This is a genomic window from Nocardiopsis sp. NPDC006139, assembly GCF_040614155.1.
Taxonomy (GTDB): Bacteria; Actinomycetota; Actinomycetes; order Streptosporangiales; family Streptosporangiaceae; genus Nocardiopsis; species Nocardiopsis changdeensis.
Genome location: NZ_JBEXTT010000019.1, coordinates 110,689 through 157,415 on the forward strand (window position 1 = coordinate 110,689; position 46,727 = coordinate 157,415).

Genomic DNA, 46,727 nt, shown 5'->3' on the forward strand with positions numbered 1-46,727 from the left:
GGACTCCTGCACCACGGTCGAGTCGACCTTGACCCGCAGCTCCAGGCCCTCGGCCTCCAGCAGCGCGGCGCCCGCGGCGCCGGAGACGCCCACGGCCGGGATCGCGGACGTCTCGCCGACGGTCCCGGAGAAGACCTCGTCGGCGTTGTTGACCACCAGCGCGGCCGCCGCGCCCGCCGCGGCGGCGTTGGCGACCTTGTCCGAGAACGGGCAGGATCCGCGCACCGTCACCGCGATCGCGCCCTCCGGGAAGCCGGCGAAGTCGTCCGCGGTGCAGCCGCTGTCCGCGCCGCCCGCGTCGACGGCGACCGCGGGGGCGGTCACGTCACCGGAGACCGAGTACGACATGGTCAGGAAGTCGGTGCCGCCCTCGTAGACGACCTCCTGCGGGGCGGTCTGTGCCAGCACGGGGTCGGACTGCTCGCGCCACAGCTCGTAGTCGTACTCGTGGCGGTAGGTCTCGTAGCCCGCCCTCTCGAGCTGGTCCTCGACGTAGAGGGCGGAGACGTCGTAGCCGGGGGAGTTCGTGGCCCGGTGGCCGCCGTTGTACTCGGCGATCGTGTCCAGGTTCTCCATGTGCGCCCTGATGGCGTCGGCGGTCACCAGCTCCGACAGGGGCGGCGCCGCGGGCTCCTGCGGCATGTTGGGGCGGGACGGCTTCTCGGGGCGGACCGGGCGGCGCAGCCACTCCGGCGGCTCGGCCTCCTCACCGCCGCGCGCCTGCGACTCGGGCTCCGCGTGCGCGGGGGAGGCCGCGACGACGCCCGCGGCCATGACGAGGGCGGTGAAACCGGCGACCGCGGCCCGTCGTCTGTGGGGTGTGCTCAACGATGTTCCTCCGGTGTACGGGGGAGTCCACCGCCGTGTCGGGGGATGGACACCCGGGGTGGGCGAGTCGTCGCTGCACACTGTCACTGTTCGCCCGCCCAGGGCAAGCGTCCCCCGGGAGGTTGCCACAATCAGCCACAGGACTTACGTTTCCGTGATCACTGTGGTTGGATTGTCTGCTTTGTGAGGCTCGAACGTCCAACCGGGCGCGGTCCCCGCGCCCGGCCTCACTCCTCGATCTCGTCCTGCCTCTTCTGGTGCTTGCGCTTGCGGTACTCGATGCCCACCCCGCCCATGACGGCCAGGCCGCGGATGTGCACGACCGGCGTTCCGGGGTCCAGCACGCTCGGGGTCCCCTCCTCCACGCCGAAACCGCCCATGATGGGCAGGCCGTGCACGCGGACCTGGATGTCGTCGGGCACGATGATGCCGATCCCGCCCATGACCGCGGTGGTCCAGATGGTGGTCTCCCGTGCCGTGAACCGGGCCTCGCGCAGGTCCAGCTCGATGCCGCCCATCAGCGCGAAGGAGAAGAAGTTCTCCGGGAGGACCCAGTTGCCGGAGCGGTCGGCGCCGCCCATGACGGCGATCGCGCTGTGGCTGGTCGGCGCCTGGTCGACGATCCGGTCCGCGCCGTAGACCGGCCGCGGGGAGCGGAAGCCGCCGGGAGCGGCGGGGGCGGCCGCCGGCCCGGGGACGGCGGGCAGGTCCTCGGTGAGGGGGACGAGCTCGCCGAGGGTCTTGGCGCGGTACACCGCGTCCAGGCGCTCGCTGTGCTCGTCGGGGTCCAGGCGGCCCTCGGCGAAGGCCTCCTGGAGTCGGTGCGCCACCGCGTCGCGGTCGGCGTCGGAGGCGCGCATCCGACCTGGGTCGGGGGGTGTGATCTCGCTCATCGTCTCCACCATATTCCGATTCTTCCGGCGCGACACCCTCCCGCACATCAGGGAGGAACCCCGAGCCGACCCCGGTTCCCGGGGCCTCAGGACCCGGGCAGCAGCCCCTGGCGGATCGCCCGGCTGACGGCCGCCGTACGGTCCCCTACTCCCAGTTTCTCGTACACGCGCATCAGGTGCGTCTTGACCGTGGTCGGGCTGATGTGCAGGGCGCGGCCGATCGCCGCGTTGGTCGCGCCCTCGGCGGCCAGGCGCAGCACCTCGACCTCGCGCGGGGACAGCGCCGGGCCGACGGGGGCGGAGCGGTTGCGCATCCCGGTGACGAGTTTGCCCGCCAGCCGCCCGGTCAGCACCGTCTCGCCGCGCGCGGCCGCGCGCACCGCCTCCGCCAGCTCCGCGCGCGGGGTGTCCTTGAGCAGGTAGCCGGTGGCCCCGGCCTCCACCGCGCGCAGGATGTCGGTGTCGGTGTCGTAGGTGGTCAGGACCAGGACGTGCGTCCCGGGGTGGTCCGCGGTGATGCGCTCCGTGGCCGCGACCCCGTCCCCGCCCGGCATGCGCAGGTCCATCAGGACCACGTCGGGGGACAGCTCGGCGACCCGGGCCAGGGCCTCCGGGCCGGAGGCGGCGTCGCCGACGATGTCGAGGTCGGCCTCGGCGGAGAGCATGCCCCGGATGCCCTCGCGGACCACCGGGTGGTCGTCGACCAGCAGGACGCGGATCACGGGGTCTCCTCCTCCGGTTCGGGCAGGGTCAGGCGGACGGTGGTGCCCCGGCCGGGCGCGCTGTCGACGTCCAGTGTGCCGCCGACCGCGCGCGCCCGGTGGAGCATGCCCGGCAGGCCGTTGCCAGCGGACGGGGAGGCGGGGTCGAAGCCGCGCCCGTCGTCGGTGACGGTGAGCCGGGTGCCCACGTCGGTGTGGGCCAGGGTGAGCGTCACCCGGTCGGCCGCCGCGTGCTTGCGGACGTTGGCCAGCGCCTCCTGGGCGGTGCGCAGCAGGCACACCTGGAGGTCGCCGGGCAGCTCCCGCGGGGTGCCCTCGACCACCACGGAGACGGGTACGCCCAGCTCGGTGCCCAGCCGCGCCCCGATGCGCTCCAGCGCCGCCTCCAGGGTGTCCTCGCCCAGGGGGACGGGGCGGCGGGCGGAGACCATGGCGCGCGCCTCGGCGAGGTTCTCCGCCGCGGTCTCCCGCATCAGCGCCAGGTGGCGGCGGGCCAGGGCGGGGTCGGTGTCCAGTTCCGACTCCACGGCCTGGGCGAGGGTGACGATGCTGGTGAACCCCTGGGCGAGGGTGTCGTGCACCTCCCGTGCCAGGCGCTCGCGCTCGGCCAGGGCCCCGGTCTCCTCCGACAGCCGGGCGGCCTCGGCCCTGCTCTCCCGCAGCTGGCGGATGAGCAGGGAGCGCTCGTAGCTCTCCTCGATCACCCTCTCGAACCAGCGGCCGAACCACAGGGCGAAGCCCAGGATGACCAGGTTGACACCGACGCCCACCAGGGCCGGGACCGGCTCCGTCCCGTCCAGGTGGAGGCGGACGCCGGTGGGGACGAACATGATGGCCCCGACCGCCGCCGTCCCGAACACCGATCCGCCCGACATGAAGCACACGGGGGCCACGGCGAACAGGCAGAAGGTCGCCGCCGGGGCCAGGGTCACCGCGACGGTCACCATGGCCGCCACCGCCGCCGTGAAGGCGAGGGCCGGGGCGGTGGCGTGCTGGTCGGCGTCGTACAGGCGCCGGCCCACGGCCAGGTACAGCACGGCGGTGGCCGCCAGCAGCGCGGCGGCGGTCCAGGTGGGCGGCCCGGGTTCGGAGACCACCGCCGTCGCCGCGGAGATCGCGAGCGCCACCGTCACGTACGCGTACCAGGCGCCGCTGAGCTCCCAGGCATGGCGCTCGGCGACCACGGGCTCCGCCGCCGCGTCCTGCTCCGGAGCACGAGCCGCCACGGCGTTCACCCGTCCTTCCGCGTCTTCCACCGGAACGTCAGCAGTACCAGCACCAAGCCCACCACACACCAGGCGCCCAGGGCCAGCGCCACCAGGTGCAGGTCCCACGCCCCGGAGGGTTCGAACACGGCCATCGCGTCCGGGTACAGGGCGGCCCGCATGCCCTGCGCCATCCACAGCAGCGGGAACAGCGAGGCGACCGCCAGCACGCCGTCGGGCAGCACCGTCACCGGCACGAACACCCCCGAGGTGAACTGCAGGGCCAGGAACGGCACCACCACGATGGTGGACGCCGCCTGGGCGGTGCGGGCCAGCGAGCTGACCGCGATGCCCAGCAGGGAGCAGGCGACCGTGCCCAGGACGAGCACCCAGGCCACGGTGAACCAGTCGGAGGCGTTGTCGGGCAGGGAGGCACCGAAGACCAGCGCGGCCACTCCGAGCAGCAGGACGGCCTGGCCCAGGGCGAGGAAGAACACCAGCAGGGTCTTGCCCAGGAAGTAGGCGGCGGGCGGCATCGGGGTGCCGCGCAGCCTCCGCAGCCCGCCCTGGTCGCGTTCGGTGGCGATCCCCGCGCCCAGGGTCTGGAAGCTGACCGACATCAGGCCCATGGCGAACAGGCCGGGCAGGTAGTAGTCGACGGCGGGCATGCCGAGGTCGAACAGCCCGTCGAAGATCAGCGCGAACATCGACAGGATCAGCGCGGGCAGGGCGAACGTGAAGATCACGCTCTCCCACTCCCGGCTGAAGGACCGGATCTCCAGCCACCCCCGGGACACCCCCACGCGGAGCGTGCCGGGCAGCCGGACGTCGTCCATGGTGGTGCCGTTCATGCCAGGGCCTCCGTCCGCTCGCCGCCGTCGCCGGCGTCCTCGGTCTCCACCGTGTCCTCGATCAGCCCCAGGTAGACCTCCTCCAGGGTGGGGCGGTGCACGCGCAGCCCGGGGATCTCCCCGGTGAAGCCCGCGGCCAGGTCGGCGACGACACGGGTGGGCTCGTCGGTGAGGACCTCGCGCCGCACCCCGTCCTGCGACCAGCTCACGGTGGCCTGCGCGGTGGCCCGCCCGCCCAGGGTGTCGGGGGAGCCCAGGGCGCGGACCCGCCCCCGGGCCATGACGCAGACCCGGTCGGCGAGGGCCTCGGCCTCCTCCAGGTAGTGCGTGGTGAGGAGGATGGTGGTGCCCTGCTCGGCCAGATTCCTGATCAGGGCCCAGAAGTCGCGTCGCGCCCGGGGGTCGAAACCGGTGGTGGGCTCGTCGAGGAAGAGGAGCTCGGGCCCGCCGATGATGCCCAGGGCCACGTCCAGGCGGCGCCGCTGGCCGCCGGACAGCGATTCGGGCAGCGCGCGGGCCTTCTCCGCCAGGCCGACCAGCTCCAGGGTCGCGTCGACGCCGTGCGGGGCTGGGTAGTGGCCGGCGAAGTGCCGCAGGACCTCGCGCACCGGGATCTTGGGCAGCAGGGTCTCCTGCTGCCACACGATGCCGATCCGCGCCCGCCAGGCCCTGCCCGCGCTCTGGGGGTCGGCGCCGAGCACCCGGACGGTGCCGCCGTCGCGGCGGCGGAAGCCCTCCAGGATCTCGACGGTGGTGGACTTGCCCGCGCCGTTGGGGCCCAGGACGGAGAAGACCTCGCCGCGGGGGACCGACAGGTCCACCCCCGCGACGGCGGTGTGGTCGCCGTACTTCTTGAGGAGGCCCGAGGCCTCGATCACCGTTGCGCTCATACCACCGAGCCTCGCGCGCGGCGGGCCCCGGCGGTATCGGGCGACCGGGCGGTCCGGTGTCCTCCGGTCGGAGGACACCCGTCAGAACAGGCGCAGGACGTCCGGCTCGATGCCGCGCAGCTCGTCGTAGTCCAGGACCACGCAGGCGATGCCGCGGTCCTCGGCCAGCACCCGCGCCTGCGGCTTGATCTCCTGGGCGGCGAAGACGCCCTTCACCGGGGCCAGCACGGGGTCGCGGTTGAGCAGCTCCAGGTAGCGGGTGAGCTGCTCGACGCCGTCGATGTCGCCGCGCCGCTTCAGCTCCACGGCCACCGTGTGGTTCTCCCCGTCCCGGCACAGGATGTCGACCGGGCCGATCGCGGTCGGGTACTCGCGGCGGATGAGGGTGTAGCCCTCGCCGAGGGTGGTGATGTGCTCGGCCAGCAGCTCCTGGAGGTGGGCCTCCACACCGTCCTTCTGGAGGCCGGGGTCCTTGCCGAGCTCGTGGGAGGAGTCGTGCAGGACCTCCTCCACGGTCAGGACCAGCTTCTCCCCGGACTTGCCGTGGGTGACGGTCCAGACGTCGGGGCCGTCCTCGACGGTCTCCTCGCGCAGCTTGCACGGGGGGTTCATCCAGTTGAGGGGCTTGAAGGCCCGGTCGTCGGCATGGATGGACACGCTCCCGTCGGCCTTGATGAGGACGAGCCGCGGGGCCATGGGCAGGTGGGCGGTGAGCCGGCCGACGTAGTCGACGCTGCACCGGGCGATGACGAGACGCACGAAACGTCACGTTACCGCCTCTGCGGCGTGCCCGGTGCGCGAACGCGGGAACGGGGGACGACCCGCCGGGACAGGTGGGGGCACCGTCCGGGCAAGGACTTTGTGGCCCTCACGCCCCGTGACCGCGGCGGGGTCGGGAGCCTAACCTCTCCAGAGAGCGCGCGGTGCGGGCCGGGGGACGGCCCGCCAGGACGGACCGCGCGGGGCCCCGGCCCGGCCGGGAGGGATGGGAAGGGTCGCCGCCGAGGAGAGGGCGGCGGCCCCGCCGGGCATTTCCCGACATCGCGCCACTCGTGTTACCCGTGAGTACGGACAGGGGGGTCCCGGGGGCCGCCGGGGTCCGCGAGCCGTCTAGGCTTGGCCTCATGGTGCAGGAATTCAAGAAGGTCGGTGTCGTCGGACTCGGCACGATGGGCGCGGGCATCGCCGAGGTGTTCGCCCGGGCCGGTTTCAACGTCATCGGGGTCGAGATCGACCAGGCCGCCCTCGACCGCGGCCGCGGCCACCTGGACAGGTCCCTCGGGCGCGCCGTCGCCAAGGGCAAGCTCACCGAGGAGGAGCGCTCCGCGATCGAGCAGCGGCTGACGTTCACCACGTCCCGCGAGGACCTGGCGGACGCGGACCTGGTCGTGGAGGCCGTCCCCGAGCGGATGGACCTCAAGCGCGACGTCTTCGGCGACCTGGACCGGATCTGCAGGAGCGAGACGATCCTGGCGACCAACACCTCCTCGCTGTCGGTCACGGAGATCGCGGCCCTGACCGGGCGCCCGGAGAAGGTCGTCGGGCTGCACTTCTTCAACCCGGCCCCCGTCATGAAGCTGGCCGAGGTCATCACCACGGTCGCCACCTCCGCCGAGACCGTCGACGTCGTCACCGAGGTCGCCAAGCGCATCGGCAAGACCCCCATCACGGTCGGGGACCGCGCCGGGTTCGTCGCCAACGCGCTGCTGGTGCCCTACATCAACGACGCGGTCCGCCTCTACGAGCGCAAGGTCGCCACCCGCGAGGAGATCGACGAGTCGGTCAAGAAGGCCGCCGGGCTGCCCATGGGCCCGCTGGCCCTGGCCGACCTGGTCGGCATCGACGTCTGCCTGGCCGTCATGGACGTGCTGTGGGACGAGTACCGCGACCCCCGCTACGCCGCCGCCCCGCTGCTGCGCCGCATGGTCGCCGCCGGCCACTACGGCCGCAAGGCCGGCCGGGGCTTCTACGCGGGCCGCGACGAGGCCCCCGAGCCGCTGCCCACCGGCCGCTACGCCGAGATGATCCGCGAGGAGGAGACCCTCGACCTGGGCGAGCTGCTCATCGCCCCGCAGATCGACGACGCCCTGCGGATGATCGGCGACGGCTACGCCACCGCCGAGGACGTCGACACCGCGATGCGCTTCGGCTGCGGCTACCCCAAGGGCCCGACCGAGCTGCTCGCCGAGCGCGGCGCCGAGGCCGTGGTCACCACCCTGGTCGCCATGGGCGAGTACGGGCTGACCACCATCGCCGTGCCCGCGCCGCTGCTCATGGACCAGCTGCCCGACACCCCGGAGGAGGAGGGCCACGGCGGCTGCGCCTGCCACGCCTGACACCCCCGAGGACCCCGGTGGCCGTCGCCGCAGCACCCCTGTGGCGGCGGCCACTGCCCTTCCTCTCCTACCCTGGATGCGTGAGCCCGCGTCGCAACTCCTCCCGCCGTCAGTCCTCGCGCGGCGGCCGCACCCCCGGCGGCCCCCCGGACGAGGACGCCCTCATGCTGCGGATCACCGGCGGCCAGCGCCGGGAGACCGGCCCCGACGGCGAGTGGGTGACGCGCCGCATCCCCGGGTCCGCCGCGGTGAAGGCCTACCGCTGCCCCGGCTGCGCCCAGGAGATCCCCGCCGGCATGCCGCACGTCGTCGCCTGGCGCCCCTACGGCGACGGCGAGGACCGGCGGCACTGGCACTCCTCCTGCTGGGAGCGGCGCTCCCAGCGGGCTCCCCGCGCCCCCCGCTACTGAGCCCCGCCCCGCCGAGAACCCGGACAGAGGAGCCATGGAGATCCGAGCCACCACGGTGCTGCCCGCCGTGCGCCGCCCCATCACCCTGCACACCGCCGACGGCCTGGAGCTGGTCGGCGAGCTGGCCCTGCCCGAGGGCGGCGACCCGGTCGCGACCCTGGTGTGCCTGCACCCGCTGCCCACCGCCGAGGGCATGATGGACAGCCACGTCCTGCGCAAGGCGTCGTTCCGGCTGCCCGCGCTGGCGAACGTCGCGGTGCTGCGCTTCAACACGCGCGGCACCACCTCCCGCCACGGCACCAGCCAGGGCGAGTTCGGGGAGGGCGAGACCGAGCGGCACGACGTGCTGGCCGCCATCGAGTTCACCGAGTTCGAGGGGCTGCCGAACCCGTGGCTGCTGGGCTGGTCGTTCGGCACCGAGCTGGCCCTGAAGTGGGGCGCCGACCCGCAGGTCGCGGGCGCGCTGCTGCTCTCCCCGCCGCTGCACCGGGCCACCGAGGCGGACCTGGAGAACTGGGCCGCCACCGGCAAGCCCGTGGTCGTCCTCGTCCCCGAGCACGACGACTACCTGCGCCCGGAGCAGGCGCAGGAGCGGTTCGGGCCGCTCACCCAGGCCGAGGTGATCGGCGTCGACGGAGCCAAGCACCTGTGGGTGGGCGAACCGTACGTGCGCCGGGTCCTGGACGAGATCGTCCTGCGGGTCAACCCCGCCGCGTACCCGCTGCCCACCGAATGGGACGGCCCCTACGAGAAGGACGTCCAGACACCGCGCTGAGCCCCGCGCGAACGAGGGCCCGCCTCCTGAAAGGAGGCGGGCCCTCGGCCTGTCATCCGCGGTCCCGGGACCGCGTGGCGACTACTCCTGCCACCAGTCCTCGTCGTCGGCGCCCTTGCCGGAACGGGCCGGCTGCTTGGGCTCCTCCGCGGCCGGGGCGGCCTCGGCGATGGCGGGCGCGGGGGCCGGAGCCGCGACGGGCGCGGGCGCCGGGGCCGCGGGGGCGACCGGAGCGGCACCGCCGCCGAGCAGCTGGCGCAGCTGCTGCAGGTGCGACTGGATGCTGTCGCGCTGGCGGTTGAGCTCGTCGACCTCCTTCTTGGCGGCCGTCGTGACGCGGTCGGCCTCGGCCTTGGCGTCGCTGACCATGTGCTCGGCCTTGGACTTGGCCTCCGCCTCGATCTGCGCGGCGTTCTTCTTGGCGTTGCCGACCAGCTGCTTGGCGTGGTTCTCCGCGTCGCGGCGGGTCTGCTCGGCCTGCTGGCTGGCCTGCTTGGCGTGGTGGTCGGCGCTGGCGGCGCGCTCCTCGGCCTCGGCGACCATCTTCTGGGTGGCGGCCTGCGCGGCGGCCAGGCGCTCGGCGTCCTGGCGCTCGGCCTCGGCGCGCCGGTCGGCCAGCTGCAGCTCGAACTGGTCCTCCAGCTCGGTGCGGCGGGCCTCGGACTCGGCGTAGGCGCGCTCGGCGTTCTTGCGCAGCTCCTCGGCCTGGCTCTTGGCGGCCTGGATCGTCTCGTCCCGCTCGCGCTTGGCGGCGGCGCGGGCCTGGGCGCACTCGCGCTCGGTGGTGGTGCGCAGCTTGGCGATCTCGCCCTCGAAGGTCGCCCGCTTCTCGGCGATCTCGTGGTCGACCGCGGCCCGCTTCTTCTGGACCTCGCGCTCGGTGGTGGAGGACAGCTCGTCGGCCCGGCGGCGGGCGCTGGTGGAGATCTCCTCGGCCTCGGCCTCGGCGCTCTGGCGCATCTCGTCGGCCTCGCGCTGGGCGAGGGTGCGCACCTCGGTGGCCTCGGACTCGGCGGCGGCCCGCATCTCGGCGGCCTCGATCTTGGCGGCCGAGCGGATGTCGTTGGCGTCGATCTGGGCGCTCTGGACCAGCTCCCCGGCCTGCTCCTCGGCCAGGCGCAGCAGCTGCTCGATCCGCGAGCCCAGGCCGGCGTAGGTGGGGCGCTCGCGCTCCTGGAGCTGGCGGTTCTTCGAGTTGAGCTCGGCCTTGAACTTCTCGACCTGCTTGTTGGCCGCCTTGACCTCGTTGCGCAGACCGTCCAGGTAGTCCGTCACCTGGGTACGGTCGTAGCCGCGCAACACCACGTCGAACTCGGGCGGGGTGTTGTCCTCGTCGAAGATGTTGTTGAGTTGGGTGTCGATGTTGTTTGACGGCATGTGGCGGAATCCTGAACGGGTGCGAGACGGCTATTTGTGAGCGGCCGGGGACCGCGTTGGCGGGCGGTGGTCGGGGCCCCGGGGACGGGCGTGCTCTCCGGTCCGATCCGCGGACGCGGGTGTGACCGACGCGGCGGGTCGCGACCGGTTCTCGACCATCGCCGACGCCGTCGGTGCGTTCCGTGCGTACCGGCCCGCCGCGGCGCGAGGGTTGCGGTGGCGCGCGGCCGACCCGGTCCACCGGACGCAGGACGTGGACCGGACGAGCCGGAGATTCACGTCCGGTGGCCAACCGACTTTATCAAGCGGGGAACCCCTGGGAAGAGGGTTTCGGGTAACTTCCGGTGGGGTTTGCGGTGGCTTCCGCGACCGACGCACAAGATGTGATGTGTCCGGAACGCCCCTGTGACGTCAGAGGCCCGAGAGGTCCCGGGAACGGCCGTGTCAGTGGGTGCTCTGGACCAGTTCCGTGAGCACGCCCCCGCAGTCCTTCGGGTGCAGGAACACGATCTGCGAACCGGCGGTGCCCCGCCGGGGCGCGGCGTCCAGGACCCGCACGCCCCTCCCGCCGACCTCCGCCGCGGAGGCGGCCACGTCCCCGGTCCCGAACGCGATGTGGTGCACGCCCTCCCCGTTGCGTTCGAGGAACTTCCCCACGGGGGAGTCGGGACGGGTCGGTTCCAGCAGTTGCAGATACGTGGCGCCGCCGTCGTCCGTGCCGTTGATCCGGAGCATCGCCTCACGCACCCCCTGCTCCTCGTTGACCTCCTCGTGCTCCACCTCGAAACCGTAGGTCGACCGGTAGAACTCGACCGCGGCGTCCAGGTCGCGGCAGGCGATGCCGACGTGGTCCAGACGGGTGAGACCGGAGAAGGGGACGGCGCGATCAGGGGCGTTGCTCATCGTGTGAACCTCTCGGCTGCGGCCAACGGCTGTGTGGGTATCGTTGCAGACCAGGTGCGTCACCGATCACTTGGAGGCCAGTTACCATGCCCGGTTCCGTCATCGTCGGTGGGGCTCGCACCCCCACCGGACGACTCCTCGGCTCCCTCGCCGGGTTCTCCGCCGTCGACCTGGGCGGCTTCGCGATCAAGGGCGCGCTCGACAGCGCCGGGATCAACGGCGACCAGGTCGAGTACGTGGTCATGGGCCAGGTGCTCCAGGCCGGCGCCGGCCAGATCCCCTCCCGCCAGGCGGCCGTCAAGGCCGGCATCCCCATGAACGTCCCCTCGCTCACCGTCAACAAGGTGTGCCTGTCGGGCCTGGACGCCATCGCCCTGGCCGACCAGCTCATCGCCGCGGGCGAGTTCGACGTCGTGGTCGCGGGCGGCATGGAGTCCATGACCAACGCCCCGCACCTGCTGCCCAAGTCCCGCCACGGGTACAAGTACGGCTCCATCGAGGTCCTGGACGCCACCGCGCACGACGGCCTCACCGACGCCTTCGAGGGCGACTCCATGGGCGCCTCCACCGAGCGGCACAACGGCAAGCTCGGCATCACCCGCGAGGAGCAGGACGAGTTCGCCGCCCGGTCGCACCAGCGCGCCGCCGCGGCCGCCGAGAAGGGCCTCTTCGACGCGGAGATCGTCCCGGTGGAGATCCCGCAGCGCAAGGGCGACCCGGTCGTCTTCTCCCACGACGAGGGCGTCCGCCCCGACACCACCGCCGAGAGCCTGGGCCGGCTGCGCCCGGCCTTCGACCGCGACGGCACCATCACCGCCGGGTCCTCCTCGCAGATCTCCGACGGCGCCGCCGCCGTCGTGGTGATGAGCCGGGCCAAGGCCGAGGAGCTGGGCCTGACGGTCCTCGCCGAGATCGGCGCGCACGGCAACGTCGCCGGTCCCGACAACTCCCTGCACTCCCAGCCCTCCAACGCGATCGCGCACGCGCTGCGCAAGGCGGGCCGGGAGGTCGCCGACCTCGACCTCATCGAGATCAACGAGGCCTTCGCCGCGGTCGGCATCCAGTCCATGAAGGACCTGGGCGTGTCCGCCGACATCGTCAACGTCAACGGCGGAGCCATCGCCCTGGGCCACCCGATCGGCGCCTCCGGCGCCCGGATCGCCCTGCACCTGGTCCACGAGCTGCGCCGCCGCGGCGGCGGGCTGGGCGCGGCCGCGCTGTGCGGCGGCGGCGGCCAGGGCGACGCGCTGCTGTTCTCGGTGCCCGCCGAGTAGGACGCGGTCCGCCGCCGGGACGGCGCCGCACGCCGGGAGAACCCCGTGCCGTGCGCGCGCGTCGGTCCCGGCCTGCGGGGGTTCCTCGCAGAAACTAGTCATTCCCCACCGTGTCCCCGGGGCCGACCGGGCCCCGCACGGAGTCACGACGCACCTGGAGCGGCGGGGCGGCGGTCACGAGCCGCCGCCCCGCCGCCGCGCGGACGGCTGCGTATGGAAGGAGCCGCATGGACACCCCCCGACTGGTCGAGAAGCTGCTGCGGGGCGACCGCCGGGCCCTGGCCCGCGCGATCACCCTGGTGGAGAACGGCTCCCCGGAGCTGCGCGAGATCATGGCGGGGCTGGCCCCGCACACCGGCCGCGCCCGGATCATCGGGTTCACCGGGTCGCCCGGCGTGGGCAAGTCCACGACCACCAACGCGGTGGTGCGCGCCGCCCGCGCCCGCGGCCTGAGCGTGGCCGTGCTGGCGGTGGACCCCTCGTCCCCGTTCACCGGCGGGGCCCTGCTAGGGGACCGGGTCCGCATGCAGGAGCACGCCACCGACCCGGGCGTGTACATCCGGTCCATGGCCAACCGGGGCCACCTGGGCGGCCTGTCCTGGGCCGCCCCGCACGCCCTGCGGGTGCTGGACGCCGCCGGGTTCGACGTGGTGCTGGTGGAGACCGTCGGCGTCGGCCAGGCCGAGGTGGAGATCGCCGGGCAGGCCGACACCACCGTGGTGCTGTGCGCCCCCGGCATGGGGGACTCCGTGCAGGCCGCCAAGGCGGGCGTGCTGGAGGTCGCCGACGTGTTCGCGGTCAACAAGGCCGACCGGGAGGGCGCCAAGTCCACCCTGCGCGAGCTGCGCCAGATGGTCGCGATGAAGGACCGCGCCGACGACGAGTGGAAGCCGCCGATCGTCATGATGGTCGCCGTGCACGACGAGGGCGTGGACGAGCTGTGGGAGCGCCTGGACGCGCACTTCGCGCACCTGGAGTCCGGCGGGGGGCTCGCCGAGCGCCGCCGCCGCCGGGCCCGCGAGGAGGTGCAGGCCATCGTGCTGGACCTGCTGCGCTCCCGGATCGGGGTGGGCGACGGCGGCGCCCTGGAGTCCGCGGCCCGCGACGTCGCCGAGGGGCGCCGCGACCCCTACGCCGCCGCCGACCTGGTCCTCAAGGAGCTGGACGCCTAGGCGAGTGTCCGCAGCAGGACGGCGGCGAAGCCCGCGGGGTCGTCGGCGAACCCGCCGTGGCCGCCGGGGAACATGACCGGGTCCTCGCCCAGGCGCTTCGCCAGCTCCCGGGAGGTCCGGTCGGTGAGCAGGGTCCCGGACTCGGCGCCGAGCCCGACCACGACCCGCACCGGGCCGGTGCGCAGGGCGTCGGTGTCGGGCACGTGGCGGGTGGTGCCCCGCAGTTCGTGGACGAAGAAGCGGCGGGCGTCCGCGACGTCCTGCTCGCCGGGCTCCCGCTCCGGGCCGCCCTGCCCCTCCCCGTCCTCCTCGGGCAGCGGGAACCCGGCGTTGGCCATGAACGCCGCGAACGCGGCCCCCATCCCGTCCCGGTGGTAGGTCCCGATGATCGCCTCGGTGGCCTCGCGCTGCGCGGCGGCGTCGGGCAGCAGCTCCAGGAGCGGCGGCTCGTGCGCCACGACGGTGCCGAACCGGCCCGGGTGGTGCTCGGCCGCGGCCAGCACGGTCACCGCCCCGCCGCTGGAGCCCAGGGCGTCGGCCTTCTCCGCGCCCAGCGCGTCCAGCAGGGCGACCAGGTCGTCGGCGCGCAGCCGGGGGGTGGAGTCCTGCCGGGGGTCGTCCAGGGGGCTGCGGCCGATGCCGCGCGGGTCGTGGGTCACCACGGTCCGCTCGGCGGCCAGGAGGTCGGCGACCGGGGCGAACTCGCGCGCCGACATGGGCGCCCCGCTCAGGACGAGCACGGGACCGCTGCCGCGGACCTCGTAGTACAGGGTGCCGTCGGCGGTCTTCACGGTGTGCTGCTCGGGCATCGCGGTTCCTCTCGTTCGGGTCTCACCGGTACCGACCCGGCGGCCCCGCGGAAATCATCGCCCGGGCCGGAACGTTCCCGGGGGCACCGCGCCCGGACGACGGGAACGGCGGCGCCCCCGGCACGGGGCGCCGCCGTCGGGCCCCCGCGGGGGCCGGTGGAGGGGACGTCGGATCAGCCCAGCGTCGCGTCGACCGCGTTCATGAGGCCGGCGTTGGCGTCGTCACCGTCGATGGACCAGATCATCACGCCGCCGAGGCCGCGGTCCACCGCCCACTGCGTCTTCTGGGCGATGGCGATCTCGTCGTCGTAGGTCCAGAACGTGCTCCCGTTGTACAGCCACGCGGTCCCGGAGGCGTCGTCCCGGTAGAGGTCGTACCCGGTCAGGTTCTTGATGACCTTCCAGTCGTCGATCCCCTGCTCGTAGGTGCCGGGGGCGGGCCCGGTGGCCGCCTGGAAGAGGCCGTCGCCGTTCGGGCCGGGGGAGACCCCGGTCCAGCCGCGGCTGTAGAAGGGCACGCCCAGGACCATGTCGCCCGGGGCCACGCCCAGCTCCAGGTAGCGGTCGATGGCCACCTCGCCCGCGAAGATCCGCGGGCCGGGGTCGCCGGGGGTGACCAGCAGGTTGGACTGGTGGTTGGTGCTGTTCTCCCAGGCGCCGTGGTAGTCGTAGCCCTGCACCGTGATGTAGTCGAAGTTCGGCATGAGGGCGTTCATCTCGAAGCCCAGGTCGATCTTGTCCGGGTCGGCGGGCAGGAACGCGGACAGCTCGAACTGCCGGCCGGTCTCGGTCTCCAGGGCGTCGAGCTGGTCGCGGAACTCCTGGACCAGGGCGGTGAAGTTCTCCCGGTCCTCGGGCCGGATCGTGTTGTGCTCGTGGCCCTCGGAGGCGGGCCACTCCCAGTCGAGGTCGATGCCGTCGAACACGCCGTAGGCGGAGCCGACGCCGCCGGCGCCGTCGAAGAGCGGCAGGTTGCCCCGCAGGTACTGGTCGATGCAGGACGACACCATGCGCTCGCGCGACTCGGGGGTCAGGGCCGCGTCGGAGAAGTGCTCCGACCAGGTCCAGCCGCCGAGGGAGATGTTGACCTTCAGGTGCGGGTACTTCGCCTTGAGCTCCAGCAGCTGGTTGAAGTTGCCGCGCAGGTCCTGGCTCCACACGTCGCCGACGCCGTCGACGCTCTGGTCGGCGGTGAAGGAGCGGCCGTAGTCGGCCCAGGCGTCGCCCTGGCCGAGCTGGTTGGCCATGAAGCACTCGCCGTTGGCGTTGATGTTGCCGAACGAGTAGTTGATGTGCGTCAGCTTCTCGGCGGTGCCCGAGGTGTCCAGGTTCCGCACCAGGTAGCCGCGGTCGTAGATGCCCCACTGGGTGAAGTAGGCGACCCGGCGGTTCTGCGGGGCCGGTACGGTGCCCTCCTCGTCGGTGGTGGCCGTCACCGCGGCGCTCTCGGGGCCGCGGTTGTTGGAGGTGTCGTAGGCCCGCACGGTGAAGTCGTACGCGGTCCGGGGCGTCAGCCCGGTCACGGTGGCGCTGGTCCCGGTGACGGCGCGGACGACCGCTCCGCCGGAGAGCACCTCGTAGCCGGCGACCTGCACGTTGTCGGTGGCGGCGGTCCAGCTCAGGTCCACCGTGTTGGGGCCGGTCCCGGTGACGGTGAGCCCGGTGGGGGCGGTGGGGGCCTCGGTGTCGGGCTCGCCGGGCTCACCGGAGCAGGGGGCGCCGTTGACGGTGCAGTTCAGGGGGGTGGTGTCGGCTCCGGCGGTGCTGGTGCCGTTGAACCCGATCGAGTAGGCGCCGCCCGCGGGGACGGGGCCGCCCCACGAGGGCGGGGTCAGGGTGTAGGAGTTCCCGGACCGGCTCATGGTGGCGTTCCACAGGCTGGTGACGGCCGTGCCCGAGGGCAGGTCGAACTCGATCGTCCAGTCGTTCAGCGCCGTGTTCCCGGCGTTGGCGACGGTGATCTGTCCGCCGTAGCCGGTGCCCCAGTTGCCGGTCTCGACGTAGGTGACGGTGACGTCGGAGGCGGCCGCCGCGGCCGGGGCGGGGGAGAGGGACAGGGGGATGAGGAGTACGGCTGCGACCAGTGCCGCGAGCCGGGATCGTCGTGCTCTCACTTCGGTGCTCCTGGTGCGTGAGCGGGAGGTGGGGGAGGTCGCCGTCCGGCGGCCCCGTCGCGGGGCGGGCCGGGGGACGACGGCGGGTGTGCGCCCGAGGAGTCGCGTGTCGTGGAGTCGGTGAGGGGGAGGGGGAGCGCGGGGCATGGCGGGCCTCCGGCGGGGGAGACGGGGGGTGGGGGTGTGCGAGAAGTGGAGAGGCCGGTGCGAACCGTCGCACATCGGTCCGCACCGGCCGTGGCGGCGGTGCTCCCCGGATCAGAGCACCGACGCCGCCTGGTTCCCGGTCGGCGGGGGAGGGGCCGAGGGCTCCGCCGACCGGGAGGTTCTAGGGGCGGCCCGCCCGCAGGGCCGCGTCGATGGAGGCCATGAGGCTGCCGCCGGCGTCGTCGCCGTCGATGGCCCAGACCATGACGCCGGAGTAGCCGCTGCCCAGGGCCCATTCGGTCTTCTGCGAGACCGCGGTCTCGTCGTCGTAGGTCCAGAAGGTCTCGCCGTCGTAGATCCAGGCGGTGCCCGCCTCGTCATTGCGGAAGAGCTCGAACTCGCCGGAGTCGACCTTCTCGCGGAGGAAGCGCCACTCCTCGGTGCCCGTGGAGTAGGTGCCCTGGGCCGGGCCGGAGGCGGGCTGGAAGAGGCCGTCGCCCTCGGGGCCGGGCTCGACCCCGGTCCAGCCCTGGCCGTAGAACGGGATGCCCAGGACGAGCTTGGCCGGGTCCACGCCGCGGGAGAGGTAGGCGTCGCGGATGAGCTCGGCGGAGATGACGGGCTCGGGGTCGCGGGCGTCGGTCACCAGGTTCGACTGGTGGTTGGTGACCGTCTCCCAGGTGCCGTGGTAGTCGTAGCCCTGCACCGTGATGAAGTCGAAGTTCGGCATGACCTCGTCCAGCTCGTAGCCGGCGTCCAGGCGCCAGCCCCCGGCGGGCATGAAGGCGGTCAGCTCGTAGTGGCGGTCGGTCTCGGCGCCGTACTCGTCCAGCTGGTCGCGGAACTCCTGGACCAGGGCGGTGAAGTTCTCCCGGTCCTCGGGGCGGACCACGTTGTGCGGGTTGCCGTCGGTGCCCGGCCACTCCCAGTCGAGGTCGATGCCGTCGAAGACGCCGTAGGCGGCGCCCTCACCGCCCGCGCCGTTGAGCTCGGGCAGGTCGCCGCGCAGGTACAGGTCGATGCAGGACTCGACGAAGCGCTCGCGCGACTCCTCGGTCAGGGCCGCGTCGGAGAAGTACCGGGACCATTCCCAGCCGCCCAGCGAGATGTTGACGGTGAGGTCGGGGTAGAGCTCCTTGAGCTCGCGCAGCTGGTTGAAGTTGCCGCGCAGCGCCTGGTCCGGGTCGTCGGCCACGCCGTCGACGCTCTCGCCGGCCGGGACCGTGCGCCCGTAGTCGGCCAGGGCGTCGCCCTGGCCCTCCTCGTCGCTCATGAAGCACTCGCCGTCGGCGTTGACGTTGCCGAACGCGTACTGGATGTGCGTGAGCTTGTCGGCGCTGCCCGTTTCGACCAGGTCGGCCACGTGGTAGTCGCGCTTCTCGGCGCTCCACTGGGTGTAGTACGCGACGCTGGTGAAGTCGTGCCCGGGGCCGGTGGCGCCGCCGTCGCAGGGCGCCCCGTTGACGGTGCAGGCGAGCGGGTCGGTGGCGCCGTCCCGGTGCAGGCCGTTGAACCCGAAGGTGTAGGTGCCCCCGGCGGGGACGGTGGCGCCCCAGCGCGGCGGGGTGATCGTGTACCCGGACGGGTCGCCCGCCAGGGTGGCGTTCCACAGCTCGTGGATCCGGCTGCCCTCGGGCAGGGCGAACTCGATCTCCCAGTCGCTCACCGGGGCTCCGGAGGCGTTGTGGACGACGATCTCGCCGGTGTACCCGGTGTTCCACCGGGCGGACTCCACGTAGGTGACGGTCAGGCCCGAGGCGGGCGCCTCCTCGGCGGCGGCCGGGAGCGCGGCGGCCATGAGCGGCGCCGCCAGCACGGTCGCGGCGCAGACCGCCGTGATCCGGTTCCTGAAGGGTCGTGCTCTCACGTCGTGGATCTCCTGCTGTCGGGGGGTTGCAGGGCCCGGGGGCCTGACCAGGGAAGATAAATTTTTAGGAAACTTAACTAATAATTACGGGGGCCGTCAACGGTCCGCGTGGAAGTTTCCGGCGCCCGGTGACTCTCCGGGGTCGGTCCGGTGCGGGTTTTCCGAGATGGCGGGCCGTACCAGTGGCGGCCGGGGCCGGTTGTCCCCTTGTGGCCACGCGGAGGTATTGACCCGTACGGGCTGTGATGCTAGGCGCACAAACGGTGGGGCGCGGGGCTCCGGCCGGGCCCATAGAGTGGCGGCGTGGGAAACCCTTTGAACCTTCCGTTCGACCCGATCGAACGCGCGCACGACAACTGGACGCGGAGATGGGGGCCCTCGCCCGCCATGGCCGCCGTCACCTCGGTCATGCGCGCGCAGCAGATCCTCATCGGTGAGCTGGACGGCGCCCTCAAGCCGTTCGGCCTCACCTTCGCCCGCTACGAGGCGCTGGTCCTGCTCACCTTCAGCACCTCCGGCTCGCTGCCGCTGGGCAAGATCGGCGAGCGCCTCATGGTCCACCCGACCAGCGTCACCAACACCATCGACCGGCTGGAGGGGCAGGGCTTCGTGCTGCGCCGGCCCAACCCCAGCGACGGCCGCGGCGTGCTGGCCGAGATCACCGACGCCGGCCGCGAGGTCACCGAGCGGGCCACCCGGGTCCTGCTCGACCTGGACTTCGGCCTGGGCTGCTACTCCGACGAGGAGCTGTGGGACATGCACCGCATGTTCACCCGGCTGCGCGTCGACTTCGGGGACTTCCCCGAGCCGGCCGCCGAGCCGGTGGCCGGGGCCGCGGACGGGCGCTGAGCACGGGCCGGGATCCGCGCGGGGCCGCGGGTCCCCCTCCTGTACATATTTAGTTGGACGTCCTACTATCCAGGTATGGCGAACACCACGAACGGCACCACCGACGGCGGCGGCGCCGCGGACATCGAGGCCGGACGCGAGCGCTGGCAGCGCCGCTACGACGCCGCGCGCAAGCGCGACGCCGACTTCACCTCCCTGTCCGGACGCACGCTGCAGCCCGTGTACGGGCCGCCCCCCGGCGCGGAGGTCCCCGGGTTCGAGCGCATCGGCTGGCCCGGCGAGTTCCCCTTCACCCGCGGGCTGTACCCCACCGGCTACCGCGGCCGGGCCTGGACCATCCGCCAGTTCGCCGGGTTCGGCAACGCGCGCCAGACCAACGAGCGCTACAAGATGATCCTCGCCTCCGGCGGCGGCGGCCTCTCGGTCGCCTTCGACATGCCCACCCTCATGGGCCACGACTCCGACTCCCCGCACGCGCTGGGCGAGGTCGGCCACTGCGGTGTGGCCGTCGACTCGGTGGCCGACATGGACCTGCTCTTCGACGGCATCCCGCTGGGCGAGACCACCACGTCCATGACCATCAGCGGTCCGGCGGTCCCCGCGTTCTGCATGTACCTGGTGGCCGCCGAGCGCCAGGGCGTGGACATCGGCACCCTCAACGGCACGCTCCAGACCGACATCTTCAAGGAGTACATCGCCCAGAAGGAGTGGCTGTACCCGCCCGAGCCGCAGCTGCGCCTGATCGGCGACCTCATGGAGTACTGCGCCGAGAACATCCCCGCCTACAAGCCGCTGTCGGTGTCGGGCTACCACATCCGCGAGGCCGGGGCCACGGCCGCCCAGGAGCTGGCCTACACCCTCGCCGACGGGTTCGGCTACGTGGAGCTGGGGCTGTCCCGGGGCCTGGACATCGACTCGTTCGCGCCCGGCCTGTCGTTCTTCTTCGACGCCCACATCGACTTCTTCGAGGAGATCGCCAAGTTCCGCGCCGCCCGCCGGATCTGGGCCCGCTGGATGCGCGACGTGTACGGCGCCAAGAGCGAGAAGTCCCAGTGGCTGCGGTTCCACACCCAGACCGCCGGGGTCTCCCTCACCGCCCAGCAGCCCTACAACAACGTGGTGCGCACCGCGGTCGAGGCGCTCGCCGCCGTCCTGGGCGGCACCAACTCGCTGCACACCAACGCCCTGGACGAGACCCTGGCCCTGCCCACCGAGCAGGCCGCCGAGATCGCCCTGCGCACGCAGGCGGTGCTCATGGAGGAGACCGGGGTGGTCAACGTCGCCGACCCGCTGGGCGGCTCCTGGTACCTGGAGGCGCTCACCGACGAGATCGAGGCCGAGGCCGAGCAGATCTTCGCGCACATCCGGCGGATGGGCGGCGGGGAGGGCGCCGAACACACCATCGGCCCGATGACCTCGGGCATCCTGGCCGGGATCGAGAACGGCTACTTCTCCTCCGAGATCGCCGAGTCCGCCTTCCAGTACCAGCAGGCGCTGGAGAAGGGGGAGAAGCGCATCGTCGGCGTCAACTCCCACACCCCCACGGTCTCCGGGGAGCTGGACATCCTGCGCATCGGCCACGAGGTGGAGCACGAGCAGCGCCGGGTGCTCGCCGAGCGGCGCGCGGCCCGCGACGGCGCCGCGGTGGACCGGGCGCTGGCCGCCCTGCTCGAGGGCGTGAGGTCGGAGGCCAACGTGGTGCCGCTGATCATGGACGCCGCCCGCGCCGAGGCCACGCTCGGCGAGATCTGCGCGACCATGGGCGAGGAGTTCGGGACCTACACCGAGGCCCCCCGCTTCTGACGCGGCACGGGACGGGGCGCGGGCCGGTTCTCGGTCCGCGTCCTTTCCGCGCATACGGCAGGATGGACACATGCAGCCTTCGGACTTTTCCCCGAACAGTGCCGTCGACCTCGGTGCGCGCAAGGCGGCCATGGAACGCGAGGCCAAGCAGCGCGCCGCGGAGTCGGCGGGTCGATCCAATCCCTATGCCGTGAACGTGGACGAGGCCAACTTCCAGGCCCAGGTCCTGGAGCGGTCCATGGCCGCCCCGGTGGTCCTGGCGGTCCTGGCCGGATGGTCCGAGCAGTCCAAGCAGGTCGAGGACACCCTGGACAAGCTCTCCGCGGCCTCCGGCGGCAACTGGTTCCTCGCCAAGGTCGACGGCGAGGCCAGCCCTCAGCTCGTGCAGGCGCTGCGGGTGCCGACCGCCCCGATGATCATCGTCGTCGTGCAGGGCCAGCTCCTGCCCGGCCCGGCGGGCCCGGTCCCCGAGGACCAGCTCACCGCCTGGCTGACCGAGGCCTTCGCCGCGCTCAAGGAGCAGGGCGCACTGCCGCCCGGGCACCCCGGCACCCTGTTCGGCGAGGGCGGCCCGGAGCAGGCCGAGGCCGGCGTCCCGGAGGCGGACCTGCGCCCCGTCGACGCCGAGGCGCAGCAGGCCCTGGACCGGGAGGACTTCGAGGCGGCCGAGGCGGTCTACGTCAAGGCGGTCGAGGCCGACCCCAAGGACACCGAGTCCAAGAGCAAGCTCGCCCAGGTCCGGCTGGTCCGGCGGCTGCGCGCGGTGGACATGAACGCCGTGCGCAAGGCCGCCGCCGACGACCCGCAGGACGTGCAGGCCCAGCTGGCCGTCGCCGACCTGGACATGTACGGCGGCAAGTTCGAGGACGCCTTCGACCGGCTCATCGCGACGGTCAAGCGGACCTCGGACGAGGACCGCGACGCCGTCCGGGCCCGCCTGCTGGAGCTGTTCGACCTGCTGCCCCCGGGCGACAAGGCGGTGGCCTCCGCGCGGCGGCGGCTCACCTCCGCCCTGTTCTAGGGCGTGTCCGGCCCGTCCCGCACCGCCGCGCGAGGGGGCGGCGGTGCGGGACGCAGGACCGGAATCGGCCGTGGTGGAGATACCACTGTGCGGAAATCAGAATTATTACTCACTGGTAGCCGGACAAAGCGGTAAAACCATCCTTTCTTTCCCCGTTTTCGGTCCCCGGGGATAGGGGCCGCCGACGGCGGGTACAACCGCTGCCACCAGGTCCGCCTCTCTCCGGCAGGTGCCCATGAGCCCGCCTACCCCCGACCGTCCCCGACGGACGCCCGAGGCGCAGTCCACGCCCCGTCCCGTCGTCACCATCTCGGCGACCTACGGCGCGGGCGGCGCCGTCATCGGCCCGGGGGTCGCCGCCGCCCTGGAGGTGGCCTTCCTGGACCGGGCGGTGCCCAGCGCCGTCGCCGGGCGGATCGGCTGCTCCCTCGACGAGGCCCTCCAGCACGACGACCGCTCGCCGAGCGGCCTGGAACGCCTCCTCGCCGGGGCCGCGCGGCTGCCCACCGTCACCCTGGGCAGCGTCGACACCGCCTTCATCGGCACCGTCAACGAGGAGGGGCGGCTGCTCTACGACCACGAGTTCGTCGAGCACACCGAGCAGGTGATCGGCGGGGTCGCGCACACGGGCGGGGTCGTCCTGGGCCGGGCCGGGGCCATCGTCCTGGCCGGCCACCCCACCGCCCTGCACGTCCGGCTCGACGGCGACCCCGAGGGGCGGCTGCGCCGGGCGCGCGAGCTGTGGGAGTCCGGGGTCACCGACGGGCGCGGGGCCGCGGAGGGGCCGCCCACCGCCCGGGTCCGCGACGACAACGACCGCGCCCGGGCCGCCTACGTCCGCCGCTTCTACCGGACCGACGCCGCCCGGCCCGGGCACTACCACATGGTGCTCGACGGCGCCGTCCTCTCCCCGCGGGCGTGCACCGACGTCATCGTCCGCGCGGCCCGCGACCGGGTGGCCGGGAAGACCCCCTGAATCCGCGGTGTTGAGGTGGTGCGGCCCCGCGCCGGCACCCCGGCGCTCGTGCGAAATTCATCGGTTTTTCACGGAAGCGATAATTGTCGGCTTGTGCTGACTCAGGTCGCTTGACTCGGGTAGGGTGAGGCGACTCCGTCGCGAGACCCCCGAACGCGAACAGGGGTCCGACGCGATGCCGCCCCAGGGGGGCACCGCGCACATCCGATGCCCCGCAGCGCATCAACGCCGCCGCGCCAGGGGACGTCCGCACGTCCGGACACAGAAGCACCGGCACCACCCGAGGAGCATTACGTGGCCACCCTTCCCAGCGTTTCGTATTCCATCACCGTCCGCCTCGAACTGGACGCGGGGAGCACGGCCGTGGGTGGGCTCACCAACGCGGTCGAGCGCGTGGGGGGCATGATCACGGCGCTGGACGTGGCCGCCGCCGGGCACGAGCGCATCCGCATCGACGTCACCTGCGCCGCCCGCGACACCGAGCACGCCCAGGCCATCGTCGACGCCCTGGGCGCCGTCGAGGGCGTCACCGTGCACAAGGTCAGCGACCGGACCTTCCTCATGCACCTGGGCGGCAAGATCGAGATGAAGTCCAAGGTGCCGCTGCGCAACCGCGACGAGCTCTCGATGGCCTACACCCCCGGTGTCGCCCGCGTCTCCCAGGCCATCGCCGCCAACAAGGACGACGCCCGCCGCCTCACCATCAAGCGCAACAGCGTCGCCGTCGTCACCGACGGCTCCGCCGTCCTCGGGCTGGGCAACATCGGCCCCGAGGCCGCCATGCCCGTCATGGAGGGCAAGGCGGCCCTCTTCAAACGCTTCGCCGACATCGACGCCTGGCCCATCGCGCTGGACACCCAGGACGTCGACGAGATCGTCCGCACCGTCCAGCTGATCGCCCCGGGCTTCGGCGGCATCAACCTGGAGGACATCTCCGCCCCCCGCTGCTTCGAGGTCGAGGCCCGCCTGCGCGAGCTGCTGGACATCCCCGTCTTCCACGACGACCAGCACGGCACCGCCATCGTCGTGCTCGCCGCCCTGCGCAACGCCCTGCGCGTCGTCGGCAAGAAGCTCGACGAGGTCCGCATCGCCATGTCCGGCGCGGGCGCGGCCGGGACCGCCATCCTCAAGCTGCTCATGCACGCCGGCGCCCGCGACGTGATCGTCAGCGACATCCACGGCGCCGTGCACACCGGGCGCGGCGAGGACATGGACTCCAACCTGCGCTGGATCGCGGAGAACACCAACCGGGCCGGCTACTCCGGCGACCTCAAGGGCGCCGTGGCCGGGGCCGACGTGTTCATCGGCGTCTCCGCCCCCAACCTGCTGACCGGCGACGACATCGCCGAGATGAACGACGACGCGATCATCTTCGCGCTGGCCAACCCCGACCCCGAGGTCGACCCGGACGTGGCCCGCCTGCACGCCGCCGTCGTCGCCACCGGCCGCAGCGACCACCCCAACCAGATCAACAACGTGCTGGTCTTCCCCGGGTTCTTCCGCGGCCTGCTCGACGCCCAGAGCAACCACGTCACCTCCGACATGATGGTCGCCGCCGCCGAGGCCCTGGCCGACGTGGTCACCGAGGACGAGCTCGGCCCCAACTACATCATCCCGAGCGTGTTCCACTCGGACCTGTCGACGCACGTGGCCACGGCCGTCCGCGAGGTCGCCCAGCGCGGCCACAAGGCCGACCGGGCCTGACGTACCCTTCCGGAACGGGTGCCGGCACGGGTTCCGGCCCCGTTCCGGGGTATGGGGTGTGGCATGGACCAGCCGACGATGACCGGGCGGCTCCTGGTGGCCGCCCCGGTGCTCCAAGAGGACTCCTTCCGCCGCTCGGTGGTGTTCGTCGTGGACGACACCCCCGAGGGCACCCTCGGCGTGATCCTCAACCGGCCGCTCGGGCTGCCCGTGGCCGACGTGGTCGTCGACTGGGGCGAGCTGGCCAGCGAGCCCGCCGTCATGTTCTCCGGAGGTCCCGTCGGCACCGGCTCGGGCATCGCCCTGGGCGTCCGGGGGCCGGACGGGCCGCCGCCCGGCTGGTCCCCTCTGGAAGGATTGGACCCCGCCTCGGGTTTGACGGGTATCGGCGTGGTCGACCTGGACAACCCCGCCCCGGTGCCGGGCACCGCCCTGGGCGGCTTCCGCGTCTTCGCCGGGTACGCCGGGTGGGGCGCCGGGCAGCTGGCCGGGGAGGTCGAGGAGGGCGCGTGGTACGTCCTGGACGCGGTCGCGGCCGACGTGTTCACCACCGACCCGGAGGGGTTGTGGTCGCGGGTGCTGCGCCGCCAGGGCGGCGACCTGGCGCTGCTGTCGACCTACCCGGACGACCCCACCCTGAACTGAGGGCGGCCCGGGACGCGGCACCCTATACCGTGGAACGCAGACTTCGAAAGGTGAGAACGATGTCGATGGACGTCCTCAACAAGGTCCTGCCGGACAGTGAGACCAGGCCGGACACCTCGCACGACGGCGGGGACCGCGAGCGGTTCTCCCACTACGTCCAGAAGGACAAGATCACGGAGAGCGCCGTCACCGGCAACCCCGTGATCGCCCTGTGCGGCAAGGTCTGGGTGCCCAACCGGGACCCGAAGAAGTTCCCGGTCTGCCCCGAGTGCAAGAAGATCTACGAGGAGATGATGGCCTGATCCGGCCCGTCCCCGCGACGCGAAGGGCCCCGGTGCGGTGCACCGGGGCCCTCGTCGTGCGCCACCGGGAGGGTCAGGCCCCGGAGCCGCCGTCCTCGTCGGCGCCGTCCCCGTCGGCACCGGCCGGGCGCCTGCGGGACGCGGCCACGGCCACGCCGCCGGCGCCGACGGCCACCGCGGCGGCCGCGATCAGGCCGGCCAGGGCGACACCGGTGTTCGGCAGGCCGCCGTTGCCGCCGTCGCCGCCGCCGTCACCCCCGCCCGGGTTCCCGCCGCCGTCACCGCCGCCGGGGACGTCGACGTCCTCGTCGACGCTGACGGTCAGCGTGATCGGGTCGAGCCGCTCGCCCTCGCCGTAGAAGTCCGCGAAGGCGGGCACGCCCTCGGCGGTCAGGGTCGCCGGGATCGGCTCCCAGGCGAGCACGCCGTCGGTCAGGTCGTACTGCACACCGGACAGGTCGAGGTCGGCGAACGCGACGTCGTCGTAGGTGACCAGCTCGGCGTCGTCCAGCGACTTGCTGACGATGTCGGCGTACAGGGTGCCCTCGCCGCCGTCGATGACCACACGCGGGTCCCGGACGGTCATGTGCAGCAGCGGGTCGTCGTCGCCGTAGACGTGGCCCTGGAACAGGACGGTGCCCTCGAACCCGATCTCGGCGGTGGACGCCTCCAGGTCGACCTCGCCCGAGCCGTCGGTGAAGGCGAAGGTGCCGTCCTCGTTGCGGCTCGCGCCGTCGCGGGTCTCGATCGTGCCCTTGGCGATGTTGCCCACGATGTAGGTGCGGAACGACTCCCGCACGCCCCAGTCGGCGCGGCCGTTGTGGACGGTCAGCGGGCCCTCGGGGCCGGTCGGCCCCTCGGTCGGCTCCTCGGTGGGTTCCGTCGGCTCCTCGGTCGGCTCCCCGCCGCCGGCGAAGGAGACCGGCGTCCACACGTCCTGGTCGCGGTTGGCCAGGTCGTTGCGGTCGTTGAAGACGGCGACGTAGCACTGCGTCTCCAGGCAGTCGTACTCGCCGCCGCCCTTGCTGAAGGCGCCCACCACGTCGAGCGGGGTGCTGAAGGAGCCCTGCGCGTCCGGCGCGGTGTCGCCGCGCAGCCACACGCCCGAGCCGTACCAGTGGGCCGGGTAGGAGTCCGCGGCCTGCGGGATCGCGGTGAGCGCCACGTAGACACCCGCGCCCGGCCGGAAGCCGGTGCCCGCGACGGTGACGACGTCGCCCTCCGGGTCCAGGCCGGAGGCCGGGGTGACGGTGACCGCGGGGTCGTGCACCGGGCCGGGGTTCCCCCCGGCGTCGTCGATGCCCGCCGTGAAGGACAGGGGGTCCATCGGGGTGCCCGCCGGGTAGAAGCCCGCGAACGCCTCGACGGCCTCCTCACGCAGGGAGCCCGCGGTGGAGGTGAAGACCAGGTCCTCGCCCTCGGCGTCGACCTCGACGCCGGTCAGGTCGGCCACGGGGACCTCGCCGTACCCGGTGAGGTCGCCCGGCGGGTTGTTCGGGTTCGCCCCCAGGAACTCGCGGCTGGTGACGTCGGCGTACACCGTGGCGGTGCCGTCCGCGAACACCACGCGCGGGTCGGAGACCCGGACCTCCAGGACGGGGCCCCGGCCGTAGTCGTGGCCGGTGAAGACCACGGTCCCGGAGAAGCTCACATCGCCGGAGGCGTCCTCCTTGGAGACCGCGCCGCCCGCCGTCGGGAAGTCGATCAGGCCGTCGCCCGTGGCGGTCGCGCCGTCGGAGGCCTCGAAGCCGCCTCCGGCGATGGGGCCGGAGACGTAGTTGCGGAAGGACTCCTTGACCCCCCAGGCGGCGGAGCCGCCGGAGAGCTGGAGCACCTCGTCGGCGGTGGCGGCGGGGGCGCCCGCCACCGCGAGCGCACCGCCCACCGCCGCCACACCCGCGTACGCGGTGAGGGAGCGCAGGGCGCGGCGGAGCCTTCCGCTCGTGCCGCTGCCGGTCGTACTGGTCATGGGGTTCTTCGGTTCCAATCGTGAGGGGGATGGCAGGGGCCCCGGTGACGGCGGGGCCGGTGGGGCGGGGGGCAGGGGACGGGCGGGCCCGCGCGGAGCGGGAGCCACGGGACCGCCCGTCCCACGGTCGCGGCGCCTAGGAGACGTCGGTGGTGAAGGAGATCGGGTCCATCGCGGCGCCCGCGGGGTAGAAGCCCGCGAACGCGTCGACGGCGCCGGCGTGCAGGGTGCCGCCGGTGGAGGTGAACTCGATCGCGGTCCCGGTGACGTCGACGTTCACCCCGGTCAGCTCGGTGACGGGGACCTCGCCGTACGAGACCGGGGCGCCGGGGGGCAGGGCCGGGTTCGCGCCGTGGAACTCGCGGCTGGTGACGTCGGCGTACACCGTGCCGGTGCTCCCGTCGAACTCCACGCGCGGGTCGGAGAGCCGGACCTCCAGGACGGGGCCCTGGCCGTAGTCGTGGCCGGTGAAGACCACGGTGCCCGTGAACGACACCTCGCCGGAGATGAAGAAGGCGTCGTCGACGTCCCCGCCGGAGGTGGGGAAGTCGATCAGGCCGTCGCCCGGTTCGGTGGCGCCGCCCGAGGCCGTGTAGCCGCCTCCGGCGATGGGGCCGGAGACGTAGTCGCGGAAGGACTCCTTGACGCCCCAGACGGCGGAGCCGCCGGAGACGGGGGCCGCGGAGGCGGCGGGGGCCGCGACCGCGATCAGGGCCGCCGCCAGGGCGGAGGCGGCGGAGACGGAGGTGAGGGTGCGGAGGGCGCGGCGGCCCGTGGTCGTGCCGCGGGTGGTCGTCAGGGCCATGGTTCGTCGATTCCCATCGTCGAGTGGAGACGTGACCGGTCCCGGGGGTCCGGGGACGGGGCGGCGGATGTGGTGCCCGCGGGCCCGTGCCGGGGCACGGGCCCGCCATGGAGAGCGGGGGGTCGGTCAGGCCGCGGCCCCGTCGGGGGCGTCGTCCCCGGCGCCGCGGCGCCGGCGGGTCGCGAAGAGGGCGACGGCACCGGTCGCGGTCGCCACGGCGGCGGCCAGGAGCAGGACGGTCAGGTCGGTGCCGGTGCGCGGCAGGTCGCCGCTCGGGCGCGGACCGCTGCCGCCGCCGGAGCCCCCGGAGCCGGAACCCCCGTCGCCGGAGCCGCCGGAACCCGAGCCCCCGGAGCCGGAGCCGCCGGACCCGGCCCCGGTGTTCCCGGAGCCGTCGCCCGATCCGCCCGATCCGAACGCCACCGGGACGAACACGTCCTGGCCGCGGTCGCTGGACCGGGTGTGGTCGTTGCGGGTGACCACGGCGCACTCCACGGCCGCGGAGTCGCAGTCGGTGGTGCCGTCGTCCGCCTTCACCGTGATCTGCACGCTGAAGCCGCCGTCGGTGCCCGAGCCGTCGTAGGGGACCGCCAGGCCCTCGCCGTAGGGCGGCGGGTTGCTGGAGACCCAGGCGGAGGCACCGCCGGAGCCGTCCATGTCCACACCGCCGATGCACGGCGTCGGGGCCTGAGTGGAGCTCGCGCCGGAGATGTCGCACAGCGCGACGTAGATGCCCTTGGAGGTGTCGTAGCCGGTGCCGGTGACCGTGACGGTCTCCCCGTCGGGGTCCAGGCCCTCGGTCTTGGAGACCGAGATCCTCGGGTTCCCCGGCTCCCGCGGCAGGGGTGCCTGCGGCGCGCCGGCCTGGGTCTGCGGAGAGGTCCGCGGGCGCGCCTCCGGGGCCGGGGCGGCCTCGGGCGCCGCGAACGTGACCGGGACGCGGCCCACGACGGCCGCGGCGGGGGCGGCCGGGGCCACGACGGGGGCGCTCATCCCGGGGCCGGGCGCCTCCACGACCCCCTCGGCCGGGGCGTCGCCGCCCCAGGTGCCGGTGACCGGCCCGGGGTCCTCGGGGGTCTCCACCTCGACCAGGCGGATCTCGAAGGCGTCCGCGGCCGCGTCGAGTCCGGCCTCGGCGGCGAACCCGGCTCCGGTGACGAGGGTCGCGCTGAACGCGCCGCGCCCGCCGACCTCGACCGTCACCGCGTTCGCGGTGTCGGTGACGGCCTCCTCACGGACCTCTCCGGTGTCGGCCGCGCCGTCGGGTCCGGCCGGAACGGCGAGGGTCGCGATCTCGATGACGGATCCGGGGGTGTGGCCGAGCCCGGAGACGGTGACGGTGTCACCCTCGGGGTCCAGCCCCTCGGTCCTGTCGACGGTGGTGATCCGGGGGTGACCGGTCTCCTCCTGCTGGGGAGCCGGCTCTGCGTACGCCGCCGCGGGCAGTGCGGTGGAGATCAGCACCGCGGCCGCGGCGGCGGCCAGGGGAGGGAGGGGCCCGCCCCGGCGCCGCCCGGTGACCGGGCGGGGGGAAACCGCTGCTTGCATCAGGGGCCTTCGGGGTTCGTGCGGGTCCGGTTCGTGTAGGGGTGACCCGCGTGATGTGCGGAACCTGCTTAGGTTATGCTTACCTTGGTCAAGTGAGCCTTACCTAACCCGGAGTTCGCGACCGGAACAGTTGAACATCGAACCATCGGGCTTGTCAAGATGGTGACAAGGTGTCATATAAAGGTCGGCGTCGTCCCCCCGGCGACCCCGTCCCCCGGTCCGACCCGAAAGCGATCCCCAATGGCCCCAGCCGCCTTCCGGCCCTCCGCACACGCACGCCCCGGACGCGGGGCCCGGGCGCTCGCCGCCGCCTGCGCCCTCGCACTCGCCCTCACCGGCTGCTCGGGCGGTGCCGGAGCCCCCGACGACACCGCCTCCGGCGGCACCGGGGACATCCCCGAGCTGGCCGAGAACCGCCTCCAGCCCCTGGAGGAGGACTTCGTCCAGCAGCTGCCGGTGACCGTCGACTCCGTCGTGCTCGACCCCTACCGGAGCAGCGACGACCCCCTGGAGTACGAGCAGGTCGAGGTCACCGACACCTCGCGGATCCTGCCCCTCACCGGCGGCCTGGCCGAGATCGTCTTCACCCTCGGCCTGGGCGACCGGGTCGTGGGCCGCGACGTGGCCGCCACCTTCGACGAGGCCGCCGACCTGCCCGTCGTCACCAGCGGGCACGAGGTCTCGGCCGAGAGCGTCCTGGCCCTGGAGCCCACCGTGATCCTCGCCGACACCCGGACCGGGCCGCCCGAGGCCATCGAGCAGATCCAGCGCTCGGGCATCCCCGTGGTGATCATCGAGGAGGCCTGGTCCTTCGACGAGATGTACCCGCGCTTCGAACGCGTCGCCCGGGCCCTGGGCGTCCCCGACGCGGGCACCGCCCTGGCCGAGCGCACACGGGCCCAGATGGCCGAGGTCCGCGAGGGCTCCGCGGAGGCCGTCGGCTCCCCCCTCGTCGCCTTCCTCTACCTGCGCGGCACCGCCGGGGTCTACCTCATCGGCGGACCCGGCTCCGGGGCCGACGCCATGCTCGCCGAGGTCGGGGCCCGCGACGCCGGGGTCGAGATGGGCCTGACCGCCCCCTTCACCCCCATCACCGGCGAAGCGCTCATCGCCGCGCAGCCCGAGGTGATCCTGGTCATGACCAAGGGGCTGGAATCGGTCGGCGGCGTCGACGGCCTCGTCGAGATCCCCGGCGTCGCCCAGACCCCCGCCGGGCGCGACCGCGCCGTCATCGACTTCGAGGACGGGGTGCTGCTCAACTTCGGGCCCCGCACCCCGCAGGTCATCGCCGCCCTGGCCGAGGAGCTGACCGCGGTCGCGGCGGGGGAGGGCCCGTGACCGCCGTCGGAACCCCGCCGTCCGCGGAGCGGACGGGCCGGGCCGCCCCGGTCGCGGCCGGCCGGGCCCGGCGCCGCCTGCGCGCCGGCCTGCTGCTCGTCGGCCTGGCCGCCGGCCTGGTCGTCGTCTCGGTCGTCGCGGCGGGGATCGGCGCCTACCCGATCCCCGCCGGACAGGTCACCGCCTCGGTCCTGGACGCCCTCGGCCTCCCGGTCGCCGGCCCCCTGCCCGACCAGGTCGCCCGCACCGTCCTGTGGGACGTGCGGTTCCCCCGCGTGGTGCTCGCCGTCACGGTGGGCGCGGCCCTGGGCGTGGCCGGGGCCATGATGCAGGGCATCTTCGGCAACCCCCTGGCCGAACCCGGTGTCATCGGAGTCTCCTCGGGGGCCGCCGTCGGCGCCATCGCCGTCATCTTCACCGGGGCCACCGTCCTGGGCCACTGGACGATCATCGCGTCGTCCTTCGTGTTCGGCCTGGCCACGACCCTGTTCGTGTACGTGTTCGCGCGCTCGCGCGGGCGCACCGAGGTCGTCACCCTGCTGCTCACCGGCATCGCCGTCAACGCCATCGCCGGTGCCGCCATCGGCCTGATGACCAACTTCTCCCAGGACGCCGAGATCCAGACCATCACCTTCTGGCAGCTGGGCAGCGTGGCCACCGCCACCTGGTCCAAGGTCGCGGCGATCGTGCCCTGCCTGGTCGCCGGGATGGTCGCCATCCCCCTCTACGCGCGCCGCCTGGACCTGCTCTCCCTGGGCGAGGGGCCGGCCCGCCACCTGGGCGTGGACGTGGAGCGCATGCGCCTGGTCCTCATCATCGCCCTGGCACTGCTCACCTCGGCCGCCGTGGCCTTCGCCGGGATCGTGGCCTTCATCGGCCTGGTCGTCCCGCACATCGTCCGGATGGTCACCGGGCCCGGGCACCGCGTGCTGCTGCCGGCCAGCGCCCTGGGCGGCGGGCTGCTGCTGCTCGCCGCCGACCTGCTGGCCCGCACCGCCGCCGCCCCCGCCGAGATCCCCCTGGGCGTGGTCACCTCGGCGCTCGGCGGACCGTTCTTCTTCTACCTCCTCTACCGCACCCGCGCCAAGCAGGGAGGCTGGTCGTGATCCCCACCCTCCGACGGCGGACCCGGGCCGCCCTCGCCCCCCTGTCCCGCCCGCCCGCGCGCCCCGGCCCCGTCGCCGTCGGCGACCCCGTGCTGCGCGCCGAGGGCGTCACCGTCCGCCGCGGCGGACGCGCCCTCCTGGACGGGGTGGACCTCACCGTCCGCGCCGGGGAGCTGGTGGCACTGGTCGGGCCCAACGGAGCGGGCAAGTCCACACTGCTGGCCGCCGTGTCCGGCGACCTCGCCGCGGCCGCGGAACGGGGCGGCGCCGACGGCGGCCGCATCGACCTCTTCGGCCGCGGGCTCGGCGCCTGGACCCCGCCCGAGCTCGCCCTGCGCCGCGCCGTCCTGCCCCAGGAGGCCTCGGTCGGCTTCCCGTTCTCCGTCGCCGAGCTGGTCGCCATGGGCCGCGCCCCCTGGGCGGGGCTGGCCGACCCGGCCGAGGACGACGGGATCGTCGCCGCCGCGATGGAGGGCACCGGCGTCTCCCACCTGGCCGACCGCGGCTTCCCGACCCTGTCCGGCGGCGAACGGGCCCGCGTGATGCTCGCCCGGGTCCTGGCCCAGGACACCCCGCTGCTCATGCTCGACGAGCCCACCGCCGCCCTGGACATCCACCACCAGGAACTCGTGCTGGGCATCGCGCGTTCACTCGCCGAACGCGGCGGTGCGGTTATCGTGGTCCTGCACGATTTGGGGCTTGCGGCGGCCTACGCCCATCGTGTGGCGATACTCTCCCAGGGACGGATCGCCGCGCAGGGTCCCCCCGCCGAGGTGTTCACCGCGTCCCTGCTCAGCACCGTCTACCGGCACGAGGTCGAGGTCCTGCCGCACCCGAGGACCGGGATCCCGCTGGTCGTGCCCCTCCGGTAGGTCCACGGAGCACACGCGAGACGTCCACAGGAGTAGGTCGTATTGGTGTCCACAACGGAACGACAGCCACAGGATGACCCCGGATCCGGGGAGGGCCGACGCCGTTCCTCCGGCGGCCGCCGCCGCAAACCCCCGCCCCGCCGCCGGGCCACCCCCGGTGACGTGGTGCGCGGCATCGTCCGCTTCGTCGGCGAGATCCTGCTGACCGCGGGCCTCCTCATGCTGTTCTACGCGGCGTATGAGGTGTACGGCTCCCGGTGGGAGACCGACCGCGAACAGGAGGGGCTGGCCCAGGGGCTGGAGGAGGCGTGGGCGGAGGCCGAGGAGCGCGGTCCCGACTCCGAGCCCCTGCCCGGCAGCGCCGACAGCCGGCTGTACATCCCGTCCCTGGACCTGGACTGGGTCGTCGTCAACGGCACCACGCAGGACGACATCCGCTACAGCCCCGGGCACTACACCGAGTACCCCAGCAGCCCCGGGCAGCCGGGCAACTACGCGATCGCCGCGCACCGCACCCCCGGCCTGTTCTGGGACATCGACCTGCTGGAGAACGGCGACGTCCTGGTGCTGGAGGACGGCGAGAACTTCTACACCTACGAGGTGTTCCGCGAGGAGACGGTCGTGCCCACCGACGTGTGGGTGATCGAACCCGACCCGTTCGACGACGTCGAGGGCGCGGGCGAGGCCGAGCCGGGGCGGTCGATCATCACGCTCACCACCTGCGCCCCCAAGCTGAACAACACGCACCGGCTCATCGTGTGGGGCGAACTCGTCGAGACCACGCCCAAGTCGGAGGGCATGCCCGACTCGATCGCGCACATGGCCCCCGACGCCGCCGAGAGCGAGTGAGGAGACCCGCATGTACGGCCTGATCTGGCGCATCCTGCCCGGACCCTGGATCTCCAAGTTCATCATGGCGCTCGGCCTGCTGGCCGGGGCCGCCGCCCTGCTGTGGTTCTTCGCGTTCCCGGCGATCTCCCCCTACATGCCGTTCAACGACGGCGCCGTCGACATCGAGGGCGCGGGCGGGGCCGGTGGGGGAGCGGGGGCCGACGAGTCGGGTGTGGTGCCGGCGGACTCCGGCGCCCCCGCGGAGGAGTCGCCCGCCGAGTGACACGGGGCCGGGCCCGGCGGACGCCCCGCCCGGCCCGGCGCCCGTGCCGGGCGGCCCGGACGGCTCCTGTGCGGAGCCCCGGGCGCGCCCCGCCGCGACACGCGCGCCCCGCGGGTCCGTCCGGAGAACCTCCGGACCCGCGGGGCTCGTGCGTGTTCGCGTCCGTATGTGCCCGTGCGCGGGCGTTCGCGGGCCTTCGCGGCGGCCGATCCGGGCCCGCGGATGTGCGCGGCACCACGGGAAGCCGACCCTGTGCGGTCGGACCGGGCCGCTAATCTCGAGCAGGTGAGTATCGGGGGACGAAACGCATGACGGTGACGCAGACCACGACCGAGGACCGCCTCAGCGGGCTCCGGGCCTGGCAGCGGGAGGCGTTCGAGGAGTACTTCCGCCGACAGCCGCGGGACTTCCTGGCGGTCGCCACGCCCGGCGCGGGCAAGACCACGTTCGCCCTCACCCTGGCGAGCGAGCTCCTCCAGCGGAACATCGTCCGCGCCATCACCATCGTCTGCCCCACCGAGCACCTCAAGAAGCAGTGGGCCGAGGCCGCCGCGCGGTTCAACATCCCCATCGACCCCGACTTCCGCAACGGACAGGGGGCCCTGGGGCGGCAGTACCTCGGCGCCGCCGTCACCTACGCCCAGGTGGCCGCCCACCCGGCGCTGCACCGCAACCGCACCGAGGCCCGCAAGACCCTGGTGATCTTCGACGAGGTCCACCACGCGGGCGACGCCCTGTCCTGGGGCGACGCCGCCCGCGAGGCGTTCGACCCGGCGGCCCGGCGGCTCTCCCTGACCGGGACGCCCTTCCGGTCCGACATCAACCCCATCCCGTTCGTGGACTACGTCCAGGACTCCGCCGGGGTGCGCCGCTGCTCCTGGGACTACAGCTACGGGTACGGCCCGGCGCTGGCCGACGGCGTCGTGCGCCCCGTCATCTTCATGGCGTACTCCGGCGAGATGCGCTGGCGCACCCGCGCCGGGGACGAGCTGGCCGCCCGCCTGGGCGAGCCGCTCACCCAGGACGCGCTCTCCCAGGCGTGGCGGGCCGCGCTGGACCCCAAGGGCGACTGGATCAAGCGCGTGCTCCAGGCCGCGGACCGGCGGCTCACCGAGGTCCGCAAGACCCACGCCGACGCCGGCGGCCTGGTCATCGCCAGCGACCACGAGAACGCCCGCGCCTACTCGCGCATCATCCGCCAGATCACCGGCAAGAGCGCCACCGTGGTGCTCTCCGACGACCCCACCGCCTCCAAGAAGATCACCCGGTTCGCCAAGGGCGACGACCGGTGGATGGTCGCGGTGCGCATGGTGTCCGAGGGCGTGGACGTGCCCCGCCTGATGGTCGGGGTGTACGCCACCTCCACCAGCACCGCCCTGTTCTTCGCCCAGGCCATCGGCCGGTTCGTGCGCGTGCGCAAGCGCGGCGAGGTCGCCTCGGTGTTCCTGCCCTCGGTGCCCACCCTGCTGGAGTTCGCCGGGGACATGGAGCGCGAGCGCGACCACGTCCTGGACCGCACCCCCGCCGAGGACGACGAGTACCCGGAGGAGGACCTCCTCAAGGAGGCCAACAGGAAGCGCGACACCCCCGACGCGGGGGAGGAGCTGCCGTTCGAGACGATGGAGGCGTCGGCCGAGTTCGACCGCGCCCTCTACGACGGCAACGAGTACGGCGGCGTGCCCGGCTCCACCGAGGAGGAGGACTTCCTGGGCCTGCCCGGCCTGCTGGAGCCCCAGCAGGTGGCACAGCTGCTGCGCAAGCGCAAGGACGACATCAAGGCCGGGGAGATCAAGGCCCGCAAGAAGGACGAGCCGGTCCGGGACGAGGGCCCCACCCACGAGGTCCTGGCGAACCTGCGCCGCGAGCTGAGCGGGCTGGTCGGCGCCTGGCACCACCGCACCGGCAAGCCGCACGGGGTGATCCACAACGAGCTGCGCCGCGCCTGCGGCGGGCCGCCGGTCGCCCAGGCCACCCCGGACCAGATCCGCGAGCGCATCGCGAAGCTCCGCGTCTGGGCGGTCGGCGGCAAGTAACAGGGGTATTCCGGGCTATCCGGGCAAACACTTCGCAAGCTCGCGCCCGGGCTCGTGTGCTATACGTGTTCATTTCACTACAGTCCGTGAAGTGATTGGACGAAACGCACGCGGCGCGACCGCCGCACTCTGGACCGGACTGGCGATGTGCGGACTCGCCCTGAGCGGAATGGTCGCGGGCACCGCGCTGCCCGACCCCGCCGGGGCCGGAACCGAACGGGCGGCGGCGGTCCGCGGGCCCGACTGCCCGCCGGGCACCGCCGCCCGCCTCGCCGAACCCGGATCGGACACCGTCACCGACAGCGGGGAGCTCACCCCCGAGCAGGCCGCCCGCTACAACGACCGGCTGCGCGAGGCGCTGCGCTCACTGCGGTCCCACGAGATCGCCCCGCCGGGCACCGTTCCCGTCGTGGTCCACGTCATCTCCGCCACCGACGGCCGGGGCCACGTGAGCGACGCCCGCATCCGCGACCAGATCGACGTCCTCAACACCGCCTACTCCGGCGGCTACGACGCCGCCGGGGCCGACACCGGCTTCCGGTTCACCCTCTCCGAGGTCACCCGCAGCGAGAACGACGCCTGGTTCTCCGACTTCAACGGCCACCGCGACCGCATCCGCTCCGAGCTGCACCGCGGCGGCGCCGACACGCTCAACATCTACACCGCCGACCTGGGCACCGGGCTGCTCGGCTACTCCAGCTTCCCGCAGGACCACGCCGCCGCCCCCGACCAGGACGGCGTCGTCCTGGCCCACGACACCCTGCCCGGCGGCGGCCGCGAGCGCTTCGGCCTGGGCCACACCGGCACCCACGAGGTCGGCCACTGGCTGGGCCTGTTCCACACCTTCCAGAACGGCTGCACCACCCCGGGCGACTACGTCGGCGACACCCCCTACGAGCGCGAGGCCGCGGCCGGCTGCCCGCAGGGCCGCGACTCCTGCCCGCACCGCGGCGGCCGCGACCCGGTCACCAACTTCATGGACTACAGCGACGACGACTGCATGACCCACTTCACCGAGGGCCAGGCCCGCCGCATGGCCGAACACTGGGCCGCCTTCCGCTCCCCCCACCGCCCCTGACCTCCGGCGCGCCCGGGCGGGTAGGGGGCGCGGGCGCGCCGATAGGCTTGGGGCATGGCAGCGAACACCTACCTGACCGGGATCAAGCCCACCGGTGACTTCCACCTGGGCAACTACGTCGGCGCGATCCAGCCGGCCCTGGCGGCCGCGGACGTCTACGAGACCTACTACTTCGTCGCGGACTACCACGCGCTCAACACCGTCAAGGACGCGGACGAGCTCCGCCACAGCATCCGGTCCGGGGCTGCCACCTGGCTGGCGTGCGGGCTGGACCCGGCCAAGACGGTCATCTACCAGCAGTCCAAGGTCCCCGAGACCTTCGAGCTGACCACCATCCTCAGCGCCCTCACCCCCAAGGGCCTGATGAACCGCGCCCACGCCTACAAGGCCGCCCGCGACCGCAACAACGAGGCCGGGATCACCGACCTGGACGCCGGGGTCAACATGGGGCTGTTCAACTACCCCATCCTCATGGCCGCGGACATCCTCATCATGCAGGCCACCCACGTCCCCGTGGGCCGCGACCAGTCCCAGCACATCGAGTACACCGCCGACATCGCCGGGTACTTCAACAACCGCTACGGCGAGGGCGAGCACGGGTACTCCTTCCCCCTGCCCAAGGGCGTCATCGACGACAGCGAGGCGAGCATCCTCCCCGGCGTCGACGGCCGCAAGATGAGCAAGTCCTACGACAACCACATCCCGCTCTTCCTGCCGGAGAACAAGCTCAAGAAGGCGATCCGCCGCATCCCCACCGACTCCACCCCCGTCGAGGACCCCAAGGACCCCGACACCTCGGTGCCCTTCCAGCTCCTCACCCACTTCGCCGACGCCGACAGGACGGCCGACGTGCGCAAGCGCCTGGAGCAGGGCGGCATGGGCTGGGGCGAGCTCAAGAACGAGCTCTTCGAGGCGGTCAACGCCGAGCTGGGCCCCAAGCGCGAGCGCTACGAGGAGCTCATGGCGAACCCGAAGGAGATCGAGGACATCCTCGAAGCCGGGTCGGCCCGAGCCCGCGAGCGCGCCCGCGACGTCCTGGACCGCGTCCGCGCCGCCATCGGCGTCGCCTGAGCCGCGACACGGCAGGGGGCGGCGGGAACCCTCCCGCCGCCCCCTCGCGTGTCCGGGAAAACCACTGGTCGGAGCGCGCGGGCACCCCCTAGGCTCCCCGGCATGGAACTCGGAGTCGACGCCCCCGAGCGCACCGGCGCGCTCACCCTGCCCGACGGCCGCGCCCTGGCCTGGAGCTCGTGGGGCGACCCCGGCGGCACCCCCGTCCTGCTCTGCCCCGGCGCCGCCACCGGCCGCTCCCTTGGCTTCGGCACCCACCTGCTCGCCGGACTCGGCGTGCACCTGGTCTCGGCGGACCGCCCCGGCCTGGGCGGTTCGGACCCGGCCCCGGGCCGCACCGCCGCGGACTTCGCCGCCGACGCCCGCGCCCTCGCGGACCACCTGGGCCTGGGCCGCCCCGCCGTCGTGGGCAACTCCCAGGGGGCTCCCTTCGCCCTCGCCTGCGCCGCGGCCGGCACGGCGCGCGCCCTGGCGCTGGTCTCGCCCGCCGACGAGATCGCCCACCCCGGCCTGGCCGACCTCCTCGACCCCGGCGCACGGTCCCTGCGCGACGCCGTGGCCGCCGACCCGGACCGCGCCGGGCGCGACCTCGCGCAACTGGGCCCCGACGGCATGTGGGACCTGGTCACCGCCCACGCCCCCGAACGCGACGCGGCCGTGTACCGCGCCCCCGCCTTCGCGGCCGCCTACCGCCGCGCCCTGGCCGAGGGCTTCGCCGGCGACGGCGCCGGGTACGCCCGCGACACCGTCCTGGCCTCCGGCCGCTGGGACCCGGCACCGGAGCAGGCCGCCGTCCCCACCGACGTCTGGTACGGCGAACTGGACGCCTTCCACTCCCCGGACCGGGCGGCGCTGCTCACCCGCCGCATCCCCGGCGCCCGCCGCCACCTGCTGCCGGGGGAGGGCGGCTCCCTGCTGTGGACGCGCGCGGGCGACGTCCTGCGCACCCTGCTCTCCCACCCCTGACACGGCGGAGGGCGGGACCGCACGGCCCCGCCCCCTCACCCGTCAGGGTCAGCCGACGCGCGGCTCGCCCTCCAGGACCACGCCCGCCTCGTCCAGCTGCGCCAGCGCGGCGTCCACGGTCGGCCGCGCCACACCCGCGGTCAGGCCGAGCAGCACCCGCGTGCGCAGCCCCTCCCGCACGGCGTCCAGCGCGGTGGCCCGGACACAGTGGTCGGTGGCGATGCCCACCACGTCCACCTCGTCCACCCCGCGCTCGCGCAGCCACTCCGCCAGCGTCGTCGAGCCGTCCTCGGCGGTCCCCTCGAACCCGCTGTAGGCCGCCGTGTACCGGCCCTTGCTGAAGACCTCCTCGGCCAGCGAGGCGTCGAAGCCCGGGTGGAACTCCACCCCCGGCGTGCCCGCCTCGCAGTGCCGCGGCCAGCTGTCCACGAAGTCGGGCTCGTCCGAGAAGTGCGCCCCCGGATCGATGTGGTAGTCGCGGGTGGCGACCACGTGGTCGTACCCGCCCGAGCGCGCGTGCCCGGTCACGGCCTCCGCGGTGGCGGCGCCCCCGGCCACCGCCAGACTGCCGCCCTCGCAGAAGTCGTTCTGCACGTCCACCACAATGAGCGCTCTGGTCATGCCGGCACCCCTTCCTCTCGCAACCCGGTCCACCGGAACACGGCCGGTCAGTGGAACACCGTCGGCAGGGCGGCCTCGCCCCGCGACATCCGCAGCGCCTGCTCGGGCAGCTCGGCCACCGCGGCGCGGTGGCGCTCGCGCGCGTCGTGCACGCTCTCGCCGCCGACCACCTCGCCGTCCGACACCAGCGGCCGCAGCAGCGGGCGGGTCCCCACCGCCTCCGGCGGCTCGTAGGGGAACACCTCCTCGGCGATCGCGGTGCCCGTGTCGTCGAGCCGGCGCACCGACCACTTGCGGCCGCCCCGGCTCGGCTTGCCCACCGAGCGCTTGGCCACCGGCTCCAGCGGCAGGTCCGCGGACGTCCCGTGCGCCCGTGCCACCAGCTTGTACACCAGCGACACCGTCGGCGCGCCCGATCCGGTCACCAGGGAGGTACCCACCCCGTAGCCGTCCACGGGCGCCACGGCCAGCGCCTGGATGGAGTGCTCGTCCAGGTCGCCGGTCACCACGATCCGGGTCCCGGTGGCGCCGAGCGAGTCCAGCTGCTCGCGCACCCGCCCCGCGGTCTTGCCGAGGTCGCCGGAGTCGATGCGCACCGCGCCCAGTTCCGGCCCGGCCAGCTCGACGGCCGTGCGCACGGCCCGCTCCACGTCGTAGGTGTCCACCAGCAGGGTCGTCTGCGCACCCAGGGAGTCCAGCTGCGCGGAGAAGGCGTGCCGCTCGCTGTCGTGCAGCAGCGTGAACGCGTGCGCGGCGGTGCCGCCGGTGGGCACCCCGTACGAGCGCCCCGCCTCCAGGTTGGAGGAGGTCGCGAACCCGGCCACGTACGCGGCGCGCGCGGAGGCGACGGCCGCCGCCTCGTGGGTGCGGCGCGACCCCATCTCGATCAGCGGCCGTTCGCCGGCCGCCACGACCATCCGGCTGGCCGCCGACGCGATGGCGCTGTCGTGGTTGAACACCGACAGGGCGAGGGTCTCCAGGATCACACCCTCGGCGAAGGTGCCCTCCACGACCAGGATCGGCGACCCCGGGAAGTAGGCCTCGCCCTCGCCGTAGCCCCACACGTTCCCGGAGAACCGGTACTCCGAGAGCCAGCGCAGGGTCGTGTCGTCCACCACACCGTTGTCGGACAGGAAGTCCAGTTCCTCGGTGCGGAACCGGAAGCCCTCCAGCTGCTCCAGGAACCGCCCGGTCCCCGCCACGACGCCGTAGCGGCGCCCCTCGGGCAGGCGCCGGGCGAACATCTCGAACACCGACGGCCGGGCCGCCGCCCCGCTGTGCAGGGCCGCCTGGATCATCGTCAGCTCGTAGTGGTCGGTCAGCAGCGCGCTGCTGCCATGGTCGTTCATGGGCATGAGCCTAATCCGTGGAGTTGTGCGACCTCACGCCGACCTGCCCTGATCCGCCCGGATCGCGCACGGGGTGACCTCGGCCGACGCTAACAATACCCATTCGGTTGGTAGGGAAATTTGTTCCGATACCCTGGGAGGCATGCTGAGGATTGATCGCTCGATCTACGACCAGATCGTCGCCCACGCCCGTCGCGACCACCCGGACGAGGCCTGCGGCATCGTGGCCGGCCCCGCGGGGACCGACCGTCCCGAACGGTTCATCGAGATGGTCAACGCCGAGCGGTCCCCGACCTTCTACCGGTTCGACTCCCTCGAGCAGCTGAAGGTCTGGCGGGAGATGGACGACCGCGACGAGGAACCCGTCGTGATCTACCACTCCCACACGGCCACCGAGGCCTACCCCTCGCGCACCGACATCTCCTACGCGTCCGAGCCCAACGCGCACTACGTGCTCGTGTCCACCAGGGACCCCGAGACCGCGGAACTGCGCTCCTACCGGATCCTGGACGGCGAGGTCACCGAGGAGCCGGTGGAGATCACCGGGTAGCACCCCGCCCCGCCCGACGGGGCCCGCGGAATGGCCGCGGGAGGCGCCTCGTTGGGACTGTACGCACACCAACCACGTTCACGGGAAGACACACCTATGGCCATCGAGGTCCGCATCCCCACCATCCTGCGCAACCTGACCGGCGACGCCAAGGCCGTCGAGGGCAGCGGCGACACCCTGGGCGAGCTGTTCGACGACCTGGACAGCCGCTACCCGGGCATCGGCGCGCGCCTGGTGGACGACGGCAAGCTGCGCCGCTTCATCAACGTGTACCTCAACGACGAGGACGTGCGCTTCGTCGGCGGCCTGGAGGCGAAGCTCTCCGACGGCGACAACGTCACGATCCTGCCCGCCGTGGCCGGCGGAAGCCGCTAGGCGCGCCCATGCGCTACGAATCCCTGCTCGACTCCCTCGGCGGCACGCCGCTCGTCGGCCTGCCCCGGCTCTCGCCCTCCCCGGACGTCCGGCTGTGGGCGAAGCTGGAGGACCGCAACCCGACCGGGTCCATCAAGGACCGCGCCGCGTTCTTCATGATCGAACAGGCGGAGAAGGACGGGCTGCTCTCCCCCGGCTGCACCATCTTGGAGCCGACGTCGGGGAACACCGGCATCTCCCTGGCGATGGTCGCCAAACTCCGCGGCTACCGCATGGTCTGCGTCATGCCGGAGAACACCTCCCAGGAGCGCAGACAGCTCCTCGCCATGTGGGGCGCCGAGGTCCACTTCTCCGACGCGGCCGGCGGTTCCAACGAGGCGGTCCGCGTCGCCAAGGAGATGGCCGCCGCACACCCCGACTGGGTGATGCTCTACCAGTACGGCAACTCGGCCAACGCCCGCGCCCACTACGAGACGACCGGCCCCGAGCTCCTCGCGGACCTGCCGGAGATCACCCACTTCGTGGCGGGCCTGGGCACCACCGGAACGCTCATGGGCGTGGGCCGCTACCTGCGCGAGCACCGGCCGGACGTGCGGATCGTCGCCGCCGAGCCGCGCTACGGCGAGCTCGTGTACGGCCTGCGCAACCTCGACGAGGGGTTCGTCCCGGAGCTGTACGACGAGTCGGTGCTCACCACGCGGTTCTCCGTGCCCGCCGACGCCGCCCTCAGGCGGACCCGGGAACTCCTGGACAAGGAGGGCATCTTCGCCGGGATCTCCACCGGCGGGGCGCTGCACGCCGCGCTGGGCATGGCCCGCAAGGCGGAGCGGGCGGGGGAGCGCGCCGACATCGCGTTCGTCATCGCCGACGCCGGGTGGAAGTACCTGTCGACGGGGGCCTACGAGGGGACGCTGGAAGAGGCGGAGGAGCGCCTCGACGGCCAGCTCTGGGCCTGACCCGCACGCACCCCCAGGGGGCGGCATCCCGGACCCGGGGTGCCGCCCCCGCCGTGTTCCCACGGCCGGTGTCCGGATGCGGACGCGGCACTCCCGCGCACGTCGGCGGGCCGGAAGCGGACCGTAATACGGCGGGAACGAACCACCCGGAACGTGTCATATGGTGTGAAAAATTCACACGTGATCGAGGTCGCGTGAGATGCAGGACACATTTTGTACCACCCGGGCGGCCATTGGGGTAGACCCGTAACAACGGGACAACCGCTGAACCAGCCGCCATCCGTACTCCGCGCACACGGTCGGGGGTGCCACGGAGCCGCGCGGCCCTTCGAGAAGGCGACGACGACGTGCGACTCACGATTATCGGGTCCTCCGGGAGCTTCCCGGGGCCGGACAGCCCCGCCTCCTGTTACCTGGTCGAGGCCGACGGCTTCCGCCTGCTCCTCGACATGGGCAACGGCGCACTCGGCGCGCTCCAGCGGCACGTCGACATCTACTCCGTCGACGCCGTCTACCTCAGCCACCTGCACGCCGACCACTGCTTCGACCTGTGCTCGTACTGGGTCGCCCGGATGTTCCACCCCGACGGCGCCAAACCCCGGATCCCCGTCTACGGCCCCAGCGGGGTCTCCGAGCGCGTCGCCGAGGCCTACGGCCTGGACCCCGACCCCGGCATGACCGAGGTCTTCGACTTCCACGAGCTCACCCCCGGGACCCTCGGCATCGGCCCCTTCACCGTCCGGGTGGACCGCGTCAACCACCCGGTGGAGGCCTTCGGCATCCGCCTGGAGCACAACGGCGCCAGCATGGCCTACTCCGGGGACACCGGCGCCTGCGACTCCCTCGTCGACCTGGCCTCCGACACGGACCTGTTCCTGTGCGAGGCCGCCTTCCAGGACCACGTCGAGCACCCCAAGGACATGCACCTCACCGGCAGCGAGGCCGGCGAGCACGCCAGCCGCGCCCGGACCCGCAGCCTGCTGCTCACCCACCTGGTGCCGTGGAACGACGACGACGTCACCCTGGCGGAGGCCCGCTCCACCTACGACGGGCCCATCGACCTGGCCCGCAGCGGACGGACGCACACCATCGGCGGGTGAGCGTGGCGTGGGTCCCACTCCGCGCACGCCTTCGCGACACCCGCCCCCGGGGCGAGCGCGCACGTATACGCTCTTGACCATGGCCCGACCTGACGGACGAGTTCCGACCCAACTCCGCCCCGTGACGATCACCCGCAACTGGCTGCGCCAGGCGGAAGGCTCCGCGCTCATCGAGTTCGGGGACACCCGAGTGCTGTGCGCCGCCACCGTCGAGGACGGTGTCCCGCGCTGGCGCCGCGGCACCGGCGAGGGGTGGGTCACCGCCGAGTACGCGATGCTGCCCCGCGCCACCGACACCCGCGGCGCCCGCGAGTCCGTACGCGGCAAGATCGGCGGCCGCACCCACGAGATCTCCCGCCTCATCGGCCGCTCCCTGCGCGCGGTCGTCGACTTCAAGGCGATGGGGGAGCACACCATCACCCTGGACTGCGACGTCCTCCAGGCCGACGGCGGCACCCGCACCGCCGCCATCACCGGCGCGTACGTGGCCCTCGCCGACGCCGTGAAGTGGCTGCGCAAGCGCCGCAACCTCAAGAACAACCCGCTCACCGGCTCCCTGGCCGCGGTCAGCGTCGGCGTCGTCCAGGGCCAGCCCCGGCTGGACCTCAACTACCTCGAGGACTCCGTCGCCGACATCGACATGAACGTCGTCCTCACCGGCGACGGGAAGTTCATCGAGGTGCAGGGCACCGCCGAGGGCGCGGCGTTCGACCGCGAACTGCTCGACAAGCTGCTCGACCTGGCCGTCGGCGGCTGCGAGGAACTGACCGGCCTCCAGAAGAAGGCCCTGGCGGAGTGACCGTACTCAACGGCACCCGGATCGGCGGCGTCGCCGGAGAAGGGGGAATCGTGAAGATCGTGCTGGCCACCCGCAACGCCAAGAAGGTGCCCGAGCTGCGCGCCATCCTCGCGGACGCCGGTGTGAGCGCCGAGGTGCTGTCCCTCGACGCGTTCCCGGACGCACCGGAGGTCCCCGAGACCGAGCCGTCGTTCGTCGGCAACGCCCTGCTCAAGGCGCGCGCGATCGCCGCCCACACGGGGCTGCCCGCGGTGGCCGACGACTCGGGGCTCAGCGTCGAGGAGCTGCGGGGCATGCCGGGCGTGCTGTCGGCCCGCTGGGCCGGCCGCTTCGGCGCGGACGACCAGGACCGGGCCAACCTGGAGCTGGTCCTGGACCAGCTGGCGGACACCCCGCCGGAACGCCGCGCCGGCGCGTTCGTGTGCGCCGCGGCCCTGGTCCTGCCCGACGGCACCGAGGTCGTGACGGAGGGCGAGATGCGCGGCCGGGTGATCCGCGAGCCCCGGGGGGAGAACGGGTTCGGCTACGACCCGGTCTTCGTCCCGGAGGGCGAGAGCCGCACCACGGCCGAGCTGTCCCCCCAGGAGAAGAACGCCATCAGCCACCGGGGGATCGCCTTCCGCAAGCTGGCGGCGGAGATCGCGGCGATGGTCTGACGCGGTCCCGCGCGCGTTGAGGGGCGGCCCGGACGGGCCGCCCCTCAAGCTTTCGACCTGGGATGACGGGAAAAGTTCCCCGAGACCGGTTTGAGGCCGGGGCCGCAGGGGCAGGACCACCTTCGTCCGACGAAACGGCCGCGGCCGCACACGATCCCCGGTGTGGGGGGTCCACAACCCGCGGAGATCGCCTGAGGGCAAGGGTTCCCGCCTCGCCGACCAGGCGATTTGACGTCGCATCAGCTGTTACCTACACTCGAACGAGTCGCTGCGGGACGGCGAGCGCCCAGAGGGCGTGTTCGGCCCCGGACCGCGTCGAAGCGGCACCTCCTCTTCACTCCGACCAGAGCGTCACGGGCATGCGCCCGCAGGCGGTAGGCTTCGGAGGCGGCCCTGAAAAGGGCGGCGAAGGGAAACAGGAATTCTTCACTCCTGGTCGGTCCATTCCGGACCACGCCGATTTGGCGGGGAACGGGAACACTGATAAAGTGAAGACACAACAAAGCGGAAACGCAGACGCCTTCCACGGAAGAGCAACCAGGAGCCGT

The 46,727-nt window shown here is 73.1% G+C and carries 44 protein-coding genes (1 of these 44 running past the window's edge); 27 read left to right on the forward strand and 17 right to left on the reverse strand.

Features of this window, described 5'->3' with window-relative positions; translation table 11 throughout:
• From ABZ249_RS23460 to nucS, 7 genes are all read right to left on the reverse strand, one after another.
• A protein-coding gene (locus tag ABZ249_RS23460) for a M28 family peptidase (protein WP_355266647.1) crosses the window boundary here: on the reverse strand, nt 1-774 show its 5' portion. 756 nt of this gene lie to the left of the window's left edge; only the first 774 of its 1,530 coding nucleotides appear in the window; its start codon is at nt 772-774; its stop codon lies off the left edge, out of view.
• A 281-nt stretch (nt 775-1,055) separates the two neighbouring features.
• A complete protein-coding gene (locus ABZ249_RS23465; RefSeq protein WP_355266547.1) occupies nt 1,056-1,733 on the reverse strand; it encodes a DUF1707 domain-containing protein in 678 nt (225 codons plus the stop codon).
• Nucleotides 1,734-1,807: 74 nt separating this feature from the next.
• Nucleotides 1,808-2,443, reverse strand: a complete 636-nt coding sequence (locus tag ABZ249_RS23470) for a response regulator transcription factor (RefSeq protein ID WP_355266550.1) — start codon at nt 2,441-2,443, stop codon at nt 1,808-1,810.
• Nucleotides 2,440-3,669, reverse strand: coding sequence for a sensor histidine kinase (locus ABZ249_RS23475; protein ID WP_355266553.1), 1,230 nt, complete (start codon nt 3,667-3,669; stop codon nt 2,440-2,442). The genes ABZ249_RS23470 and ABZ249_RS23475 overlap by 4 nt, the downstream gene beginning before the upstream one ends.
• Nucleotides 3,670-3,674: 5 nt before the next feature.
• Complete coding sequence (locus tag ABZ249_RS23480; protein ID WP_355266556.1) at nt 3,675-4,499, reverse strand: ABC transporter permease; 825 nt, start codon at nt 4,497-4,499, stop codon at nt 3,675-3,677.
• Nucleotides 4,496-5,389, reverse strand: coding sequence for an ABC transporter ATP-binding protein (locus tag ABZ249_RS23485; protein ID WP_355266559.1), 894 nt, complete (start codon nt 5,387-5,389; stop codon nt 4,496-4,498). The genes ABZ249_RS23480 and ABZ249_RS23485 overlap by 4 nt, the downstream gene beginning before the upstream one ends.
• A gap of 81 nt (nt 5,390-5,470) precedes the next feature.
• Entirely contained in the window at nt 5,471-6,148 is a 678-nt protein-coding gene (gene nucS / locus ABZ249_RS23490) for an endonuclease NucS (RefSeq protein ID WP_220562973.1), read from the reverse strand.
• A 365-nt stretch (nt 6,149-6,513) separates the two neighbouring features.
• Between nucS and ABZ249_RS23495 the strand changes: the two genes are divergently transcribed.
• The 3 genes from ABZ249_RS23495 to ABZ249_RS23505 all read left to right on the forward strand — a co-directional run bounded on the left by ABZ249_RS23495 (nt 6,514) and on the right by ABZ249_RS23505 (nt 8,910).
• A complete protein-coding gene (locus ABZ249_RS23495; protein ID WP_355266563.1) occupies nt 6,514-7,725 on the forward strand; it encodes a 3-hydroxybutyryl-CoA dehydrogenase in 1,212 nt (403 codons plus the stop codon).
• 80 nt (nt 7,726-7,805) lie between these two features.
• Nucleotides 7,806-8,135, forward strand: a complete 330-nt coding sequence (locus ABZ249_RS23500; RefSeq protein ID WP_355266566.1) for an ATP/GTP-binding protein — start codon at nt 7,806-7,808, stop codon at nt 8,133-8,135.
• 34 nt (nt 8,136-8,169) lie between these two features.
• Nucleotides 8,170-8,910, forward strand: a complete 741-nt coding sequence (locus ABZ249_RS23505) for an alpha/beta hydrolase (protein ID WP_355266569.1) — start codon at nt 8,170-8,172, stop codon at nt 8,908-8,910.
• Nucleotides 8,911-8,991: 81 nt separating this feature from the next.
• Here ABZ249_RS23505 and ABZ249_RS23510 read toward each other — a convergent pair whose 3' ends face one another.
• The gene (locus ABZ249_RS23510) at nt 8,992-10,287 is read right to left on the reverse strand and encodes a DivIVA domain-containing protein (protein WP_220562969.1); all 1,296 of its coding nucleotides are present in this window, start codon (nt 10,285-10,287) and stop codon (nt 8,992-8,994) included.
• Between the two features lie 444 nt (nt 10,288-10,731).
• Entirely contained in the window at nt 10,732-11,190 is a 459-nt protein-coding gene (mce, locus tag ABZ249_RS23515; protein WP_355266572.1) for a methylmalonyl-CoA epimerase, read from the reverse strand.
• Nucleotides 11,191-11,276: 86 nt separating this feature from the next.
• On the opposite strand from mce, the gene ABZ249_RS23520 reads away from it, so the two are divergent.
• Both ABZ249_RS23520 and meaB read left to right on the forward strand, forming a co-directional pair.
• A complete protein-coding gene (locus tag ABZ249_RS23520; RefSeq protein ID WP_220562966.1) occupies nt 11,277-12,464 on the forward strand; it encodes an acetyl-CoA C-acetyltransferase in 1,188 nt (395 codons plus the stop codon).
• 227 nt (nt 12,465-12,691) lie between these two features.
• A complete protein-coding gene (gene meaB, locus ABZ249_RS23525) occupies nt 12,692-13,636 on the forward strand; it encodes a methylmalonyl Co-A mutase-associated GTPase MeaB (protein ID WP_220562965.1) in 945 nt (314 codons plus the stop codon).
• On the opposite strand, the gene ABZ249_RS23530 is transcribed toward meaB, so the two are convergent.
• From ABZ249_RS23530 to ABZ249_RS23540, 3 genes are all read right to left on the reverse strand, one after another.
• Nucleotides 13,633-14,445 (reverse strand): alpha/beta hydrolase, encoded by an 813-nt coding sequence (locus ABZ249_RS23530; protein ID WP_355266576.1) that lies wholly within the window; start codon nt 14,443-14,445, stop codon nt 13,633-13,635. The two genes, meaB and ABZ249_RS23530, sit on opposite strands and share 4 nt — an antisense overlap.
• A gap of 173 nt (nt 14,446-14,618) precedes the next feature.
• A complete protein-coding gene (locus ABZ249_RS23535; protein WP_355266579.1) occupies nt 14,619-16,559 on the reverse strand; it encodes a glycoside hydrolase family 18 chitinase in 1,941 nt (646 codons plus the stop codon).
• Nucleotides 16,560-16,887: 328 nt separating this feature from the next.
• Nucleotides 16,888-18,573 carry a glycosyl hydrolase family 18 protein gene (locus tag ABZ249_RS23540; protein WP_355266582.1) on the reverse strand — a complete coding sequence of 562 codons (1,686 nt, stop codon included), beginning with the start codon at nt 18,571-18,573 and terminating at the stop codon, nt 16,888-16,890.
• Between the two features lie 315 nt (nt 18,574-18,888).
• Between ABZ249_RS23540 and ABZ249_RS23545 the strand changes: the two genes are divergently transcribed.
• The 7 genes from ABZ249_RS23545 to ABZ249_RS23575 all read left to right on the forward strand — a co-directional run bounded on the left by ABZ249_RS23545 (nt 18,889) and on the right by ABZ249_RS23575 (nt 25,873).
• The gene (locus ABZ249_RS23545) at nt 18,889-19,422 is read left to right on the forward strand and encodes a MarR family transcriptional regulator (protein ID WP_220565320.1); all 534 of its coding nucleotides are present in this window, start codon (nt 18,889-18,891) and stop codon (nt 19,420-19,422) included.
• A gap of 75 nt (nt 19,423-19,497) precedes the next feature.
• Nucleotides 19,498-21,225 (forward strand): methylmalonyl-CoA mutase family protein, encoded by a 1,728-nt coding sequence (locus ABZ249_RS23550; RefSeq protein WP_355266585.1) that lies wholly within the window; start codon nt 19,498-19,500, stop codon nt 21,223-21,225.
• Nucleotides 21,226-21,295: 70 nt separating this feature from the next.
• Entirely contained in the window at nt 21,296-22,246 is a 951-nt protein-coding gene (locus tag ABZ249_RS23555; RefSeq protein ID WP_355266588.1) for a tetratricopeptide repeat protein, read from the forward strand.
• A 235-nt stretch (nt 22,247-22,481) separates the two neighbouring features.
• Nucleotides 22,482-23,222 (forward strand): cytidylate kinase-like family protein, encoded by a 741-nt coding sequence (locus ABZ249_RS23560; protein ID WP_355266591.1) that lies wholly within the window; start codon nt 22,482-22,484, stop codon nt 23,220-23,222.
• A gap of 294 nt (nt 23,223-23,516) precedes the next feature.
• Entirely contained in the window at nt 23,517-24,926 is a 1,410-nt protein-coding gene (locus tag ABZ249_RS23565) for an NAD-dependent malic enzyme (protein WP_220562958.1), read from the forward strand.
• Nucleotides 24,927-24,989: 63 nt separating this feature from the next.
• On the forward strand, nt 24,990-25,571 hold the full coding sequence (locus ABZ249_RS23570) for a YqgE/AlgH family protein (protein WP_220562957.1): 582 nt from the start codon (nt 24,990-24,992) through the stop codon (nt 25,569-25,571).
• A 59-nt stretch (nt 25,572-25,630) separates the two neighbouring features.
• The gene (locus tag ABZ249_RS23575) at nt 25,631-25,873 is read left to right on the forward strand and encodes a DUF3039 domain-containing protein (RefSeq protein ID WP_220562956.1); all 243 of its coding nucleotides are present in this window, start codon (nt 25,631-25,633) and stop codon (nt 25,871-25,873) included.
• Nucleotides 25,874-25,946: 73 nt separating this feature from the next.
• Here the strand turns inward: ABZ249_RS23575 and ABZ249_RS23580 are convergent, their stop codons facing one another.
• The 3 genes from ABZ249_RS23580 to ABZ249_RS23590 form a co-directional block, all read right to left on the reverse strand.
• On the reverse strand, nt 25,947-27,842 hold the full coding sequence (locus ABZ249_RS23580; protein ID WP_355266598.1) for an HtaA domain-containing protein: 1,896 nt from the start codon (nt 27,840-27,842) through the stop codon (nt 25,947-25,949).
• Nucleotides 27,843-27,978: 136 nt separating this feature from the next.
• Nucleotides 27,979-28,647 (reverse strand): HtaA domain-containing protein, encoded by a 669-nt coding sequence (locus tag ABZ249_RS23585; RefSeq protein ID WP_355266601.1) that lies wholly within the window; start codon nt 28,645-28,647, stop codon nt 27,979-27,981.
• Nucleotides 28,648-28,773: 126 nt separating this feature from the next.
• On the reverse strand, nt 28,774-30,195 hold the full coding sequence (locus ABZ249_RS23590) for an LPXTG cell wall anchor domain-containing protein (RefSeq protein WP_355266604.1): 1,422 nt from the start codon (nt 30,193-30,195) through the stop codon (nt 28,774-28,776).
• 240 nt (nt 30,196-30,435) lie between these two features.
• Between ABZ249_RS23590 and ABZ249_RS23595 the strand changes: the two genes are divergently transcribed.
• The 9 genes from ABZ249_RS23595 to ABZ249_RS23635 all read left to right on the forward strand — a co-directional run bounded on the left by ABZ249_RS23595 (nt 30,436) and on the right by ABZ249_RS23635 (nt 39,773).
• Nucleotides 30,436-31,533, forward strand: coding sequence for an ABC transporter substrate-binding protein (locus tag ABZ249_RS23595; protein WP_355266607.1), 1,098 nt, complete (start codon nt 30,436-30,438; stop codon nt 31,531-31,533).
• 77 nt (nt 31,534-31,610) lie between these two features.
• Nucleotides 31,611-32,639 carry an iron ABC transporter permease gene (locus tag ABZ249_RS23600; protein WP_355266650.1) on the forward strand — a complete coding sequence of 343 codons (1,029 nt, stop codon included), beginning with the start codon at nt 31,611-31,613 and terminating at the stop codon, nt 32,637-32,639.
• Nucleotides 32,639-33,511, forward strand: coding sequence for a heme ABC transporter ATP-binding protein (locus tag ABZ249_RS23605; RefSeq protein ID WP_355266653.1), 873 nt, complete (start codon nt 32,639-32,641; stop codon nt 33,509-33,511). Before ABZ249_RS23600 ends, ABZ249_RS23605 begins: the two co-directional genes overlap by 1 nt.
• A gap of 165 nt (nt 33,512-33,676) precedes the next feature.
• Nucleotides 33,677-34,360, forward strand: coding sequence for a class E sortase (locus ABZ249_RS23610; RefSeq protein WP_355266610.1), 684 nt, complete (start codon nt 33,677-33,679; stop codon nt 34,358-34,360).
• Nucleotides 34,361-34,370: 10 nt separating this feature from the next.
• Nucleotides 34,371-34,625: a hypothetical protein gene (locus ABZ249_RS23615; RefSeq protein WP_355266613.1), complete on the forward strand. Its 255-nt coding sequence runs from the start codon at nt 34,371-34,373 to the stop codon at nt 34,623-34,625.
• 308 nt (nt 34,626-34,933) lie between these two features.
• A complete protein-coding gene (locus ABZ249_RS23620; RefSeq protein WP_355266616.1) occupies nt 34,934-36,658 on the forward strand; it encodes a DEAD/DEAH box helicase in 1,725 nt (574 codons plus the stop codon).
• Nucleotides 36,659-36,803: 145 nt separating this feature from the next.
• Complete coding sequence (locus tag ABZ249_RS23625) at nt 36,804-37,736, forward strand: zinc metalloprotease (protein WP_355266656.1); 933 nt, start codon at nt 36,804-36,806, stop codon at nt 37,734-37,736.
• Between the two features lie 54 nt (nt 37,737-37,790).
• A complete protein-coding gene (locus ABZ249_RS23630) occupies nt 37,791-38,807 on the forward strand; it encodes a tryptophan--tRNA ligase (protein WP_355266619.1) in 1,017 nt (338 codons plus the stop codon).
• Nucleotides 38,808-38,909: 102 nt separating this feature from the next.
• On the forward strand, nt 38,910-39,773 hold the full coding sequence (locus ABZ249_RS23635) for an alpha/beta hydrolase (RefSeq protein WP_355266622.1): 864 nt from the start codon (nt 38,910-38,912) through the stop codon (nt 39,771-39,773).
• Between the two features lie 48 nt (nt 39,774-39,821).
• Here ABZ249_RS23635 and ABZ249_RS23640 read toward each other — a convergent pair whose 3' ends face one another.
• The gene (locus tag ABZ249_RS23640; protein WP_355266625.1) at nt 39,822-40,394 is read right to left on the reverse strand and encodes a nicotinamidase; all 573 of its coding nucleotides are present in this window, start codon (nt 40,392-40,394) and stop codon (nt 39,822-39,824) included.
• Between the two features lie 47 nt (nt 40,395-40,441).
• Nucleotides 40,442-41,743, reverse strand: a complete 1,302-nt coding sequence (locus ABZ249_RS23645) for a nicotinate phosphoribosyltransferase (RefSeq protein ID WP_355266628.1) — start codon at nt 41,741-41,743, stop codon at nt 40,442-40,444.
• Nucleotides 41,744-41,885: 142 nt separating this feature from the next.
• On the opposite strand from ABZ249_RS23645, the gene ABZ249_RS23650 reads away from it, so the two are divergent.
• The 6 genes from ABZ249_RS23650 (at nt 41,886) to rdgB (ending at nt 46,179) form a co-directional block, all read left to right on the forward strand.
• On the forward strand, nt 41,886-42,293 hold the full coding sequence (locus ABZ249_RS23650; RefSeq protein WP_220562941.1) for a M67 family metallopeptidase: 408 nt from the start codon (nt 41,886-41,888) through the stop codon (nt 42,291-42,293).
• Between the two features lie 96 nt (nt 42,294-42,389).
• Entirely contained in the window at nt 42,390-42,668 is a 279-nt protein-coding gene (locus ABZ249_RS23655) for a MoaD/ThiS family protein (protein WP_355266631.1), read from the forward strand.
• An 8-nt stretch (nt 42,669-42,676) separates the two neighbouring features.
• Nucleotides 42,677-43,624, forward strand: a complete 948-nt coding sequence (locus ABZ249_RS23660) for a cysteine synthase (protein ID WP_355266634.1) — start codon at nt 42,677-42,679, stop codon at nt 43,622-43,624.
• Nucleotides 43,625-43,971: 347 nt separating this feature from the next.
• Nucleotides 43,972-44,724, forward strand: a complete 753-nt coding sequence (locus ABZ249_RS23665) for an MBL fold metallo-hydrolase (protein ID WP_220562938.1) — start codon at nt 43,972-43,974, stop codon at nt 44,722-44,724.
• Nucleotides 44,725-44,803: 79 nt separating this feature from the next.
• A complete protein-coding gene (gene rph, locus ABZ249_RS23670; RefSeq protein ID WP_220562937.1) occupies nt 44,804-45,523 on the forward strand; it encodes a ribonuclease PH in 720 nt (239 codons plus the stop codon).
• Between the two features lie 50 nt (nt 45,524-45,573).
• Nucleotides 45,574-46,179 carry an RdgB/HAM1 family non-canonical purine NTP pyrophosphatase gene (gene rdgB, locus ABZ249_RS23675; protein WP_220565317.1) on the forward strand — a complete coding sequence of 202 codons (606 nt, stop codon included), beginning with the start codon at nt 45,574-45,576 and terminating at the stop codon, nt 46,177-46,179.
• Nucleotides 46,180-46,727 lie beyond the last annotated feature (548 nt).

Bases quoted from the DNA above. Each gene is read 5' to 3' on its own strand.
- ABZ249_RS23550 (WP_355266585.1), top strand. From the start codon at position 19,498: ATGGCGAACACCACGAACGGCACCACCGACGGCGGCGGCGCCGCGGAC.
- ABZ249_RS23505 (WP_355266569.1), top strand. From the start codon at position 8,170: ATGGAGATCCGAGCCACCACGGTGCTGCCCGCCGTGCGCCGCCCCATC.
- ABZ249_RS23640 (WP_355266625.1), bottom strand. From the start codon at position 40,394: ATGACCAGAGCGCTCATTGTGGTGGACGTGCAGAACGACTTCTGCGAG.
- ABZ249_RS23530 (WP_355266576.1), bottom strand. From the start codon at position 14,445: ATGCCCGAGCAGCACACCGTGAAGACCGCCGACGGCACCCTGTACTAC.
- meaB (WP_220562965.1), top strand. From the start codon at position 12,692: ATGGACACCCCCCGACTGGTCGAGAAGCTGCTGCGGGGCGACCGCCGG.
- ABZ249_RS23555 (WP_355266588.1), top strand. From the start codon at position 21,296: ATGCAGCCTTCGGACTTTTCCCCGAACAGTGCCGTCGACCTCGGTGCG.
- ABZ249_RS23580 (WP_355266598.1), bottom strand. From the start codon at position 27,842: ATGACCAGTACGACCGGCAGCGGCACGAGCGGAAGGCTCCGCCGCGCC.
- ABZ249_RS23570 (WP_220562957.1), top strand. From the start codon at position 24,990: ATGGACCAGCCGACGATGACCGGGCGGCTCCTGGTGGCCGCCCCGGTG.
- ABZ249_RS23465 (WP_355266547.1), bottom strand. From the start codon at position 1,733: ATGGTGGAGACGATGAGCGAGATCACACCCCCCGACCCAGGTCGGATG.
- ABZ249_RS23585 (WP_355266601.1), bottom strand. From the start codon at position 28,647: ATGGCCCTGACGACCACCCGCGGCACGACCACGGGCCGCCGCGCCCTC.
- rph (WP_220562937.1), top strand. From the start codon at position 44,804: ATGGCCCGACCTGACGGACGAGTTCCGACCCAACTCCGCCCCGTGACG.
- ABZ249_RS23590 (WP_355266604.1), bottom strand. From the start codon at position 30,195: ATGCAAGCAGCGGTTTCCCCCCGCCCGGTCACCGGGCGGCGCCGGGGC.
- ABZ249_RS23495 (WP_355266563.1), top strand. From the start codon at position 6,514: ATGGTGCAGGAATTCAAGAAGGTCGGTGTCGTCGGACTCGGCACGATG.
- ABZ249_RS23480 (WP_355266556.1), bottom strand. From the start codon at position 4,499: ATGAACGGCACCACCATGGACGACGTCCGGCTGCCCGGCACGCTCCGC.
- ABZ249_RS23595 (WP_355266607.1), top strand. From the start codon at position 30,436: ATGGCCCCAGCCGCCTTCCGGCCCTCCGCACACGCACGCCCCGGACGC.
- ABZ249_RS23630 (WP_355266619.1), top strand. From the start codon at position 37,791: ATGGCAGCGAACACCTACCTGACCGGGATCAAGCCCACCGGTGACTTC.
- ABZ249_RS23635 (WP_355266622.1), top strand. From the start codon at position 38,910: ATGGAACTCGGAGTCGACGCCCCCGAGCGCACCGGCGCGCTCACCCTG.
- ABZ249_RS23660 (WP_355266634.1), top strand. From the start codon at position 42,677: ATGCGCTACGAATCCCTGCTCGACTCCCTCGGCGGCACGCCGCTCGTC.
- mce (WP_355266572.1), bottom strand. From the start codon at position 11,190: ATGAGCAACGCCCCTGATCGCGCCGTCCCCTTCTCCGGTCTCACCCGT.
- ABZ249_RS23615 (WP_355266613.1), top strand. From the start codon at position 34,371: ATGTACGGCCTGATCTGGCGCATCCTGCCCGGACCCTGGATCTCCAAG.
- ABZ249_RS23655 (WP_355266631.1), top strand. From the start codon at position 42,390: ATGGCCATCGAGGTCCGCATCCCCACCATCCTGCGCAACCTGACCGGC.
- ABZ249_RS23650 (WP_220562941.1), top strand. From the start codon at position 41,886: ATGCTGAGGATTGATCGCTCGATCTACGACCAGATCGTCGCCCACGCC.
- ABZ249_RS23485 (WP_355266559.1), bottom strand. From the start codon at position 5,389: ATGAGCGCAACGGTGATCGAGGCCTCGGGCCTCCTCAAGAAGTACGGC.
- ABZ249_RS23560 (WP_355266591.1), top strand. From the start codon at position 22,482: ATGAGCCCGCCTACCCCCGACCGTCCCCGACGGACGCCCGAGGCGCAG.
- ABZ249_RS23620 (WP_355266616.1), top strand. From the start codon at position 34,934: ATGACGGTGACGCAGACCACGACCGAGGACCGCCTCAGCGGGCTCCGG.
- ABZ249_RS23575 (WP_220562956.1), top strand. From the start codon at position 25,631: ATGTCGATGGACGTCCTCAACAAGGTCCTGCCGGACAGTGAGACCAGG.
- ABZ249_RS23625 (WP_355266656.1), top strand. From the start codon at position 36,804: ATGTGCGGACTCGCCCTGAGCGGAATGGTCGCGGGCACCGCGCTGCCC.
- ABZ249_RS23520 (WP_220562966.1), top strand. From the start codon at position 11,277: ATGCCCGGTTCCGTCATCGTCGGTGGGGCTCGCACCCCCACCGGACGA.
- ABZ249_RS23510 (WP_220562969.1), bottom strand. From the start codon at position 10,287: ATGCCGTCAAACAACATCGACACCCAACTCAACAACATCTTCGACGAG.
- ABZ249_RS23645 (WP_355266628.1), bottom strand. From the start codon at position 41,743: ATGAACGACCATGGCAGCAGCGCGCTGCTGACCGACCACTACGAGCTG.